41 protein-coding genes, 2 rRNA genes and 2 other annotated features (2 of these 45 running past the window's edge) are annotated in these 42,157 nt (G+C 38.0%); all 43 genes read left to right on the top strand.

Annotation, left to right across the window (positions count from 1 at the left end):
* Positions 1-1,730, top strand: a 23S ribosomal RNA gene (locus WCV66_RS02960) (it extends 1,201 nt beyond the left edge of the window).
* A 79-nt stretch (positions 1,731-1,809) separates the two neighbouring features.
* Positions 1,810-1,925, top strand: a 5S ribosomal RNA gene (rrf, locus tag WCV66_RS02955).
* Positions 1,926-2,294: 369 nt separating this feature from the next.
* Entirely contained in the window at positions 2,295-2,987 is a 693-nt protein-coding gene (locus WCV66_RS02950; RefSeq protein ID WP_157094362.1) for an MgtC/SapB family protein, read from the top strand.
* A 125-nt stretch (positions 2,988-3,112) separates the two neighbouring features.
* Positions 3,113-3,574 carry a CtsR family transcriptional regulator gene (locus WCV66_RS02945; RefSeq protein WP_066330456.1) on the top strand — a complete coding sequence of 154 codons (462 nt, stop codon included), beginning with the start codon at positions 3,113-3,115 and terminating at the stop codon, positions 3,572-3,574.
* A 15-nt stretch (positions 3,575-3,589) separates the two neighbouring features.
* Complete coding sequence (locus tag WCV66_RS02940) at positions 3,590-4,141, top strand: UvrB/UvrC motif-containing protein (protein WP_066330455.1); 552 nt, start codon at positions 3,590-3,592, stop codon at positions 4,139-4,141.
* A gap of 2 nt (positions 4,142-4,143) precedes the next feature.
* Positions 4,144-5,241, top strand: coding sequence for a protein arginine kinase (locus WCV66_RS02935; protein WP_066330454.1), 1,098 nt, complete (start codon positions 4,144-4,146; stop codon positions 5,239-5,241).
* Positions 5,238-7,685, top strand: coding sequence for an ATP-dependent protease ATP-binding subunit ClpC (gene clpC / locus WCV66_RS02930; RefSeq protein ID WP_066330453.1), 2,448 nt, complete (start codon positions 5,238-5,240; stop codon positions 7,683-7,685). Before WCV66_RS02935 ends, clpC begins: the two co-directional genes overlap by 4 nt.
* 264 nt (positions 7,686-7,949) lie before the next feature.
* Complete coding sequence (gene radA / locus WCV66_RS02925) at positions 7,950-9,323, top strand: DNA repair protein RadA (protein ID WP_066330452.1); 1,374 nt, start codon at positions 7,950-7,952, stop codon at positions 9,321-9,323.
* Positions 9,324-9,326: 3 nt separating this feature from the next.
* Positions 9,327-10,406, top strand: coding sequence for a DNA integrity scanning diadenylate cyclase DisA (disA, locus tag WCV66_RS02920; RefSeq protein WP_066330451.1), 1,080 nt, complete (start codon positions 9,327-9,329; stop codon positions 10,404-10,406).
* Positions 10,407-10,762: 356 nt separating this feature from the next.
* Positions 10,763-11,860, top strand: coding sequence for a PIN/TRAM domain-containing protein (locus WCV66_RS02915; RefSeq protein ID WP_066330450.1), 1,098 nt, complete (start codon positions 10,763-10,765; stop codon positions 11,858-11,860).
* Between the two features lie 285 nt (positions 11,861-12,145).
* Entirely contained in the window at positions 12,146-12,820 is a 675-nt protein-coding gene (ispD, locus tag WCV66_RS02910; protein ID WP_066330449.1) for a 2-C-methyl-D-erythritol 4-phosphate cytidylyltransferase, read from the top strand.
* A 192-nt stretch (positions 12,821-13,012) separates the two neighbouring features.
* Complete coding sequence (ispF, locus tag WCV66_RS02905) at positions 13,013-13,492, top strand: 2-C-methyl-D-erythritol 2,4-cyclodiphosphate synthase (protein ID WP_066330448.1); 480 nt, start codon at positions 13,013-13,015, stop codon at positions 13,490-13,492.
* Between the two features lie 157 nt (positions 13,493-13,649).
* Positions 13,650-15,107 (top strand): glutamate--tRNA ligase, encoded by a 1,458-nt coding sequence (gene gltX / locus WCV66_RS02900; protein WP_338787864.1) that lies wholly within the window; start codon positions 13,650-13,652, stop codon positions 15,105-15,107.
* 40 nt (positions 15,108-15,147) lie between these two features.
* Positions 15,148-15,402 (top strand) — a binding site (T-box leader).
* Positions 15,403-15,549: 147 nt separating this feature from the next.
* Positions 15,550-16,236 (top strand): serine O-acetyltransferase, encoded by a 687-nt coding sequence (gene cysE / locus WCV66_RS02895; protein ID WP_338789386.1) that lies wholly within the window; start codon positions 15,550-15,552, stop codon positions 16,234-16,236.
* Positions 16,187-17,584, top strand: coding sequence for a cysteine--tRNA ligase (gene cysS / locus WCV66_RS02890; RefSeq protein ID WP_066330445.1), 1,398 nt, complete (start codon positions 16,187-16,189; stop codon positions 17,582-17,584). Before cysE ends, cysS begins: the two co-directional genes overlap by 50 nt.
* Before the next feature lie 158 nt (positions 17,585-17,742).
* Positions 17,743-18,150 (top strand): Mini-ribonuclease 3, encoded by a 408-nt coding sequence (locus WCV66_RS02885; RefSeq protein WP_338787863.1) that lies wholly within the window; start codon positions 17,743-17,745, stop codon positions 18,148-18,150.
* Between the two features lie 18 nt (positions 18,151-18,168).
* Complete coding sequence (rlmB, locus tag WCV66_RS02880; protein WP_338787861.1) at positions 18,169-18,912, top strand: 23S rRNA (guanosine(2251)-2'-O)-methyltransferase RlmB; 744 nt, start codon at positions 18,169-18,171, stop codon at positions 18,910-18,912.
* Between the two features lie 6 nt (positions 18,913-18,918).
* Positions 18,919-19,428, top strand: a complete 510-nt coding sequence (locus tag WCV66_RS02875) for an NYN domain-containing protein (protein WP_066330442.1) — start codon at positions 18,919-18,921, stop codon at positions 19,426-19,428.
* Between the two features lie 67 nt (positions 19,429-19,495).
* Positions 19,496-20,152, top strand: coding sequence for an RNA polymerase sporulation sigma factor SigH (gene sigH / locus WCV66_RS02870; protein WP_066330441.1), 657 nt, complete (start codon positions 19,496-19,498; stop codon positions 20,150-20,152).
* 95 nt (positions 20,153-20,247) lie between these two features.
* Positions 20,248-20,397 (top strand): 50S ribosomal protein L33, encoded by a 150-nt coding sequence (gene rpmG / locus WCV66_RS02865; RefSeq protein WP_083964568.1) that lies wholly within the window; start codon positions 20,248-20,250, stop codon positions 20,395-20,397.
* 54 nt (positions 20,398-20,451) lie between these two features.
* Positions 20,452-20,634, top strand: a complete 183-nt coding sequence (gene secE, locus WCV66_RS02860; RefSeq protein WP_066330440.1) for a preprotein translocase subunit SecE — start codon at positions 20,452-20,454, stop codon at positions 20,632-20,634.
* A 178-nt stretch (positions 20,635-20,812) separates the two neighbouring features.
* Entirely contained in the window at positions 20,813-21,346 is a 534-nt protein-coding gene (gene nusG / locus WCV66_RS02855) for a transcription termination/antitermination protein NusG (protein WP_066330439.1), read from the top strand.
* 256 nt (positions 21,347-21,602) lie between these two features.
* Positions 21,603-22,028 (top strand): 50S ribosomal protein L11, encoded by a 426-nt coding sequence (gene rplK / locus WCV66_RS02850; protein ID WP_026561207.1) that lies wholly within the window; start codon positions 21,603-21,605, stop codon positions 22,026-22,028.
* 111 nt (positions 22,029-22,139) lie between these two features.
* Positions 22,140-22,838: a 50S ribosomal protein L1 gene (rplA, locus tag WCV66_RS02845; RefSeq protein ID WP_338787860.1), complete on the top strand. Its 699-nt coding sequence runs from the start codon at positions 22,140-22,142 to the stop codon at positions 22,836-22,838.
* A 49-nt stretch (positions 22,839-22,887) separates the two neighbouring features.
* Positions 22,888-23,032: a sequence feature (ribosomal protein L10 leader region), on the top strand.
* 49 nt (positions 23,033-23,081) lie between these two features.
* Positions 23,082-23,582 carry a 50S ribosomal protein L10 gene (rplJ, locus tag WCV66_RS02840; RefSeq protein ID WP_066330459.1) on the top strand — a complete coding sequence of 167 codons (501 nt, stop codon included), beginning with the start codon at positions 23,082-23,084 and terminating at the stop codon, positions 23,580-23,582.
* A gap of 64 nt (positions 23,583-23,646) precedes the next feature.
* Positions 23,647-24,006, top strand: coding sequence for a 50S ribosomal protein L7/L12 (rplL, locus tag WCV66_RS02835; protein ID WP_066330437.1), 360 nt, complete (start codon positions 23,647-23,649; stop codon positions 24,004-24,006).
* Positions 24,007-24,138: 132 nt separating this feature from the next.
* The gene (locus WCV66_RS02830; protein WP_066330436.1) at positions 24,139-24,741 is read left to right on the top strand and encodes a class I SAM-dependent methyltransferase; all 603 of its coding nucleotides are present in this window, start codon (positions 24,139-24,141) and stop codon (positions 24,739-24,741) included.
* A 357-nt stretch (positions 24,742-25,098) separates the two neighbouring features.
* On the top strand, positions 25,099-28,677 hold the full coding sequence (gene rpoB, locus WCV66_RS02825) for a DNA-directed RNA polymerase subunit beta (RefSeq protein WP_185653868.1): 3,579 nt from the start codon (positions 25,099-25,101) through the stop codon (positions 28,675-28,677).
* Between the two features lie 201 nt (positions 28,678-28,878).
* Positions 28,879-32,478, top strand: a complete 3,600-nt coding sequence (rpoC, locus tag WCV66_RS02820) for a DNA-directed RNA polymerase subunit beta' (RefSeq protein WP_066330434.1) — start codon at positions 28,879-28,881, stop codon at positions 32,476-32,478.
* Positions 32,479-32,598: 120 nt separating this feature from the next.
* Positions 32,599-32,847, top strand: coding sequence for a 50S ribosomal protein L7ae-like protein (locus tag WCV66_RS02815; RefSeq protein WP_066330433.1), 249 nt, complete (start codon positions 32,599-32,601; stop codon positions 32,845-32,847).
* A 107-nt stretch (positions 32,848-32,954) separates the two neighbouring features.
* Complete coding sequence (gene rpsL / locus WCV66_RS02810) at positions 32,955-33,377, top strand: 30S ribosomal protein S12 (protein ID WP_066330432.1); 423 nt, start codon at positions 32,955-32,957, stop codon at positions 33,375-33,377.
* 47 nt (positions 33,378-33,424) lie between these two features.
* Positions 33,425-33,895, top strand: a complete 471-nt coding sequence (gene rpsG / locus WCV66_RS02805) for a 30S ribosomal protein S7 (RefSeq protein WP_066330431.1) — start codon at positions 33,425-33,427, stop codon at positions 33,893-33,895.
* A 52-nt stretch (positions 33,896-33,947) separates the two neighbouring features.
* Positions 33,948-36,026, top strand: a complete 2,079-nt coding sequence (gene fusA / locus WCV66_RS02800) for an elongation factor G (RefSeq protein ID WP_338787859.1) — start codon at positions 33,948-33,950, stop codon at positions 36,024-36,026.
* A gap of 113 nt (positions 36,027-36,139) precedes the next feature.
* Complete coding sequence (gene tuf / locus WCV66_RS02795; protein ID WP_066330429.1) at positions 36,140-37,330, top strand: elongation factor Tu; 1,191 nt, start codon at positions 36,140-36,142, stop codon at positions 37,328-37,330.
* 457 nt (positions 37,331-37,787) lie between these two features.
* Complete coding sequence (gene rpsJ / locus WCV66_RS02790) at positions 37,788-38,096, top strand: 30S ribosomal protein S10 (RefSeq protein WP_066330427.1); 309 nt, start codon at positions 37,788-37,790, stop codon at positions 38,094-38,096.
* Between the two features lie 41 nt (positions 38,097-38,137).
* Positions 38,138-38,767: a 50S ribosomal protein L3 gene (rplC, locus tag WCV66_RS02785; RefSeq protein WP_066330426.1), complete on the top strand. Its 630-nt coding sequence runs from the start codon at positions 38,138-38,140 to the stop codon at positions 38,765-38,767.
* Between the two features lie 27 nt (positions 38,768-38,794).
* On the top strand, positions 38,795-39,418 hold the full coding sequence (rplD, locus tag WCV66_RS02780; RefSeq protein ID WP_066330425.1) for a 50S ribosomal protein L4: 624 nt from the start codon (positions 38,795-38,797) through the stop codon (positions 39,416-39,418).
* Entirely contained in the window at positions 39,418-39,705 is a 288-nt protein-coding gene (gene rplW / locus WCV66_RS02775; RefSeq protein WP_066330424.1) for a 50S ribosomal protein L23, read from the top strand. The genes rplD and rplW overlap by 1 nt, the downstream gene beginning before the upstream one ends.
* Positions 39,706-39,733: 28 nt before the next feature.
* Positions 39,734-40,564 (top strand): 50S ribosomal protein L2, encoded by an 831-nt coding sequence (gene rplB, locus WCV66_RS02770; RefSeq protein ID WP_066330423.1) that lies wholly within the window; start codon positions 39,734-39,736, stop codon positions 40,562-40,564.
* 57 nt (positions 40,565-40,621) lie between these two features.
* The gene (rpsS, locus tag WCV66_RS02765) at positions 40,622-40,900 is read left to right on the top strand and encodes a 30S ribosomal protein S19 (protein ID WP_066330422.1); all 279 of its coding nucleotides are present in this window, start codon (positions 40,622-40,624) and stop codon (positions 40,898-40,900) included.
* A gap of 17 nt (positions 40,901-40,917) precedes the next feature.
* The gene (gene rplV / locus WCV66_RS02760; RefSeq protein ID WP_066330421.1) at positions 40,918-41,262 is read left to right on the top strand and encodes a 50S ribosomal protein L22; all 345 of its coding nucleotides are present in this window, start codon (positions 40,918-40,920) and stop codon (positions 41,260-41,262) included.
* 3 nt (positions 41,263-41,265) lie between these two features.
* Positions 41,266-41,922 carry a 30S ribosomal protein S3 gene (gene rpsC / locus WCV66_RS02755; RefSeq protein WP_066330420.1) on the top strand — a complete coding sequence of 219 codons (657 nt, stop codon included), beginning with the start codon at positions 41,266-41,268 and terminating at the stop codon, positions 41,920-41,922.
* Position 41,923: 1 nt separating this feature from the next.
* Positions 41,924-42,157: the 5' portion of a 50S ribosomal protein L16 gene (gene rplP / locus WCV66_RS02750; RefSeq protein WP_003225801.1), read on the top strand. The gene runs 201 nt beyond the window's last position; 234 of the gene's 435 nt are visible here — the first part of the coding sequence; the start codon lies at positions 41,924-41,926; its stop codon lies beyond the right edge, outside the window.

The following is a 42,157-nucleotide window of genomic DNA, read 5'->3' as shown; positions in this document are numbered from 1 at the left end:
GCTGTGGACTGTTCTTTTAGAACAGTGGTAGGAGAGCGTTCTAAGGGCTGTGAAGCTAGACCGTAAGGACTAGTGGAGCGCTTAGAAGTGAGAATGCCGGTATGAGTAGCGAAAGAGGGGTGAGAATCCCCTCCACCGAATGCCTAAGGTTTCCTGAGGAAGGCTCGTCCGCTCAGGGTAAGTCGGGACCTAAGCCGAGGCCGAAAGGCGTAGGCGATGGACAACAGGTTGAAATTCCTGTACCACCTCCTCACCATTTGAGCAATGGGGGGACGCAGAAGGATAGGGTAAGCGCGCTGTTGGATATGCGCGTCCAAGCAGTTAGGCTGACAACGAGGCAAATCCCGTTGTCACATAAGGCTGAGCTGTGATGGCGAGGGAACTATAGTACCGAAGTTCCTGATTCCACACTGCCAAGAAAAGCCTCTAGCGAGGTGAGAGGTGCCCGTACCGCAAACCGACACAGGTAGGCGAGGAGAGAATCCTAAGGTGAGCGAGAGAACTCTCGTTAAGGAACTCGGCAAAATGACCCCGTAACTTCGGGAGAAGGGGTGCTTTTTAGGGTGAATAGCCCGGAAAAGCCGCAGTGAATAGGCCCAGGCGACTGTTTAGCAAAAACACAGGTCTCTGCGAAGCCGCAAGGCGAAGTATAGGGGCTGACGCCTGCCCGGTGCTGGAAGGTTAAGGGGAGAGGTTAGCGTAAGCGAAGCTTTGAACCGAAGCCCCAGTAAACGGCGGCCGTAACTATAACGGTCCTAAGGTAGCGAAATTCCTTGTCGGGTAAGTTCCGACCCGCACGAAAGGCGTAACGATCTGGGCACTGTCTCAACGAGAGACTCGGTGAAATTATAGTACCTGTGAAGATGCAGGTTACCCGCGACAGGACGGAAAGACCCCGTGGAGCTTTACTGTAGCCTGATATTGAATTTTGGTACAGCTTGTACAGGATAGGTAGGAGCCTGAGAAGCCGGAGCGCTAGCTTCGGTGGAGGCGTCGGTGGGATACTACCCTGGCTGTATTGAAATTCTAACCCACAGCCCTTATCGGGCTGGGAGACAGTGTCAGGTGGGCAGTTTGACTGGGGCGGTCGCCTCCTAAAATGTAACGGAGGCGCCCAAAGGTTCCCTCAGAATGGTTGGAAATCATTCGTAGAGTGTAAAGGCACAAGGGAGCTTGACTGCGAGACCTACAAGTCGAGCAGGGACGAAAGTCGGGCTTAGTGATCCGGTGGTTCCGCATGGAAGGGCCATCGCTCAACGGATAAAAGCTACCCCGGGGATAACAGGCTTATCTCCCCCAAGAGTCCACATCGACGGGGAGGTTTGGCACCTCGATGTCGGCTCATCGCATCCTGGGGCTGTAGTCGGTCCCAAGGGTTGGGCTGTTCGCCCATTAAAGCGGTACGCGAGCTGGGTTCAGAACGTCGTGAGACAGTTCGGTCCCTATCCGTCGTGGGCGTAGGAAATTTGAGAGGAGCTGTCCTTAGTACGAGAGGACCGGGATGGACGCACCGCTGGTGTACCAGTTGTCTTGCCAAAGGCATAGCTGGGTAGCTATGTGCGGAAGGGATAAGTGCTGAAAGCATCTAAGCATGAAGCCCCCCTCAAGATGAGATTTCCCATAGCGTAAGCTAGTAAGATCCCTGAAAGATGATCAGGTTGATAGGTCTGAGGTGGAAGCGCGGTGACGTGTGGAGCTGACAGATACTAATCGATCGAGGACTTAACCTAATAAAAGCGTTAAATGAAGTGAATTGAATTGTGTATCGTTATCTAGTTTTGAAGGAATATCCTTCAACTTCATAAATTATCTGGTAATGATGGCGAAGAGGCCACACCCGTTCCCATGCCGAACACGGAAGTTAAGCTCTTCAGCGCCGATGGTAGTTGGGGGTTTCCCCCTGTGAGAGTAGGACGTTGCCAGGTAAGAGAGAAAAAGATCAGTAGAGATACTGGTCTTTTTTGTATATATAAAGAACCTTCTCTGCCTATGAACTTTTTATTACCCTAAGTTGTTCAAGAAGTCTAATGTTTTAAAAAGTCCCAAGAAAAAATGACTAGAAAATTATTATCCAACTTATAGCTTCCAGATACTAAATCTACATAAAACTGACGAATTTCTTTTTAATTCAATAGTATTGAGCAATACTTTTAGAGTAATTTAATGTCCTAAAAATATAAAAGGATCAAAAATATTCATTGAAAATTATTCGATAATTGTGTTTTGAAGACAGACATTTGAGTATATATATATAAGATCACATATTTATAGCTAAAGAGGCGAAATGAATGAATATGCTTGAATTATTAAATCAAGATACATATACCATGTTTGCTCGTATATTTATAGCGACCCTTTTATGTGGAGTAATTGGATTGGAACGTGAATTTAAAAATCATCCAGCAGGATTTCGAACCCATTTACTAGTGGGAATAGGATCTTGTTTAATGATGATTTTATCTCTATATGGTTTCAAAAGTTATATAGATAATGATCCCAATATTCGGTTTGATCCAGCTAGGATTCCATCATATGTTATTAGTGGTATAGGGTTTTTAGGTGGTGGAACGATTCTAGTAAAGGGTGCAACTGTAAGAGGGCTAACGACAGCTGCATCAATATGGATCGTGGCTGGTTTAGGTTTAGTTATAGGTGCCGGAATGTATGTAGTAGCATTTTTTACTACAGCAATGGTTTTAATGTGTTTAATATTCTTAAATCAACTTGAAAATTATATGAATGTTAAAAGGGCAAGGAGGAAAATGAAAATATCCGTAGATTCCCGCAAGACTACGATTGATCAAGTAATTCAAAAATTAACATCATATGATGTAACAACCCATAAGATAGTAATGACATCTTGTAGGAAAGATAAAGATAGCAATGTTGTGTTTCATTATCAATTAGATATTGATATATCTTCTGTTTCACATACTGATTTAGAAAAGATACTGGTAGAGAATCACGAAGTGGAAAAAATATTTTAAATACGTTTTACTTCCTCTTATTTTGGCAATATTTAAATTGAAACAGAAAAGTTGAAAAATTTTTCTGTTCGTTTTATAGTAATATTAAAGTCAAATATAGTCAAAGTCAGTGAGGGGGAGGTTGAGTGAGAAATATTTCAGACATTATTGAACAGTATTTGAAAAAGGTACTAGATAGTAGTGGCAAGGAAATAGTCGAGATTAAACGAAGTGAAATTGCAGATAAATTTCAGTGTGTGCCTTCACAGATCAATTACGTTATTAATACAAGGTTTACAATTGAAAGAGGCTACGTTGTTGAAAGTAAGCGTGGTGGCGGCGGCTATATTCGGATTATTAAGGTTCGCGCAAATAATCAGGCACACCTCTTAGATCAAATCTTACACTTGATTCATCACCGCCTTTCCCAGGCATCTGCTGAGGACATTATAGGTCGGCTTGTAAGTGAGGAAGTTATTTCTTCCCGCGAAGCTAAATTAATGTTAAGTGTAATTGATCGTTCAGTCCTTTATATTGAGCTCCCTCATAGGGACGAATTAAGGGCAAGGATGTTTAAGGCCATGATAACTTCATTGAAATATAAGTGAAAGTAGGGGAGACGGATGATCTGCCAGGAGTGTAATGAAAGACCGGCAACGTTTCACTTTACAAAAGTGATTAATGGAGAAAAAACGGAAGTCCACATATGTGAACATTGCGCACATGAAAATAGTGAACTTTTTATGTTTAATGTTAACACAGGATTTTCTTTAAATAATTTATTAACTGGATTGCTTAACATGGAATCTGATATTGCTAATACAGAGGAACAAAATGTTTTTAAAGCTAGTGATGTACCACAATGTGATCGATGTAAAATGACCTTACATCAGTTTAAAAAGGTTGGAAGATTTGGCTGTTCAAATTGTTATCCTACTTTTAAAAATCATATAACCCCAATACTTAAACGAGTTCATGGCGGGAACACTGTTCACTCAGGAAAAATCCCTGAGCGAATAGGGGGAGATATTCATATCCGCAAGCAAATCGATGAGCTGAAAACTAAAATTCATGAATTCATTGTACAGGAAGAGTTTGAGCAAGCTGCTAAAGTAAGAGATCAAATAAGATCTCTTGAGAAAAGGATAAGTAGCTTTCATGAGGAGGGATCATAATCATGTCACTCCAAAATTTTATGAATAAGGCAATGAGTGCTTGGATGAGTCAAGAAGGACCGGATTCGGACATTGTATTAAGTAGTCGGATTCGCTTAGCACGTAATATGGAACAGTTTAAATTTCCTACAGTTTCTACTAATGAAGAATCACAAGAAGTTCTTAACTTCTTTGAAACAACATATGCAAATAAAACATTTCAGGAAATTGGTCAGCTGGAGCTGCTTAAGATGAACGATATGCAGCCCATTCAGAAAAGGGTTTTAGTAGAAAAGCATCTAATAAGTCCTAATCTAGCTGATAACTCTATTTATGGTGGATGTTTACTTTCTGAAAATGAGGAAGTTAGCATAATGTTAAATGAAGAGGACCATATCCGGATTCAATGTTTATTTCCAGGATTTCAACTTGAGGAAGCGTTGGATATGGCGAACAAGTTAGATGATTGGATTGAAGAAGAGGTAGACTACGCTTTTGATGAAAGAAGGGGATACTTAACCAGTTGTCCTACGAATGTGGGGACTGGATTAAGGGCATCGGTCATGATGCATTTACCTGCATTAGTACTTACCCAAAAAGTTAATAGAATTATCCCAGCAATTAATCAGCTTGGATTAGTAGTAAGAGGCATATATGGTGAGGGTAGTGAGGCCATCGGCAACATTTTTCAGATTTCAAATCAAATAACATTAGGTAAGTCTGAGAAAGATATTGTTGAAGATCTTATTAGTGTGGTTCAACAATTAATTACCCAAGAAAGAGCTACTCGTGAAGCTCTTTACAACTCATCCCAAAACCAGCTAGAAGACAGAGTGTATAGATCATTCGGAACTTTGACTTATAGCCGAATAATTGAATCGAATGAGACAGCAAAATGTTTGTCTGATGTTAGATTGGGAATTGATTTAGGAATTATTAAAGATATATCTCGTAATATTCTCAATGAACTTATGATTTTAACTCAACCTGGATTTTTACAACAATATTTTGGTGGACCATTACGTCCAAATGAAAGAGATGTTCGCCGAGCTGCTTTAATAAGAGAGCGGCTAAACTTAGAAATGGAACGTAATAAATGGATGGAGGATGATGAATCATGATGTTTGGAAGATTTACAGAGCGCGCACAAAAGGTACTTGCTTTAGCACAAGAAGAAGCAGTTCGTTTAGGACATAACAATATAGGTACAGAACATATTTTACTGGGGCTAGTTAGTGAAGGTGAAGGGATTGCAGCTAAGGCTTTACTTGCATTAGGACTAGGCCCAGAAAAGATCCAAAAAGAGGTAGAAGGTTTAATTGGAAGAGGTCAAGATGCTTCTCAAACAATCCACTACACACCTAGAGCTAAGAAAGTAATTGAACTATCAATGGATGAAGCAAGAAAGTTAGGTCATTCTTATGTAGGAACAGAACATATTTTGTTAGGACTTATACGTGAAGGTGAGGGTGTCGCGGCAAGAGTCCTTAACAATCTAGGTGTAAGCTTGAATAAAGCAAGACAACAGGTTCTTCAGCTATTGGGCAGTAATGAAACATCTTCAAATCATCAAGGTGGAGGTATGACCAATGCTAATACACCTACACTTGATAGTCTTGCAAGAGACTTAACTTCGATTGCGAGAGAAGGCAGTTTAGATCCAGTTATCGGGAGAAGTAAAGAAATTCAACGTGTTATTGAAGTATTAAGTCGCCGTACAAAAAATAACCCAGTCTTAATTGGTGAGCCAGGTGTTGGTAAAACAGCAATAGCAGAGGGGCTAGCTCAACAAATCGTTCAGAATGAGGTTCCTGAAATCTTACGTGATAAGCGCGTAATGACACTTGATATGGGTACGGTAGTTGCTGGTACAAAATACCGTGGTGAATTTGAAGATAGACTTAAAAAAGTGATGGATGAAATCCGCCAAGCTGGTAATATTATTCTATTTATCGATGAGTTACACACATTGATTGGTGCTGGTGGTGCAGAGGGAGCAATCGATGCTTCTAATATTTTGAAACCTTCATTAGCTAGGGGTGAATTACAGTGTATTGGTGCAACTACACTTGATGAGTACCGAAAATACATTGAGAAAGATGCTGCATTAGAACGTAGATTCCAACCAATTCAGGTCGATGAGCCAACAGCTGAAGAAAGTGTTCAAATCTTAAAAGGCTTGCGTGACCGCTATGAAGCGCATCATAGAGTATCGATTACAGATGAAGCAATTGATGCTGCTGTAAAATTATCTGATCGTTATATTTCTGATCGCTTCCTACCAGATAAAGCGATTGATTTAATTGATGAGGCTGGCTCAAAGGTACGATTACGTTCATTCACGACACCACCAAACTTAAAAGAGCTAGAACAAAAGCTTGATGAAATCCGCAAAGAAAAAGATGCTTCTGTACAAAGTCAGGAGTTTGAAAAAGCGGCATCCCTACGTGATACGGAGCAAAGATTACGTGAACAGCTTGAAGAAACGAAGAAAACATGGAAAGAAAAACAAGGTCAAGAGAATACTGAAGTAACAGTCGAAGACATTGCGATGGTAGTCTCCAGTTGGACCGGTGTTCCAGTTTCAAGATTAGCACAAACAGAAACAGATAAGCTGTTAAATATGGAGAGTCTTTTACATTCAAGAGTTATTGGTCAAGAAGAAGCTGTAGTTGCTGTAGCAAAAGCAGTTCGTCGTGCACGAGCTGGGTTAAAGGATCCTAAACGTCCAATTGGATCATTTATTTTCTTAGGACCAACAGGTGTAGGTAAAACTGAGCTTGCTAGGGCATTGGCAGAATCAATTTTCGGTGATGAAGATTCGATGATTCGCATTGATATGTCAGAGTATATGGAGAAGCACTCCACTTCTCGTTTAGTTGGTTCACCTCCTGGCTATGTAGGTTATGAAGAAGGTGGTCAATTAACTGAAAAGGTGAGAAGAAAGCCATACTCTGTTGTGCTTTTAGACGAAATTGAAAAGGCTCATCCTGATGTTTTTAACATCCTTCTGCAGGTATTAGAGGATGGAAGGCTAACAGACTCTAAGGGGCGTACAGTAGACTTTAGAAATACAATTTTAATTATGACATCTAATGTTGGGGCAAGTGAGTTGAAGCGTAATAAATATGTTGGATTTAACATTCAAGATGAAACTCAAAATTACAAGGATATGAAAGGCAAAGTAATGAATGAGTTAAAACGCGCATTCCGACCTGAGTTCATTAACCGTATTGATGAGATTATTGTATTCCACTCATTAGAAAAGAAACATTTAAAAGAAATTGTTTCGCTAATGTCTGACCAATTAACAAAACGATTAAAAGAACAGGACCTATCATTAGAGTTAACAGACTCTGCTATAGAAAAAATTGCAGATGAAGGAATTGATCTTGAATACGGTGCTAGACCGCTCCGTCGTTCTATTCAGAAAAATGTTGAAGATCGTCTTTCTGAAGAATTATTAAGAGGTAATATTAATAAAGGTCATAAGATAATTCTAGATGTAGATAATGGTGAATTTGTTGTAAAAACAACTGAAAAAGAAGAAGTTAAAACTAAATAACAAGACTGTAAGTTGAGGCATACCGCGTAAAGTGTGCCTCACTTTCTTTATATAAATAAAAAGTTGAAATTTTTATATATAGTTATCATTTATAGCTTCAGTGCTGAGTTCTTACATTCCCATGTACATCCTATTGTGTTGGGACAGACCTAGGCACTTGCACTTTCTAATAATGCTCCTCAAAGTCTCCATTATTTCTTATAATTAAGGATAGGAATCATAATTAGCTTGACTACTTGGTATCTATAAGAGAGGAACACGTATATGGCTAAAACGAAGGTAAAGTTTATTTGTCAAACATGTGGATATGAATCACCTAAATGGATGGGGAAATGTCCGGGTTGTGGTGAATGGAATACAATGACAGAGGAAGTTTTAAAGCCTACTTCACCTCGGAAGGCGGTTTTTGCTCATTCCACCCAAACGGTACAAAAGCCTTCTCCGATTACAAATATAGAAACAACCCAAGAACCAAGGATTTTTACAAATCTAAAAGAATTTAACCGTGTCTTAGGAAGCGGTATTGTTAAGGGATCCCTTGTATTAATTGGTGGAGATCCTGGGATTGGCAAGTCTACACTTTTACTGCAAGTATCATCACAGTTGGCTGAAAATGGAAATGATGTATTGTATATTTCAGGAGAAGAATCAGTAAAACAAACAAAACTAAGGGCTGACCGCTTAGGGGTTAAAGCAAATAAACTATTTGTTTTGTCTGAAACAGATTTAAGTTTTATTTCAAGGGCGATTGAAGAAACAAACCCTGCATTTGTAGTTGTCGATTCAATCCAAACAGTATTCCATAGCGAAATAAGCTCTGCTCCTGGAAGTGTGTCACAGGTAAGAGAATCTACTGCCGAACTTATGAGAATTGCGAAAACAAAAGGTATTGCCATCTTTATTGTGGGTCATGTAACGAAAGAAGGGTCAATCGCTGGACCGAGATTATTGGAACATATGGTTGATACTGTTCTATATTTTGAAGGAGAAAGACATCATACGTATCGTATATTACGTGCTGTAAAGAATCGGTTTGGTTCAACAAATGAAATGGGAATATTTGAGATGAAGGAATCTGGTCTAGAAGAGGTGCAAAATCCCTCAGAAATATTTCTAGAAGAAAGATCAAAAGGCGCAGCTGGTTCAACTGTTGTAGCTTCAATGGAGGGAACGAGACCTGTTCTTGTCGAGATTCAAGCCTTAATTTCACCAACTAGCTTCGGTAACCCTAGAAGAATGGCAACAGGAATTGATCACAACCGTGTACCTTTATTAATGGCAGTTTTAGAAAAACGAGTTGGCTTGCTTCTTCAAAATCAAGATGCGTATTTAAAAGTTGCTGGTGGAGTGAAGCTTGATGAACCTGCTATCGATTTAGCAGTTGCTGTAAGCATTGCATCAAGTTTTAAGGATGCACCCCCAAAACCAACTGATGTCATTATTGGTGAAGTGGGGTTAACTGGTGAGGTCCGTAGAGTTTCTAGGATTGAACAAAGAGTAATGGAGGCAGCAAAGCTTGGTTTTAAAAGGGCGATTATTCCAGAGGCAAATATAGGTGGATGGAACCCTCCAGATGATATCGAGATTATTGGAGTGAAGAATGTAGCGGAGGCTCTCCATAAAACGTTAGGAGGATAGTACATGACAAAGATAGAGAGTATATCAGGTGAACGGACGTTAAATGAAATTTTACAATTCGTTGCACCTGGAACACCAATAAGGGAAGGAATTGAGAATGTCTTACGTGCTAAAACAGGTGGTTTAATTGTTGTTGGTCACAACGAAAAAGTAAAAGAAGTTATTGATGGTGGCTTTTCTATACAATGTTCATTCTCCTCGGCACATTTATATGAGTTAGCAAAAATGGATGGTGCCATTATCTTAAGTGATTCGGGTAATAAAATTTTGTATGCAAATGCCCAGTTGGTTCCAGATTCATCAATATATTCATCAGAAACTGGTATGAGGCATCGAACCGCAGAGCGGGTGGCTAAACAAACAGGCAACTTAGTGATTGCCATTTCCCAAAGGAGAAATGTTATTACTCTCTATCATGGTGAATTAAGGTATGCGCTTAGAGACATTGGTGTCATATTAACGAAGGCTAATCAAGCGATCCAAACGTTAGAAAAATATAAGCTTGTTCTTGATCAATCAATCTCGACATTAGGTGCATTAGAGCTAGAGGAACTTGTTACTTTTAAGGAAGTTTTACAAGTGTTGCATCGGATTGAAATGGTCTTACGTATAAAGGATGAAATAAATGATTATGTGAATGAACTAGGAGCAGAAGGCCATCTTATTAGGTTACAATTAGCTGAGTTACTATCTGGACTAGAAGAAGAAGCTGCTTTATTAATAAAAGATTACGCAAATGATAAAGCTGTTGATCCTTATCGATTCCTTAAACAGCTCCAGGACCTTTCAAGCTTTGAACTTTTAGAGGATTCTGTTCTTTTTAAATTACTAGGTTTCTCCTCATTTACAAATATAGATAGCCCAGTTATGCCAAGAGGGTATCGAATGTTAAATAAAATTCCTAGGCTCCCAACGATCATTATTGAAAATTTAGTGACAACCTATAAAAATTTGAAACTTATTTTGCGCGCATCCGTAGAAGAGTTAGATGAGGTTGATGGTATAGGAGAGGTGAGGGCGAAAAAGATTATTGAAGGATTGAAAAGGTTACAAGATCAACTTTTAATTGATCGTCACATATAAGAATATTTAATGAAACTTTCATTTTTATGGTTTTAAACTCATTAATTTAGGGTATATTAAAATTGATTTTTACGTGTGTATAAAGGAAGTGGGATCTTAGGTTAAGCATCATATTTATTACAAACTCATTTAAAAACGAATTGAATCTAGCTTCATAAAACTCCCATCACCAGACCATATAAGAGTTGGTGTGAAGGCATTACAATGTCTAACCTTATACAAAGAAAAGCAAGTATCGCAGTCAAATTGTTTGTAAAATTACAACAATGTATCAATCTTTTTACATTTTTAATTTTTTATTTCACATGTCCTAGAAGTAGGATAAAGTAGTTATATCGTTAAAAGGAGGTGAAGGTATGTTAATTAAACGCATTATACAACTGTTATTTTTGAGTGTAGGTGGTATGTTAGGGATCTTTTTCATGCCAGAGCTACTTGAGTTATTAAATATGCAGGACATACCTTTTATTAATACACCTTATACTTTAGCTGTATTAGGTGCAGTTGTCTTTTTTGTTGCAACATTTTGGTTAGTAGATTACGTTGTGAATTGGATTCGAGTATTAGAAGAGGCTGTTGTTAAAGCTCCTGTTACAGATGTGTTATTTGGTAGTTTAGGATTAATCTTTGGTCTTATTATTGCTTTTCTTATTGTTATTCCTTTAAAAGATATTCAATATCAAATATTTAATACAATTATTCCAATCTTTTTAACATTACTGCTCGGATATCTAGGTTTCCAAATTGGGTTTAAGAAAAAAGATGAATTAATTAACTTATTTTCCGTGCCAAATCGAATCGGTAAGAAAAAGGGATCTGCGGATGAAGAGGTTGAAACTGAGGATAAAAAACTGAAAATATTAGATACAAGTGTTATCATCGATGGTAGAATCGCTGACATTTGTCAAACTGGCTTTTTAGAAGGAACTATTGTTATTCCCCAATTCGTTTTAGAGGAGCTTCAGCATATTGCTGATTCATCTGATGTATTAAAACGAAACAGAGGTCGTAGGGGTCTTGATATTCTTAATCGAATTCAAAAAGAGCTTGCAATTAATGTAGAAATTTATGAAGGTGATTTTGAGGAAATTCAAGAAGTTGATAGCAAATTAGTGAAATTAGCGAAGATAACTTCCGGAGTTGTCGTTACAAATGATTTTAATTTAAATAAAGTTTGTGAATTACAAAAGGTTCATGTACTTAATATCAATGATTTAGCAAATGCTGTTAAACCTGTCGTGTTACCTGGAGAAGAAATGAATGTTCAGGTAATCAAGGATGGGAAAGAGCATAATCAAGGAATCGCCTATTTGGATGATGGTACAATGATTGTTGTAGAAGACGGACGTAATTATATCGGAAAACATATTGATGTCCTTGTTACAAGTGTTCTTCAAACGTCTGCAGGTAGAATGATTTTTGCAAAACCAAAATTATTAGAAAAAGCATTGTAAAAAATATAAATTTTTAAAAGGGATATGAAGATAATTTATTTGTACTTAGCTTTCATGTCTAGCTCTAGGCGCTATCTTCTTGAGAGGAATCTTCTTATGCCATTCGTCCAGAAGGTTAATGTATAACCTTCCGACTTGTCTTATTTTTCTTGTCGATATCGGCGTCTTGCGCTTTTTTAACAGGCCCGTGGTACATTAGGTGACTAATGTTTCATGGGCTGTTTTACATATTCAGGCTAATCTTTTATGATGATGGTATACAGAATTTTTGAAGGAGTAGACATAATGAACTATCAAGTCGTCATTCCTGCTGCTGGACAAGGCAAACGAATGAATGTTGGAAAAAACAAGCAGTTTATTGAGCTCGAACAAGCTCCCATTATCATTCATACATTAAAGGTGTTTGAAGAACATTCAAATTGTTCGGGTATTATATTAGTAATTAATGAGCAAGAAAGAGACGTATTTCAAAAACTTTTCAATGATTATCATATAAACAAAATAAAATCTATAGTAGCGGGTGGGAGTGAAAGACAGTTTAGTGTGTATAACGGTTTACAGGCTGTTGATGACGAAGGGATTGTTCTCGTTCATGACGGGGCACGTCCTTTTATTTCGCATAAAAAAATTGAGGATCTAGTACATAAAGCGCAAGAAACAGGAGCGGCAACATTAGCAGTTCCAGTAAAGGACACAATCAAGCGGGTTGAAAATGGTGTAGTCGTAGAAACTGTAGAGAGATCAACCTTGTGGTCAGTGCAAACTCCACAGGCATTTATTCCGTCTCTTGTTATTGACGCTCATCACCAAGCTAATAAAGATAATTATCTTGGAACAGATGATGCAAGTCTTATTGAACGAACAGGAAAGCCAGTTTCAATCGTGCTAGGTGATTATACAAATATAAAATTAACGACACCAGAGGACTTACTAATAGCAAAGGCTATTATGGGTAAGTAAAAACTTTAATCTATAGGCTCTGTTAAAGCTCACCGTTGATTTGGCACTTTGTTGATTGGGACGGATATGTGTACTTCTGCGGGAGGATTCCAGACATTCCGCGGAAAGCGAACACCTACAGAGCAAATCAACAAACAAGTTTAACAGAACTAATCGATAAAATACCAATAGTAAGCGAAAAGAGGAAAAATGATGATTAGAATTGGACAAGGCTACGATGTTCATCAATTAGTTGAAGGTCGCCCTTTAATAATTGGTGGGATTGAAATTCCGTATGAAAAAGGATTGTTAGGTCATTCAGATGCGGATGTTTTATTACATACTGTTGCAGATGCTTGTTTAGGAGCAATTGCAGAAGGAGACATCGGAAAACATTTTCCTGATACCGATCCAAACTTCAAGGATGCAGATTCGGCTAAGTTACTAATCCATGTTTGGAAGCTTGTAAAAGAAAGAGGATATGAGTTAGGAAACATAGACTGTACAATCATCGCGCAAAAACCGAAAATGGCTCCACATATAGGTAACATGAGAGAACGTATCGCTGAATTGCTTGAAGCAGATATTTCCCAGGTGAATGTGAAGGCAACAACAACAGAAAAGCTAGGCTTTACCGGCAGACAAGAAGGGATTGCGTCACAGGCAACGGTTTTGATTCAGAAACGAAAGTAAGTTGATTTATTTTTTTGTATCTTATTATTTTTGGTGATAAAATTAATTCTGGCCTATTTAATAATTTGGGAAAAGGATATACAAGTTCATACAAAGGGATTCCTTTCAAAAGGTTAAATTAGTGATAAATTCATAGAAAATTGTGGAGGTTTACGATATGGCAAATGAAGTAAGGGTACGTTATGCCCCAAGTCCTACTGGGCATTTACATATTGGAAATGCGAGAACGGCATTATTTAACTATCTATTCGCAAAAAATCAAGGCGGGAAATTCATTGTCCGTATTGAAGATACCGATAAAAAGCGAAACATTGAAGGTGGAGAAGAAAGTCAATTAAAGTATTTAAAGTGGCTTGGAATTGACTGGGATGAGAGTGTAGATGTTGGTGGAGAGTATGGCCCATACCGCCAGTCTGAAAGAAATGAAATCTATAAGAAATATTATGAGCAACTACTAGAAAAAGGTTTGGCTTATAAATGCTATTGTACAGAAGAGGAATTAGAAAAAGAACGTGAGGAACAAATTGCTCGTGGTGAGACACCACAGTATTCTGGAAAGCATGCGGACATAACAGTCGAAGAGCAAAAGAGCCTTGAAGATCAAGGGTTACAGCCGAGCATTCGATTTAGAGTTCCAGCAAATAGAGAATTTCTCTTCAAAGATATGGTGAAAGGTGACATTTCATTTGAATCAGAAGGTATGGGTGACTTCGTTATTGTCAAAAAAGATGGTACACCTACCTATAATTTTGCGGTAGCAGTTGATGATCACTTAATGGAAATTTCTCATGTATTACGTGGCGAAGATCATATTTCGAATACACCAAAGCAAATCATGATTTATGAAGCCTTTGGATGGGATGTTCCTGTATTCGGACATATGACGTTAATTGTCAATGAAAATCGTAAAAAGCTAAGTAAACGAGACGAATCAATTATTCAATTTATTGAGCAATATGAGGAACTAGGTTACCTTTCAGATGCCTTATTTAACTTTATTGCTCTTCTTGGTTGGTCTCCAGGTGGAGAAGAAGAGGTATATAATAAAGAGCAACTAATTGAAATTTTTGATCCTGCTCGTTTATCCAAATCTCCTGCTGTTTTTGACACACAAAAGCTTGCTTGGATGAATAACCAATATATTAAGCAATTAGAGTTAGACGTACTTATTTCTCTATCTTTACCACACTTAATAAAAGCTGGTAAAGTATCGGATAATATGAGTGAGGAAGAAGCTGAAAGAATTCACGGGCTAATTGCTCTTTATCAAGAACAAATGAGCTATGGTGCAGAAATTGTAAGCTTAACTGAATTGTTCTTCAAAGAGGACATCACATACAATGAGGAAGCAAAAGCAGTTCTAGAAGGTGAACAGGTTCCTGAAGTGTTATCAGCATTTATTAATGAGCTAAAAATTGTTGAAGACTTTTCAGCAGACAATGTAAAGGCCTCAATTAAAGCTGTCCAAAAGGCTACTGGTCAAAAGGGCAAGAACTTGTTTATGCCAATTCGTGTTGCCATTACTGGTCAAATGCACGGTCCTGATTTACCGAAATCAATAGCGGTTTTAGGTAAAAGTAAAGTGATTTCAAGATTAGAAAATATTATTAGTTAACTTTTTATCAAAAATGTAATATAGTAGGGTTAAACCAATAGTTAAAACGTTGATAAGGAGAGTAAAGATTTACTTCCTTTTTAGAGAAAACCTCCATTGGCTGAAAGAGGTTTATGTGAAGTAATTCTTGAAATGCACCTTTGAGTCTTTTGCTAAACGTCCACACGTGATTAGTAAGTAAAAGCGTATCGCTCTACGTTAAAGAGCCAAAGTTGAGGTCATGAGGCGTCTTAGTGCGTGATTAAGCTTCTCATACCTAAACAGAGTGGAACCGCGCATAACAAGCGTCTCTGTATTTTTTACAGAGACGCTTTTTTTTGTACCTACAATTACCTTATTTTACGGCGCAAATGGGATTGGGAAACTGGAATAGTCCTTACCTTTAGGGCTAAAGTGAAAAAATTAAACAAAAGTGATGATTGGAGGGATAGCCGTGTTTAGCATGATGAAAGAAGATGTAGAGGTCGTGTTCGAACAAGATCCAGCTGCTAGAAACTACTTTGAGGTCATATTAACGTACTCTGGATTACATGCGATTTGGGGTCATCGTATTGCTCATGCATTTTACAAAAAGAAACTTTTCTTCTTAGCGAGAACAGTTTCTCAAATTAGCCGATTTTTTACAGGAGTTGAAATCCATCCTGCTGCAAGAATTGGTCGCAGGTTTTTTATTGATCACGGTATGGGAGTCGTAATCGGTGAAACCTGTGAAATTGGTGATAATGTTACGGTTTTCCAAGGAGTTACTCTAGGTGGAACTGGTAAGGAAAAAGGTAAAAGGCACCCTACAATTAAAGATCATGCATTAATTGCCACAGGAGCAAAAGTGTTAGGATCTATCACTGTTGGTGCATACTCTAAAATAGGAGCAGGTTCTGTTGTACTGAAGGATGTTCCAGATCATTCAACTGTTGTGGGGATTCCAGGTAGAGTAGTCATACAAAACGGTAGACGGGTTGATCAAGATCTAAATCACTGTGATTTACCAGATCCAGTTGCAGATCGTTTTAAAGAGTTAGAGTCAGAGCTTTCAAGCTTAAGAAATGAAGTACAACAGTTAAGGAAAGGAACGAGTGAACATGACAATAAAGTTGTACAATACGCTAACAAGGCAAAAGGAAACGTTTGAACCACTTGAAGCAGGGAAAGTGAAAATGTATGTATGTGGTCCAACAGTCTATAATTATATTCATATAGGAAATGCCAGACCAGCAATCGTTTACGATACAGTAAGAAGATACTTAGAATATAGTGGATATGAAGTAAACTTTGTATCTAACTTTACTGATGTTGATGATAAATTAATTAAAGCAGCAAATGAACTTGGCGAGGATGTACCAACAATTGCAGAGCGCTTTATCGATGCTTATTTTGAAGATGTCTCGGCACTTGGATGCAAGCGGGCTACAATTCACCCACGTGTTACCGAAAGCATTGATATTATCATTGACTTTATTCAAGCATTGATTGATAAAGGATATGCTTATGAGGCTGGTGGAGATGTTTATTATAAAACAAGAGAATTTAAAGAGTATGGTAAGCTTTCACATCAGTCAATTGATGAACTACGTTTAGGTAACCGGATTGGTGTAGGAGAGAAGAAACTTGATGCGCTGGATTTTGTTTTGTGGAAAGCGGCGAAGGAAGGAGAAATTTCCTGGGAAAGTCCTTGGGGGAATGGTCGACCTGGTTGGCATATAGAATGCTCAGCTATGGCAAAAAAATATCTTGGAGATACGATAGACATACATGCAGGTGGCCAAGATTTAACCTTCCCACACCATGAGAATGAAATTGCTCAATCAGAGGCTTTAAATCAAAAACCATTTGCAAAGTACTGGATGCATAATGGTTATATAAATATAAATAATGAAAAGATGTCTAAATCATTAGGAAATTTCGTATTAGTCCACGATATCATTAAAGAAATTGACCCACAAGTTGTTCGTTTCTTTATGCTATCTGTCCATTATCGACATCCAATCAACTTTTCACAAGATTTATTGGAAAGTACAAAAAATGCATTTGAACGATTAACTACATCTTATGTTAATCTTCAACACCGAAAGAATAGTAGCACAAATTTGACTGATAACAATGGTTGGTGGCTTAGTAAAATCAACGAATATCATCTTCAGTTTAAAAAAGAGATGGATGATGATTTTAATACAGCTAATGCAATATCTGTTCTGTTTGACTTGTCAAAACAAGCGAACTACTATTTACAGGAACAAAATACGTCAGAGGAAGTCATTCAAGCTTTTCTTAATGAGTTCGATCAATTAGGAGCAGTGTTAGGTGTTAAATTTGCACAGGCAGATCTTCTGGATGATGAAATTGACTTAATGATTGAGCAACGTATTCAAGCTAGAAAAGACCGTAATTTTGCATTAGCAGATGAAATTCGTGATAAATTAAAAGACTTAAATATTATTTTAGAGGATACGCCTCAAGGAACAAGATGGAAACGTAGTTAATTGATTATGTTTTTAGATATGAGGGAATAAAGATAGTAAGAGTTTTAACGTTGATTAAGGCGAATAGAGCGGGACTTGTAGCGATGGTTCCGTCTATCCTTCATTTTTGGAATTGCTGCTAAACGCCATTTGGCATTTGTATAGAAAAGAGGAACATCATGTTTTTAGATTTTGAAACAATTAAAGATTCGAAGCTTTTGAATAGCTTAGCATTGGCTTATATCGGTGATGCTGTCTATGAAATTTATGTAAGGCATCACCTTATAGCCAAAGGGAATATACGACCAAACCAGCTTCATAACCAAGCGAAAAGGTATGTTTCTGCAAAGGCTCAAGCTAGTATTTTGCATCATTTATTCTCATTAGAGAGCTTTACTGAAGAAGAATTAGCTGTTATTAGACGGGGGAGAAATGCAAAATCAGGGACAATTCCGAAAAACACAGATGTACAAACATACCGATATAGTACAGCGTTTGAAGCGTTGATCGGACATCTTTATTTAGAAAAAAAGCATAATCGAATGGAAGAACTGATACAAGCTTCATTTGAGTTTATTAATGATTAAAGAAAGGAGGAAAGGCTAATGGATCAAGATTATATTATTGGACGTAATCCTGTAATAGAGGTGTTAAAGTCATCTCGAGATATTAATAAAATATGGGTTGCTGAAAATTCATTAAAAGGACAAGCACAGCAAATAACGAAGCTTGCAAAAGAAAAAGGTGTAACGATCAACTTTGTGCCAAAGAAGAAAATTGATCAAATGGTGGAAGGTAATCACCAAGGTGTGGTGGCACAAGTAGCTGCTTATGAATATGTTCATGTTGATGATATTTTACTTAATGCAGAAAAAAGAGGTGAACTACCTTTCCTACTGTTATTAGATGAAATTGAAGATCCACATAATTTAGGATCAATTATGAGAACAGCAGACGCTGTTGGTGCACATGGAATCGTGATTCCTAAAAGAAGAGCAGTAGGATTAACTGCTACAGTCGCTAAAGCTTCTACTGGTGCAATTGAATATATCCCCGTTGCCCGTGTAACAAACATGGCGAGAACAATAGAAGAATTAAAAGAACGAGGGGTTTGGATCGTAGGAACAGATGCCAAAGGTGCGGATGATTACCGTAATTTAGACGGGAAAATGCCACTAGCCCTCATTATAGGAAGTGAAGGAAAAGGAATTGGTCGTCTTATTAAAGAAAAATGCGACTTCTTAATTAAAATGCCAATGGTGGGACAAGTTACATCATTAAATGCTTCTGTTGCAGCAAGCCTTTTGATGTATGAGGTATACAGAAAGCGACACCCTTTAGGGGAGTAGAATGAAATGGATATCCTATTAGTTGATGGATATAACATTATCGGGGCTTGGCCCTTTTTACAAAGGCTTAAGAAGGACAATCTTTCTGAGGCAAGAAATCAATTAATTGAAAAAATGGCTGAATATCAAGCCTATACTGGTTACCGAGTTATTATCGTTTTTGATGCACACCTTGTAAAAGGAATTGAAAAAAAGCAAAAAAACTATCGAGTAGAGGTTATTTTCACTCGAGAGAACGAGACTGCAGATGAGCGTATTGAAAAGCTAGCAATATCATTAAACAATATTAAAACTCAAGTTCATGTTGCTACATCGGATTTTACCGAACAATGGGCGATATTTGGGCAAGGTGCACTTCGTAAATCAGCGAGAGAGTTGTTGAATGAGATGGATTCCATAGAAGGTAGAATTAAACACAGAGTGAAAAAGATTGAGGAAAAACGTCCATCTTCAAAAATATTATTTCCTGATGATGTCATGGAAAAGCTAGAGAAGTGGCGCAGGGGGAATTTATAGTTGGTTGACGCTTACAAAATGCATGCTGTATAATATTGTTATCTTGTGTGCGGTCGGGGGGATCGGCTTGAATTCACCATTCAACAAGGGTAAGGTCAACAGGGAAGAATTTGGATTATTGGAAGACGAACAAGTGGTTGAACTCGTGCATAATGGAGATAGTGAAGCACTTGACTACTTAATTACTAAATATCGAAATTTTGTACGAGCAAAAGCAAGATCGTATTTTTTAATTGGTGCGGATCGAGAGGATATTATTCAAGAGGGAATGATTGGTTTATATAAAGCCATTCGTGACTTTAAAGAGGACAAGCTCACTTCATTTAAGGCATTTGCTGAATTATGTATTACCAGGCAAATCATTACCGCTATAAAAACCGCTACTCGTCAAAAACATATTCCGTTAAATTCTTATGTATCATTGGACAAGCCGATTTATGATGAAGAATCGGATCGGACATTAATGGATGTTATTTCCGGTGCAAAAGTTATGGACCCTGAAGAGCTCATCATTAATCAAGAGGAATTTGATGACATTGAGGTTAAGATGGGTGAATTATTAAGTGATTTAGAACGAAAGGTGCTGGTCTTATATTTAGACGGCCGTTCATATCACGAAATTTCAGAAGAATTAAATAGACACGTGAAGTCCATCGATAATGCATTGCAGCGTGTAAAGAGAAAACTTGAACGGTATTTAGAATTAAGAGAAATTAGTTTGTGAAAATCAAAAATTAGGCTGAATTTGATCGTTTATTGACGAAAAAACCTCACTATGATACAGTTTTATGGAATAAAAGTGAAACGGTAGGTGAGGAAATGCGAAAAAAAGTAACGTTGGCTTGTACTTCCTGTGGAAGTAGAAACTATACTACGATGAAAAATATAACGAGCACAAATGAACGGTTAGAAGTCAATAAATTTTGTAAAGTCTGTAATTCGCATACGAACCACCGTGAAACAAAGTAGTCTTCATAAATTATTTTATACGAAGTTTCCCTATTATTCCTGGAGGTAGCATTCATGCAACGTTTAGTTAATTTTTTCCGAGATGTATCTCGTGAAATGAAGAAGGTTAGTTGGCCGAAAGGTAAAGAATTGACAAGGTATACAATTACGGTTGTATCCACTGTAGTATTTGTTGGTGTTTTCTTTGCGGTCATTGACTTAGGTATTTCTTCTTTAATTCGTTTAATTTTTGAATAACAGATGGAAAATCGTGCTATAATAGAAAATATTAATCTTTCTCTGCAAAACCCGTTAAACGGGTTTTTTCATTGTTTAAAAAAGATTTAGTATTCATGTAGAATAATATAGATTTTCGTATTGGTGCGTTTAGTATAAAATCTACTGTGGGGAGGGAAGGACAAGTTGTCCTGACACTATGGAAAAGAATTGGTATGTTGTACACACATATTCAGGTTATGAAAATAAGGTAAAAGCAAATCTAGAGAAACGTGTAGAATCTATGGGCATGGAAGATAAAATATTCCGTGTGGTAGTACCTGAAGAGGAAGAAACAGATTATAAGGACGGCAAAAAGAAAGTTGTAAAGAAAAAAGTCTTCCCTGGATATGTACTAGTTGAGATTGTAATGACTGACGATTCTTGGTATGTTGTTCGTAATACGCCCGGAGTAACTGGGTTTGTTGGTTCGTCTGGTCATGGGTCAAAACCAACACCTCTATTACCTGATGAAGTGAGTTTCATCTTAAAACGCATGGGTATGGATGAGCGTAGAGTTGAATTTGATTACGAATTAAAAGAAACAGTGAAGGTCACAGAAGGACCGTTTGCAAACTTTACTGGATCGATCGAAGAAATTGATCAAGATAAAAATAAGCTTAAAGTTCTTGTTAATATGTTTGGACGTGAAACACCTGTAGAGTTGGACTTTGAACAGGTAAGTAAATTATAATCTAAAAAAACTTGAAATCAATTATGAAAAGTGTTAAACTTTCATAGGTCAGTATGTCTCAGGATTATGAGACAGAATTATGTTTTTACACTGATCAGAAATACAGTTATTTCTGAATCGATATGGGTAGGTAAGCTCGTCAATAAACTTGATTTGACTTGTTGCCCAAATTTTAACCATTCATATTACGAATGGCTTAGATGAGTGGGAGGGTATAACCCAATTACCACATCACGGACTTAAGGAGGTGTGTCTCGTGGCTAAAAAAGTAATTAAAATTGTAAAATTGCAAATTCCTGCAGCTAAAGCTAATCCAGCTCCACCAGTTGGTCCTGCATTAGGTCAAGCTGGTGTTAATATCATGGGATTCTGTAAAGAATTTAACGCTCGTACAGCTGATCAAGCTGGCTTAATCATTCCAGTTGAAATCACGGTATTCGAAGACCGTTCATTTACATTTATTACGAAAACTCCGCCTGCTGCTGTTCTTCTTAAAAAAGCGGCTGGAATTGAGTCTGGTTCTGGTGAACCAAACCGTAATAAAGTAGCGACAGTTAAGCGTGACAAAGTACGTGAAATAGCTGAAACAAAAATGCCTGATTTAAACGCAGCAAGCGTTGAATCAGCAATGCGTATGGTTGAAGGTACTGCACGTAGCATGGGTATCGTTATCGAAGACTAATTTTTTATTAGATTCGAATGTTTTTTGGGGTTGCGAGTTTGCTTAAAAACAAGTTCGCAACCTTTATTCGTGGGAGGTTATTCCGCTAAAACCACTAAGGAGGAAATAAAAATGGCTAAAAGAGGTAAAAAGTTAGTAGAAGCTGCTAAGCTTGTAGATCGTACTAAGTTTTATGCGGTTCAAGAAGCAGTGGAACTAGTTAAAAAAACTAGTGTTGTTAAGTTTGACGCAACTGTAGAAGTTGCTTTCCGTTTAGGAGTTGACCCTAAGAAAGCTGACCAACAAATTCGTGGTGCAGTAGTACTTCCTAATGGTACTGGTAAAACTCAACGTGTATTAGTATTTGCTAAAGGCGAGAAAGCGAAAGAAGCTGAAGCTGCTGGTGCAGATTTCGTTGGTGATGCTGATTATATCACTAAAATCCAACAAGGTTGGTTTGACTTCGATGTAATCGTTGCGACACCAGACATGATGGGTGAAGTTGGTAAATTAGGTCGTGTATTAGGACCAAAAGGTTTAATGCCAAACCCTAAAACTGGAACTGTAACATTTGATGTTACAAAAGCTGTTAATGAAATTAAAGCAGGTAAGGTTGAATACCGTCTTGATAAAGCTGGTATCATCCATGTTCCTATCGGTAAAGTATCATTTGACGTTAGCAAATTAGTTGAAAACTTCACAACAGTTTTCGAAACATTATTAAAAGCAAAACCAGCTGCAGCAAAAGGAACTTATATGAAGAGTGTTAATACTACTTCTACAATGGGACCTGGCGTGAAAGTTGACACTTCAAGTTTTTCTGTAAAATAATAACTATTGACTTAGTGAAATAGTTTATATATAATTAGCAATGTTGTTTTAAATAAATATCGCTATACCGTAGACAGTAGGTGCTTGTAAAAGCTTAAATCCCTACCGAGGTGTATTTACGAATAAAGCATTTGTTTGCTTGTTGTTGTATATACAAACCTCCATGTCTATCGTGGAGGTTTTTCCATGCAGCCATCACCGAACGGTAATAGTGTCACACATGAAACTACAGGAGGTGTAACAATGAGCGCAATTATCGAACAAAAGAAACAGATCGTTGACGAGATTACTACTAAATTTCGTGAAAGCAAATCTACTATCGTTGTAGACTACCGTGGATTAACTGTAGGTGAAGTTACTGAACTACGTAAGCAATTACGTGATGCAGGTATCGACTTCAAAGTATACAAAAACACGATGACTCGCCGTGCTGTAGAACAAGCTGAACTTACTGGTCTTAATGACGCCTTAACTGGTCCAAATGCGATTGCATTCAGTTCTGAGGATGTTGTTGCTCCAGCAAAAATTTTAAATGACTTCGCTAAAAAGCATGAAGCACTTGAAATCAAAGCTGGTGTAATTGAAGGTAATATCGCTACAGTTGAAGAAGTTAAAGCTCTTGCTGAACTTCCATCACGCGAAGGTTTACTTTCTATGTTGCTTAGCGTTCTTCAAGCTCCAATCCGTAACCTTGCACTTGCTACTAAAGCTGTTGCAGATCAAAAAGAAGAACAAGGCGCATAATTCAATTAGCCTATTATTCATTTAGTAATAAAACATTAAAAGGAAAAACAAGGAGGAAATTATAATGACTCAAGAACAAATCATTGAAGCAGTTAAAAGTATGACTGTTTTAGAATTAAACGACTTAGTTAAAGCAATCGAAGAAGAGTTTGGTGTTACTGCTGCAGCTCCTGTAGCTGTTGCTGCTGCTGGTGGCGAAGCTGCTGCTGAGCAAACTGAATTTGACGTAATACTTGCAAGTGCTGGCGGACAAAAAATCAAAGTTATCAAAGTTGTACGTGAAGCAACTGGCCTTGGCTTAAAAGAAGCTAAAGAAGTAGTTGATAACGCTCCTAAAGCAATCAAAGAAGGCGTTACTAAAGAAGAAGCTGAAGAATTAAAAGCTAAACTTGAAGAAGTTGGCGCTTCTGTAGAAGTTAAGTAATTATAACGCAACTTGTTAAAAAGCTCGCTAGTGATGGCGAGCTTTTTATTTATAGTGAAATAAAATTGCGGCTAAATGTATAAAAAGAAATAAAAATGTAAACCCTAAACTCCTGAAAGAGGAGGAATAAAGATGAATAACCATTATTATTCTCAAAAACCTACAGTTCAAAGTAAACGCAAAACGTGGGAATTTACCTTAAAGGGGCACCTCTTTACTTTTCAAAGTGATCGGGGGGTGTTTTCGAAAAATGAAGTTGACTTTGGGTCGCGGCTTTTAATAGAAGCATTTACACTACCTGATATCAAAGGAGATATTTTGGATGTTGGTTGTGGATATGGGCCAGTAGGTCTATCGATAGCGAAACACTATAATAGGCATGTTGACTTAATCGACATCAATGAGCGGGCAATTGAATTAGCGATTGATAATGCAGCTCTCAATTCGGTTGAAAATGTGACAATCTTTCAAAGTGACTTATTTCAAAAAATAAAAGCAGATCGCAAATATATGGCGATCTTAACGAACCCTCCTATACGAGCTGGCAAAAAGATTGTTCATTCAATCTTTGAAGATAGCTTTAAGCATTTAGTTGAAGACGGTGAGTTGTGGATTGTTATTCAAAAGAAACAAGGAGCACCATCAGCAATTGATAAATTAGAAGAAATGTTTAAGGAAGTTGAAGTTGTCGAAAAGAAAAAAGGCTATTATATCATTAAAGCTAAAAAATGTTGACTCAATTTTCCTACTATGTTAATATTATAAAATGCCAATATATAATTTCCATAACTGTCTAATTTTTAGGTAAATTGATGTATAAAAGTTAGTTTTATGGAGATAATTATAAAATCAATAGTACGATTCAAATTGTGGTTTTCTAGGATGAAACCCTTTTTATTTTTTGTTTTTTCCTTGCGTTTGTACTTGATTTCCCTTTGTTTTTATTTCAGATTTCATAGGTTGTATATTAAGATATTGATTTTAAAGAGAATGATCATATGTGAGTTCTCTTATTCGTCTGTCTAAAAAATTTAAGGTATACATAATGGTACAACGCAAGATCTATTACGCTTGATTTGAGGGGTGAATGAGTTGACAGGTCAACTAGTTCAGTATGGACGACACCGCCAACGTAGAAGTTATGCACGCATTAGTGAAGTGTTAGAATTACCAAATCTTATTGAAATTCAAACCTCTTCCTATCAATGGTTTCTTGATGAGGGCTTGAGAGAAATGTTTCAGGATATTTCTCCTATTGAGGATTTCACTGGTAACCTCTCGCTAGAATTTATTGATTATAGCTTAGGAGATCCTAAGTACTCCGTTGAGGAATCAAAGGAGCGCGATGTTACCTATTCTGCGCCATTACGTGTAAAGGTGCGCTTAATTAACAAGGAAACTGGTGAAGTAAAAGATCAAGATGTCTTTATGGGAGATTTTCCTCTCATGACAGAAACAGGTACATTTGTAATTAACGGGGCAGAGCGCGTTATCGTGTCTCAGTTAGTCCGTAGCCCAAGTGTATATTTCAGTGGTAAAGTTGATAAAAATGGTAAAAGAGGCTTTACTGCGACTGTTATTCCAAACCGTGGAGCTTGGTTAGAGTACGAAACAGATGCAAAAGATGTAGTTTATGTACGAATCGATCGTACACGTAAATTACCTGTATCAGTTTTATTGCGTGCTCTTGGGTTTGGCTCTGATCAAGAAATCATCGACTTATTGGGTGAGAATGAGTACTTACGTAATACTCTTGATAAAGATAATACGGAAAGTACTGAAAAAGCCCTGCTTGAAATCTATGAGCGTCTTCGCCCGGGTGAACCACCAACAGTTGATAACGCGAAGAGTTTATTAGACTCAAGATTTTTTGATCCAAAACGCTATGATTTAGCAAATGTTGGGCGTTACAAGATTAATAAAAAGCTTCATATTAAGAATCGCCTTTTCAATCAACGTTTAGCAGAAACACTAGTTGATCCGGAAACAGGTGAAATCATAGTTGAAAAAGGAACAATGATTGATAGAAGAACATTAGATCGAATCATGCCAAACCTTGAAAGTGGTGTAGGATTCAAAAAAGAGCACCCATCTGGTGGAGTGACTGACGACGAGATAACTCTTCAATCTATTAAAATCTACGCACCGAATGATCCTGAAGGTGAAAAGGTTATTAATGTTTTAGGAAATGCGTATGTAGAAGAAGCTGTTAAAAACATCACTGTTGCTGATATTTTATCTTCTATTAGCTATTTCTTTAATCTATTACATGGTGTTGGTGATACAGACGATATCGATCACCTAGGAAATCGTAGATTGCGTTCAGTCGGAGAATTATTACAAAATCAATTTAGAATTGGTTTATCAAGGATGGAACGTGTAGTTCGTGAGAGAATGTCAATTCAGGATACGAATACAATTACTCCGCAACAATTAATTAACATTCGTCCTGTTATTGCGTCTATTAAAGAGTTCTTTGGTAGCTCACAATTATCTCAGTTCATGGATCAAACGAATCCATTAGCTGAGTTAACTCATAAACGTCGTTTATCAGCATTAGGACCTGGTGGTTTAACTCGTGAACGTGCAGGATTTGAAGTGCGTGACGTACATTATTCACACTATGGCCGTATGTGTCCAATCGAGACTCCTGAGGGTCCGAACATCGGTTTGATTAACTCGCTGTCATCTTATGCAAAAGTAAACAGATTTGGGTTTATTGAAACACCATATCGTAGAGTTGATCCAGAGACAGGAAAAGTAACATCTCGTATTGACTACTTAACTGCTGATGAAGAAGATAATTACGTTGTTGCCCAAGCAAATGCTAGGTTAGCTGATGATGGTTCATTTATTGATACTGATATCGTTGCACGTTTCCGTGGCGAGAATACAGTTATTAATAGAGACCGCATAGATTACATGGATGTATCACCTAAGCAGGTAGTATCTGCTGCAACAGCTTGTATTCCTTTCTTAGAAAACGATGACTCGAACCGTGCATTAATGGGTGCAAACATGCAACGTCAAGCAGTACCATTAATGAATCCAGAGGCTCCATTTGTCGGAACAGGTATGGAATATGTATCTGGTAAAGACTCAGGTGCTGCAGTTATCTGTAAACATCCTGGTATTGTTGAACGAGTGGAAGCGAAAAATGTTTGGGTTCGCCGATATGAGGATGTAAATGGTCAAAAAGTTAAAGGTAATTTAGATAAATATAGTATGTTGAAGTTTATTCGTTCTAACCAAGGAACTTGCTACAACCAACGTCCAATTGTTAGTGAAGGTGATGAAGTCGTAAAAGGTGAAATCCTTGCTGATGGTCCATCGATGGAAAAAGGTGAACTAGCATTAGGAAGAAACGTTATGGTTGCTTTCATGACTTGGGATGGATATAACTATGAAGATGCAATTATCATGAGTGAAAGACTTGTGAAGGATGATGTTTATACATCTATTCACATTGAAGAATACGAGTCAGAATCTCGTGATACGAAGTTAGGACCTGAAGAAATCACTCGTGATATCCCTAATGTTGGGGAAGATGCGTTAAGAAACTTAGATGAGCGTGGAATTATCCGAGTTGGTGCAGAAGTAAAAGACGGTGATCTACTTGTTGGTAAAGTTACACCTAAAGGGGTAACTGAGCTTACAGCAGAAGAACGACTTTTACATGCAATCTTCGGTGAAAAAGCTCGTGAAGTCCGTGATACTTCATTGCGTGTACCACATGGTGGGGAAGGAATCATCCTTGACGTTAAGGTATTTAATCGTGAAGATGGAGATGAATTACCACCAGGTGTGAATCAATTAGTCCGTGTATATATCGTTCAAAAGCGTAAAATCTCTGAAGGAGATAAAATGGCTGGACGACATGGTAACAAGGGTGTTATTTCACGTATTCTCCCAGAAGAGGATATGCCTTACTTACCGGATGGAACGCCGGTTGATATCATGTTAAATCCGCTTGGAGTTCCTTCACGTATGAATATCGGTCAGGTACTAGAGCTACACTTAGGAATGGCTGCTCGTAAATTGGGTATTCATGTTGCTTCTCCTGTATTTGATGGTGCGAGGGAAGAGGATGTATGGTCAACGTTAGAAGAAGCAGGTATGGCACGTGATGCTAAGACTGTGCTTTACGATGGTCGTACAGGTGAACCATTTGATAACCGTGTATCAGTTGGAATCATGTATATGATCAAGCTAGCTCACATGGTTGATGATAAATTACATGCTCGTTCAACTGGTCCATACTCATTAGTTACACAGCAACCACTTGGTGGTAAAGCACAATTTGGTGGTCAGCGTTTTGGAGAGATGGAGGTTTGGGCACTTGAAGCTTATGGTGCTGCTTATACTCTTCAAGAAATTCTGACTGTTAAATCAGATGATGTTGTTGGTCGTGTAAAAACTTATGAAGCGATTGTTAAAGGTGAAAATGTTCCAGAACCAGGTGTTCCTGAATCATTTAAAGTATTAATTAAAGAGCTTCAAAGTTTAGGTATGGATGTAAAAATGCTTTCAAGTGACGAAAAAGAGATCGAAATGAGAGACCTTGATGATGATGAAGAATCACAACAAGCAGAAGGTCTATCAATAAATGAACAAGTGGATACAGTGCCTGAAGCTGTTGAGTTAGAAAAAGACACAGTAGTGAAAGAATAATAATAAATACTGAAAGAGCTTTGCTAAAGCCATAAGTAATATAGATGCTTATGAATAAGGAGGTTTTCATGTTCTTCATTCATGAGTGTCTATACCCTTGAGGTTTAGCGTAATAGCTAGACATAAAATTTAGTTAAAACTTATTCTTTCGAATCTTTTAAAATAGGGTAGAACCTGAAGACGAAAAGGGAGGTAGGCCCCTTGTTAGATGTAAATAATTTTGAATATATGAGCATCGGCTTAGCTTCACCAGACAAGATTCGTTCTTGGTCTTTTGGTGAGGTTAAGAAACCAGAAACGATTAATTATCGTACACTGAAGCCAGAAAAAGATGGTTTGTTTTGTGAACGCATATTCGGGCCAACTAAAGACTGGGAATGCCATTGTGGTAAATATAAAAGAGTACGTTATAAAGGTGTAGTATGTGATCGCTGTGGAGTTGAAGTTACTCGTGCCAAGGTAAGACGTGAGAGAATGGGACATATTGAATTAGCTGCTCCTGTCTCACATATTTGGTACTTTAAGGGTATTCCTAGCCGTATGGGCTTAGTGTTAGACATGTCTCCTCGTGCTTTAGAAGAAGTAATCTATTTTGCTTCATACGTAACAACAGACACAGGTGATACTCCATTAGAGAAAAAACAGCTATTATCTGAGAAAGAATACCGTGCATATCGCGAAAAATACGGTAATACTTTCCAAGCATCTATGGGTGCAGAAGCTATTAAAAAGCTTTTATCTGATATTGATTTAGATAAAGAAGTTGACGCTCTAAAAGAAGAACTAAAAACAGCTCAAGGACAAAGAAGAACGCGTGCAATTAAGCGTCTAGAAGTTCTTGAGGCATTCCGTAATTCTGGTAATCATCCATCATGGATGATTCTTGATGTTCTTCCTGTTATTCCACCTGAGCTTCGTCCAATGGTACAGCTTGATGGTGGTCGTTTTGCAACATCTGATTTAAATGACTTATACAGACGTGTTATTAACCGTAATAATCGTCTTAAGCGTTTATTAGATTTAGGCGCTCCTAGTATCATTGTTCAAAACGAAAAGCGTATGCTACAAGAGGCAGTTGATGCTCTTATTGATAATGGACGTCGTGGTCGACCTGTTACAGGACCAGGTAACCGTCCGTTAAAATCCCTTTCTCATATGCTGAAAGGAAAACAAGGACGTTTCCGTCAAAACCTATTGGGTAAACGTGTTGACTACTCAGGTCGTTCGGTAATCGTTGTTGGACCAAACCTGAAAATGTATCAATGTGGATTACCTAAAGAAATGGCCCTTGAGTTATTCAAACCATTCGTAATGAAAGAGTTAGTTGAAAAAGGATTAGCTCATAATATAAAAAGTGCGAAACGTAAAATTGAGAGAGTGCAACCAGAGGTATGGGATGTTTTAGAATCTGTGATTAAGGAACATCCAGTATTGCTTAACCGTGCACCTACTCTTCATAGATTAGGAATTCAAGCATTTGAACCTACTTTAGTTGAAGGGCGTGCGATCCGTCTGCATCCACTTGTATGTACTGCATATAATGCGGACTTTGATGGTGACCAAATGGCGGTTCACGTTCCGTTATCTGCTGAAGCACAAGCTGAAGCGCGTATTTTAATGCTTGCTGCTCAAAACATTCTTAACCCTAAGGATGGTAAGCCAGTTGTTACTCCTTCTCAGGATATGGTGTTAGGTAACTATTACTTAACATTAGAGCGTGAGGGTGCAATTGGTGAGGGTATGATTTTCAATGATATAAATGAAGCACTACTTGCATATCAAAACGGTTATGTACATTTACATACACGTGTGGCTGTTAATGCTGGTACTTTGAATAAACAATCCTTTACCGAAAAGCAAAACAAAATGTTACTTATTACCACAGTTGGAAAGTTAATTTTCAATGAAATTTTACCGGAATCATTCCCGTATATGAATGAGCCGACTAAACAAAACATTGAAGAAAAAACACCAGATAATTATTTTGTTGAAACAAGCGTGAATGTTAAGGAGCATATTGCAGCACAAGAAGAAATAGCTCCATTTAAGAAAGGTATTCTTGGGAAGATTATCGCTGAGATCTTCAAGAAGTTCCATATAACTGAAACTTCAAAAATGCTAGATCGTCTTAAGAATCTTGGATTCAGATACTCCACTAAAGCAGGGATTACTGTTGGTGTTTCTGACATTATCGTTTTAAAAGAAAAGCAAGAGATTATTGGCGAAGGCCAGAATAAAGTTGATAATGTATTAAAGCAATTTAGAAGAGGTTTAATTACTGAGGACGAGCGATATGAGCGCGTTATATCGATTTGGAGTGCGGCAAAAGATAACATTCAAGGAAAATTGATGGCATCTCTTGATAAACGTAACCCAATCTTTATGATGAGTGACTCTGGTGCCCGTGGTAATGCATCAAACTTCACACAACTTGCTGGAATGCGTGGTTTAATGGCCAACCCAGCTGGGCGTATTATTGAATTACCGATTAAATCTAGTTTCCGTGAAGGTTTAACAGTTTTAGAGTACTTCATATCTACACATGGAGCTCGTAAAGGTCTTGCAGATACAGCCTTGAAAACTGCTGACTCTGGTTACTTAACACGTCGACTTGTTGACGTTGCCCAGGATGTTATCATTCGTGATGATGACTGTGGAACAGATCGAGGAATACGTGCGGAGTCAATTAGAGAAGGTACAGAAATTATTGAAAAACTTGATGAACGTTTAATCGGTCGATATTGCCGTAAGGTTGTTAAACATCCTGAAACAGGTGAAATCATCGTTAATGAAAACGAGTTAATCACTGAAGATATCGCTGTAGAAATTATTGATGCTGGTATTGATCATGTATGGATTCGTTCTGCATTTACATGTAACACAAGACATGGTGTTTGTAAAAAATGTTACGGACGAAACCTTGCAACAGGTAGTGAAGTCGAGGTTGGAGAAGCAGTTGGAATTATCGCTGCACAATCTATCGGTGAACCTGGTACACAGTTAACAATGCGTACTTTCCATACTGGTGGGGTAGCAGGGGACGATATCACTCAAGGTTTACCTCGTATTCAAGAGCTATTTGAGGCTAGAAACCCTAAAGGTCAAGCAATTATTTCCGAAATTAGTGGTGTTGTAGCTGAAATAAATGAAGTGCGTGATAAACAGCAAGAAATTGTTATTCAAGGTGATGTCGAATCTCGTTCATACACTGCACCATATAATGCTCGCTTAAAGGTAACTCAAGGTGATAAAATTGAGAGTGGTCAAGTTTTAACAGAAGGTTCTATTGATCCGAAGGAATTACTTAAAGTTAAGGATCTTCAAGCAGTGCAACAATATCTATTACGTGAAGTTCAAAAAGTTTACCGTATGCAAGGGGTAGAAATTGGAGATAAGCACGTAGAGGTTATGGTACGCCAAATGCTCCGTAAAGTTAGAGTTATGGATGCTGGTGATACAGATGTTTTACCAGGTACACTTCTTGATGTTCATCAATTTACAGATGCCAACAAGCAAGTATTATTAGAGGGTAAACGACCTGCAACAGGTAGACCTGTATTACTTGGTATAACAAAAGCATCACTTGAAACTGATTCCTTCTTATCTGCAGCATCATTCCAAGAAACAACTCGTGTTCTTACAGATGCAGCAATTAAAGGGAAACGTGATGAACTATTAGGGCTTAAAGAAAATGTTATTATTGGTAAACTTGTACCAGCCGGAACAGGAATGCCAAGGTATCGTCAAGCTGAACCAATTTCTAAAGTTGAACAAATGGAAGAAGCTGTTTCAGTAGATTAATAAAAGTGAAGAGATGGATGTTAAAAGTTTTTCGAGAGTAATGTTGACATCCATCTCTTTCAATGTTACTATATTCAAGGTGCTTAATCACAACCTGTTTGCTTTGGAGGATATATAAATATGTCTTATGAAAAAGTATCTCAGGCACAAAAAATTATTGTTGGTACTAAGCAATCAGTTAAAGCTCTATTAAATAATGAGGTTAGAGAAATGATCATTGCTGAAGATGCTGAACAACGAATTGTCCAAAAGATTATTCAAACAGCAGAACAACAGCATATTCCTTTAACAAAAGTTTCTTCTATGAAAAAGCTTGGTAAAGCTTGTGGAATAGAAGTTGGAGCTGCAGCTGTAGCTATAATCCAGTAAAAGCTGTTTTTGCGATATGTGAATTCATTTTGCAGAAACTTTGTTTTTGCCCAAATATGAACCACCTGGATGTGTGGTATTAAATTGATGAGGGGAGGAAAACCATAATGCCTACTATTAACCAATTAGTACGTAAAGGTCGCGTAAGTAAAGTTGAGAAATCAAAATCACCTGCGCTAAACAAGGGTTACAACAGCTTCAAAAAAGAGCAAACGAATGTATCATCACCTCAAAAACGTGGTGTGTGTACTCGTGTAGGTACGATGACGCCAAAGAAACCTAACTCAGCGCTTCGTAAATATGCTCGTGTTCGTTTAACTAACGGAATCGAAGTTACAGCATATATTCCTGGTATTGGTCACAACTTACAAGAACATAGTGTTGTTCTTATCCGTGGTGGTCGTGTAAAGGATTTACCGGGGGTACGTTACCACATCGTTCGTGGAGCGCTTGATACTGCTGGTGTTGATGGACGTATGCAAGGTCGTTCTAAATACGGTACGAAACGTCCTAAAGCTGCAAAAAAATAATATAATTTTTAAATAAAATGAAATCAGCATGAAGGGAGGAACATAACATGCCACGTAAAGGTCCTGTAGCAAAAAGAGATGTATTACCAGATCCACTTTACAATTCAAAGCTTGTTACACGTTTAGTAAACAGAATTATGATCGACGGAAAAAGAGGTAAAGCACAATCTGTACTTTACAATGCTTTCGATTTAATTAAAGAACGCTCTGGAAAAGATGCAATGGAAGTGTTTGAACAAGCACTTAAAAACATCATGCCAGTTCTTGAAGTTAAAGCACGTCGTGTTGGTGGTGCTAACTATCAAGTACCTGTAGAAGTACGCCCTGATCGTCGTACTACTTTAGGTCTTCGTTGGTTAGTAAACTATGCGCGTCTTCGCGGAGAAAAAACGATGGAAGAGCGTTTAGCTAACGAAATTCTTGACGCTGCTAACAACACTGGAGCAGCAGTTAAGAAGCGTGAAGATACACATAAAATGGCTGAAGCAAATAAAGCATTTGCTCACTATCGCTGGTAATCAATACAGTTTAACTATACTAAATTTCCTATGAGGAAGGAGAAATTACCCAATGGCAAGAGAGTTCTCCTTATTAAACACTCGTAATATTGGTATCATGGCTCATATTGATGCTGGAAAAACAACAACAACTGAGCGTGTACTATATTACACTGGTCGTATTCACAAGATTGGTGAAACTCATGAAGGTGCATCTCAAATGGACTGGATGGAGCAAGAACAAGAACGTGGAATCACGATTACTTCCGCTGCAACAACTGCGCAGTGGAAAGGACATCGTGTTAACATCATCGATACACCTGGACACGTAGACTTCACAGTTGAAGTTGAACGTTCATTACGTGTACTTGATGGTGCTGTAGCTGTTCTTGATGCTCAATCAGGTGTTGAGCCGCAAACAGAAACAGTTTGGCGTCAGGCTACAACTTATGGAGTTCCTCGTGTTGTTTTTGTTAACAAAATGGACAAAATCGGCGCAGACTTCTTATATTCTGTTAAAACAATTCATGAGCGTCTTCAAGCTAATGCTCACCCAATCCAATTACCGATTGGTGCTGAGGATCAATTTGAAGGAATCATCGACTTGGTAGAAATGAGAGCGACATTCTATGGCAATGACTTAGGTACTGATATCCAAGATAAGGAAATACCTGAGGAATACCTTGAACAAGCAAACGAATACCGTGAAAGCCTAGTTGAAGCAGTAGCAGAACTAGATGAAGAATTAATGGAGAAATACCTTGGTGGTGAGGAAATCACTAACGAAGAGCTAAAAGCTGCAATTCGTCAAGGTACTGTTAATGTTGAATTTTATCCTGTAATCTGTGGATCAGCTTTCAAAAATAAAGGTGTTCAAAAAATGTTAGATGCAGTTATCGATTACCTTCCATCACCATTAGACGTACCTGCAATTAAAGGTATTGTTCCTGATACAGATGAAGAAGTAACTCGTGAATCTAGCGATGAAGCACCATTCGCTGCATTAGCTTTCAAAGTAATGACAGACCCTTATGTTGGTAAGCTTACATTCTTCCGTGTATACTCTGGTACGTTAAGTTCTGGATCTTATGTTCAAAACTCAACAAAAGGTAAACGTGAGCGTGTAGGTCGTATCCTGCAAATGCATGCAAATAGCCGTGAAGAAATCTCAATGGTTTACTCTGGTGATATTGCAGCTGCTGTAGGTTTGAAAGATACAACGACTGGTGATACTTTATGCGATGACAAAAACCTTGTTATCCTTGAGTCTATGGAATTCCCAGAGCCAGTAATTCAACTTTCTGTTGAACCAAAATCTAAAGCAGACCAAGATAAAATGACAACTGCTTTACAAAAGCTTCAAGAAGAAGATCCAACATTCAGAGCTCATACTGATCAAGAAACTGGTCAAACAATTATTGCTGGTATGGGTGAACTTCACTTAGATATTCTTGTTGATCGTATGAAACGTGAATTCAAAGTTGAAGCTAATGTTGGTGCTCCTCAGGTTGCATATCGTGAAACATTCCGTGCAGGTGCAAAAGTAGAAGGTAAATTTGCACGTCAATCGGGTGGTCGTGGACAATTTGGACACGTATGGATCGAATTTGAACCTAACGAAGAAGGTAAAGGTTTTGAGTTTGAGAACAAAATCGTTGGTGGTGTAGTACCTCGTGAATATGTACCTGCAGTTCAAGCTGGTCTTGAAGATGCAATGCAAAACGGTGTACTTGCTGGATATCCATTAGTTGATGTAAAGGCTGCATTAGTTGATGGTTCATACCATGATGTTGACTCAAGTGAAATGGCATTTAAGATTGCAGCTTCTTTAGCACTTAAAAATGCTGTTTCTAAATGTAGCCCAGTTATCCTTGAACCTGTTATGAGGGTTGAAGTAGTAGTACCAGAGGAATACATGGGTGATATCATGGGTCAAGTCACAGCTCGTCGTGGACGTGTTGAAGGTATGGAAGCTCGTGGTAATGCACAAGTTGTACGTGCAATGATTCCACTTTCTGAAATGTTTGGATATGCTACTGCATTACGTTCTAGTACACAAGGTCGCGGAGTATTTACAATGCACTTTGATCACTATGAAGAGGTTCCAAAATCAGTTTCAGAAGAAATAATTAAAAAAAATAAAGGTGAGTAATTGATTTTACACCCTTGATGAAGTATAACTACTTATGTGAGAACAGAGAGTGATGTGATCACTTTCTGTTACATATATCCTAAAATAATTAAACTCTAAGGAGGATTTTTAGAATGGCTAAAGAAAAATTCGACCGATCCAAAACGCATGCTAATATTGGTACAATCGGACACGTTGACCATGGTAAAACTACATTAACAGCTGCAATCACTACTGTACTTGCAAAACGCAGTGGTAAAGGTGCTGCTATGGCATATGATATGATCGATGCTGCTCCTGAAGAGCGTGAGCGTGGAATCACTATCTCAACTGCACACGTTGAGTATGAAACTGAAACTCGTCACTATGCACACGTAGACTGCCCAGGACATGCTGACTATGTTAAAAACATGATCACTGGTGCTGCTCAAATGGATGGCGGAATCTTAGTAGTATCTGCTGCTGATGGTCCAATGCCACAAACTCGTGAGCACATCCTTTTATCTCGTCAAGTAGGTGTTCCTTACCTTGTTGTATTCTTAAACAAATGTGACATGGTTGATGACGAAGAATTATTAGAACTAGTTGAAATGGAAGTACGTGACTTACTTTCTGAGTACGATTTCCCTGGTGACGATGTACCAGTAATCAAAGGTTCTGCTCTTAAAGCTCTTGAGGGTGAAGCTGATTGGGAAGAAAAAATCGTTGAGTTAATGAATGCAGTTGATGAGTATATCCCAACTCCAGAACGTGACACTGACAAACCATTCATGATGCCAGTTGAGGATGTATTCTCAATCACTGGTCGTGGAACAGTTGCTACAGGTCGTGTTGAGCGTGGACAAGTTAAAGTTGGTGAAGTTATTGACATCATCGGTTTTACAGAAGAGCCAAAATCAACAACTGTAACAGGTGTTGAAATGTTCCGTAAACTTCTTGATTTTGCAGAAGCTGGCGATAACATCGGTGCACTTCTTCGTGGGGTTTCTCGTGATGATATCCAACGTGGACAAGTTCTTGCTAAACCAGGCACAATCACTCCACACACAAAGTTCAAAGCAGAAGTATACGTTTTATCAAAAGAAGAGGGTGGACGTCACACTCCATTCTTCACTAACTACCGTCCTCAGTTCTACTTCCGTACAACTGATGTAACTGGTATCTGCCAACTTCCAGAAGGCATTGAAATGGTTATGCCTGGAGATAACGTAGAAATGTCAGTTGAACTTATCGCTCCAATCGCGATTGAAGAAGGTACTAAATTCTCAATCCGTGAAGGTGGACGTACAGTAGGCGCTGGCGTAGTTGCTACTATCCAAGAATAATCTTTCTTCTATAGAAGAAATAAAAAAGGCGAGCATTTATTGCTCGCCTTTTTGTATGTTCTTTTTCACTAGTTATTAAACTTAAAAAATTTTATTAAACAATTGCTTTTGATCAACAGGAAAGTATTGAAGTTAAAAAAATGTTACTACAAAAATTAATAACTATTTTAATAAGATTTTGCACTACAATTAGTTAGAAAATAAAACCATCATAGCTTTTCTTGATATTAGTATACAATCTATGTATAATAGGAAAAGTGCGCAAGAAGATTATAAGTTTAATTTATTTTTTTCTTGCATCTATCACGACTTTTATGTATAATAGACAATGTTGGTCTTTGACTGCGATGAAGCAGGAGGTTGCCGATACACACGGCCGCTTTGCCATGGCGTGCGTAGGGAAAATTCTTGCTGAGAAAATGTCTATTTTAAAAATAGGCGAAAAGGAGGGAAAATAATGGCAAAACAAAAGATTCGTATTCGTTTGAAAGCTTATGATCATAGAATTCTTGATCAATCTGCTGAGAAAATTGTAGAAACTGCAAAACGTTCTGGTGCAAATGTATCTGGTCCAATTCCGTTACCAACAGAAAGATCAGTATACACAATCCTACGTGCGGTTCATAAATATAAGGACTCTCGTGAGCAATTCGAAATGCGTACGCATAAGCGTTTAATTGATATCATCAACCCAACACCACAAACTGTTGATGCATTAATGCGTTTAGATTTACCATCTGGTGTTGACATTGAAATCAAACTTTAATAATTAAAATAAATAATGAAATTTTATAGGAGGTGTGACTCATGACCAAAGGAATCTTAGGAAGAAAAATTGGTATGACGCAAGTATTTGCAGAAAACGGTGATTTAATTCCTGTAACAGTAATTGAAGCTACTCCAAACGTTGTTCTACAAAAGAAATCTGCTGAAACTGATGGTTATACAGCTGTTCAGTTAGGATTTGAAGATAAACGCGAAAAGTTAGCTAACAAACCTGAAAAAGGACACGTTAGTAAAGCTAATACTGCACCTAAGCGCTTCGTTAAAGAACTTCGTGAAGCTAGCTTAGATGCATACGAAGTTGGTCAAGAAGTCAAGGTTGATATTTTCGCTGCTGGTGAAACAGTAGATGTAACAGGAATTTCTAAAGGGAAAGGTTTCCAAGGCTCTATTAAACGCCACGGACAATCTCGTGGACCTATGTCTCACGGTTCTCGTTATCATCGTCGCCCAGGTTCAATGGGACCTGTAGCTCCAAACCGTGTATTTAAAAACAAACTTTTACCAGGTCGTATGGGTGGAGAACGTGTTACTGTTCAAAACTTAGAGATTGTAAAAGTAGATGCTGAACGTAATCTATTACTTATTAAAGGTAACGTTCCAGGACCTAAAAAAGCACTTATTACTGTAAAAGGCGCAGTGAAATCTAAATAATTTCTTTAGGAAAGGAGGAATTGGATAATGCCGAAAGTAGCATTATTAAACCAATCTGGATCAAACGTTGGAGAAATCGAACTTAATGATTCTGTATTTGGTATCGAACCTAATCAGCACGTATTATTTGAAGCGGTTATTATGCAAAGAGCTTCCTTACGTCAAGGAACTCACAAAGTAAAAAATCGTTCTGAAGTAGCAGGCGGAGGTCGTAAACCTTGGCGTCAAAAGGGTACTGGTCGTGCTCGTCAAGGATCTATCCGTTCGCCACAATGGCGCGGTGGTGGTGTCGTATTTGGACCAACTCCACGTTCATATTCATATAAATTACCTAAAAAAGTTCGCCGTTTAGCGATCAAATCAGCTTTATCATCAAAAGTAGTTGATAACAGCATTGTTGTATTAGAGGACTTAACTTTAAACGCTCCAAAAACAAAAGAAATGGCTGCAGTACTTAAAGGTCTTTCTGTTGAGAGAAAAGCGTTAATCGTGACAGCTGACAACAATGAAAATGTTGCATTATCATCACGTAATATTCCTAATGTAACAGTAGTTACAGCTAATGGAGTAAACGTACTTGATGTACTTAACCATGATAAGCTTATTATGACGAAAGCTGCGGTGCAAAAAGTAGAGGAGGTGCTTGCATAATGAAAGATCCTCGTGATATTATTAAGCGCCCCGTAATCACTGAACGTTCATCAGATCTTATGGCTGAGAAAAAATATACGTTTGAAGTTGATGTTAAGGCTAATAAAACTGAAGTTAAAGATGCGATCGAGTCAATCTTTGGTGTTAAAGTTGAAAAAGTAAACATCATGAACTATAAAGGTAAATTCAAACGCGTTGGTCGTTATAGCGGCTTAACAAATCGTCGTCGTAAAGCAATCATTAAGCTTGCTGCAGACAGCAATGAAATTGAATTATTTGAAGTATAAATTTTAATAGAAAAGGAGGGATATCGATATGGCGATTAAAAAATATAAACCAACCTCAAATGGTCGACGTGGTATGACAGTATCTGATTTCGCTGAAATCACTACAGACCAACCTGAAAAGTCATTACTTGCGCCACTTCATAGAAAAGGTGGACGTAATAACCAAGGTAAATTAACAGTTCGTCACCAAGGCGGCGGACACAAACGCCAATATCGTGTGATCGATTTTAAACGCGACAAAGATGGTATACCAGGACGCGTTGCTACAATCGAATACGATCCAAATCGTTCTGCAAACATCGCACTAATCAACTACGTTGATGGTGAAAAAAGATATATCCTTGCACCTAAAAACCTTAAAGTAGGTTTAGAAATTATGTCTGGTCCTGAAGCAGACATTAAAGTAGGGAATGCATTACCATTACAAAATATTCCTGTTGGTACTGTGGTACACAACATTGAATTAAAACCTGGTAAAGGCGGACAATTAGTTCGTTCCGCAGGAACTTCTGCTCAAGTATTGGGTAAAGAAGGTAAATACGTACTTGTACGTTTAAACTCTGGTGAAGTTCGTATGATTCTTGCAACTTGTCGTGCAACTGTAGGTCAAGTTGGTAATGAACAACATGAACTTATCAACATTGGTAAAGCAGGTCGTTCTCGTTGGTTAGGCAAACGCCCAACTGTTCGTGGATCTGTAATGAACCCTAATGACCATCCACACGGTGGTGGTGAAGGACGCGCTCCAATCGGACGTAAATCACCAATGTCTCCTTGGGGTAAACCAACTCTTGGTGCTAAAACTCGTAAGAAGAAAAATAAATCAGATAAGTTTATCGTGCGTCGTCGTAAAAAATAACGTGATTGAACTACGGTTCAGTCGAACCGTAGCACGATCGCGAAGGGAGGTACAATCATGGGCCGTAGCTTAAAAAAAGGACCATTCGTTGATGATCATTTAATAAGCAAAGTTGAAGCGTTAAATGAAACTGAAAAGAAGCAAGTTATTAAAACTTGGTCTCGTCGTTCTACAATTTTCCCACAATTCATTGGTCACACTATTGCTGTTTATGATGGACGTAAACATGTTCCTGTTTATGTAACTGAGGACATGGTAGGACACAAACTTGGTGAGTTTGCACCTACACGTACGTACAAAGGTCATGCAAGTGATGACAAAAAAACAAGACGTTAATGAGAGGAGGCATTTAAATGCAACAATCTAAAGCTGTCGCAAGAACAGTTCGTATTGCTCCTCGTAAAGCTCGTTTAGTTCTGGATCTTATTCGAGGTAAGCAAGTAGGCGAAGCAGTAGCGATTTTGAATCATACGCCAAAGGCTGCTTCTCCAATCATAGAAAAAGTATTAAAATCAGCAGTGGCAAACGCTGAGCATAACTATGAAATGGACATCAATAGCTTAGTTGTAACTGAAGCTTTTGCAAACGAAGGTCCAACTCTTAAACGTTTCCGTCCACGTGCTATGGGTCGTGCGAGTGCAATTAATAAACGTACAAGTCACATCACAATCATCTTATCAGAAAAGAAGGAGGGATAATCCGTGGGTCAAAAGGTAAATCCAGTCGGTCTTCGTATTGGAGTTATTCGTGATTGGGAGTCAAAATGGTTCGCTGGTAAAGACTACTCAACTCTTTTACATGAAGATATTAAAATTCGTGAATACATTAGCAAACGTCTTAATGATGCATCTGTTTCTAAAATTGAGATCGAGCGTGCTGCAAACCGTGTAAATGTTACAATCCACACTGCTAAACCTGGTATGGTAATTGGTAAAGGTGGTACGGAAGTTGAAGCATTACGTAAAGCACTTAACCAATTAACTGGTAAACGTGTGCACATCAACATTTTAGAAATCAAAAGAGCTGATTTAGATGCTAAATTAGTTGCTGAAAACATTGCGCGTCAATTAGAAAATCGTATTTCTTTCCGTCGTGCTCAAAAACAAACTATTCAACGTGCAATGCGCGCAGGTGCACAAGGTATCAAAACACAAGTATCTGGTCGTTTAGGTGGAGCAGATATCGCACGTGCAGAGCATTATAGTGAAGGAACAGTTCCACTACACACACTTCGTGCTGATATCGATTACGGAACAGCAGAAGCTGATACAACTTACGGTAAATTAGGCGTAAAAGTTTGGATCTATCGTGGAGAGGTTCTTCCTACTAAGAAGAAAACTGAGGAAGGAGGAAAATAATATGTTATTACCAAAACGCGTAAAATATCGTAGAGAGCACCGTGGAAAAATGCGTGGTCGTGCTAAAGGTGGTACTGAAGTACATTTCGGTGAATTCGGTATCCAAGCTTTAGAAGCTTCTTGGATCACGAACCGTCAAATTGAAGCAGCTCGTATTGCGATGACACGTTACATGAAACGTGGCGGTAAAGTTTGGATTAAAATCTTCCCTTCTAAACCTTATACTGCAAAACCT

The organism is Metabacillus rhizosphaerae, assembly GCF_037201795.1.
In the GTDB taxonomy this organism is placed as follows: domain Bacteria; phylum Bacillota; class Bacilli; order Bacillales; family Bacillaceae; genus Metabacillus; species Metabacillus rhizosphaerae.
This window is presented reverse-complemented; position numbering and strand designations above follow the sequence as displayed.

Excerpts from the sequence above, each read along its gene's own strand:
- WCV66_RS02950 (WP_157094362.1), top strand. The coding sequence starts at position 2,295 with ATGCTTGAATTATTAAATCAAGATACATATACCATGTTTGCTCGTATA.
- WCV66_RS02940 (WP_066330455.1), top strand. The coding sequence starts at position 3,590 with ATGATCTGCCAGGAGTGTAATGAAAGACCGGCAACGTTTCACTTTACA.
- WCV66_RS02935 (WP_066330454.1), top strand. The coding sequence starts at position 4,144 with ATGTCACTCCAAAATTTTATGAATAAGGCAATGAGTGCTTGGATGAGT.
- clpC (WP_066330453.1), top strand. The coding sequence starts at position 5,238 with ATGATGTTTGGAAGATTTACAGAGCGCGCACAAAAGGTACTTGCTTTA.
- radA (WP_066330452.1), top strand. The coding sequence starts at position 7,950 with ATGGCTAAAACGAAGGTAAAGTTTATTTGTCAAACATGTGGATATGAA.
- disA (WP_066330451.1), top strand. The coding sequence starts at position 9,327 with ATGACAAAGATAGAGAGTATATCAGGTGAACGGACGTTAAATGAAATT.
- WCV66_RS02915 (WP_066330450.1), top strand. The coding sequence starts at position 10,763 with ATGTTAATTAAACGCATTATACAACTGTTATTTTTGAGTGTAGGTGGT.
- ispD (WP_066330449.1), top strand. The coding sequence starts at position 12,146 with ATGAACTATCAAGTCGTCATTCCTGCTGCTGGACAAGGCAAACGAATG.
- ispF (WP_066330448.1), top strand. The coding sequence starts at position 13,013 with ATGATTAGAATTGGACAAGGCTACGATGTTCATCAATTAGTTGAAGGT.
- gltX (WP_338787864.1), top strand. The coding sequence starts at position 13,650 with ATGGCAAATGAAGTAAGGGTACGTTATGCCCCAAGTCCTACTGGGCAT.
- cysE (WP_338789386.1), top strand. The coding sequence starts at position 15,550 with ATGATGAAAGAAGATGTAGAGGTCGTGTTCGAACAAGATCCAGCTGCT.
- cysS (WP_066330445.1), top strand. The coding sequence starts at position 16,187 with ATGACAATAAAGTTGTACAATACGCTAACAAGGCAAAAGGAAACGTTT.
- WCV66_RS02885 (WP_338787863.1), top strand. The coding sequence starts at position 17,743 with ATGTTTTTAGATTTTGAAACAATTAAAGATTCGAAGCTTTTGAATAGC.
- rlmB (WP_338787861.1), top strand. The coding sequence starts at position 18,169 with ATGGATCAAGATTATATTATTGGACGTAATCCTGTAATAGAGGTGTTA.
- WCV66_RS02875 (WP_066330442.1), top strand. The coding sequence starts at position 18,919 with ATGGATATCCTATTAGTTGATGGATATAACATTATCGGGGCTTGGCCC.
- rpmG (WP_083964568.1), top strand. The coding sequence starts at position 20,248 with ATGCGAAAAAAAGTAACGTTGGCTTGTACTTCCTGTGGAAGTAGAAAC.
- secE (WP_066330440.1), top strand. The coding sequence starts at position 20,452 with ATGCAACGTTTAGTTAATTTTTTCCGAGATGTATCTCGTGAAATGAAG.
- nusG (WP_066330439.1), top strand. The coding sequence starts at position 20,813 with ATGGAAAAGAATTGGTATGTTGTACACACATATTCAGGTTATGAAAAT.
- rplA (WP_338787860.1), top strand. The coding sequence starts at position 22,140 with ATGGCTAAAAGAGGTAAAAAGTTAGTAGAAGCTGCTAAGCTTGTAGAT.
- rplJ (WP_066330459.1), top strand. The coding sequence starts at position 23,082 with ATGAGCGCAATTATCGAACAAAAGAAACAGATCGTTGACGAGATTACT.
- rplL (WP_066330437.1), top strand. The coding sequence starts at position 23,647 with ATGACTCAAGAACAAATCATTGAAGCAGTTAAAAGTATGACTGTTTTA.
- WCV66_RS02830 (WP_066330436.1), top strand. The coding sequence starts at position 24,139 with ATGAATAACCATTATTATTCTCAAAAACCTACAGTTCAAAGTAAACGC.
- WCV66_RS02815 (WP_066330433.1), top strand. The coding sequence starts at position 32,599 with ATGTCTTATGAAAAAGTATCTCAGGCACAAAAAATTATTGTTGGTACT.
- rpsL (WP_066330432.1), top strand. The coding sequence starts at position 32,955 with ATGCCTACTATTAACCAATTAGTACGTAAAGGTCGCGTAAGTAAAGTT.
- rpsG (WP_066330431.1), top strand. The coding sequence starts at position 33,425 with ATGCCACGTAAAGGTCCTGTAGCAAAAAGAGATGTATTACCAGATCCA.
- fusA (WP_338787859.1), top strand. The coding sequence starts at position 33,948 with ATGGCAAGAGAGTTCTCCTTATTAAACACTCGTAATATTGGTATCATG.
- tuf (WP_066330429.1), top strand. The coding sequence starts at position 36,140 with ATGGCTAAAGAAAAATTCGACCGATCCAAAACGCATGCTAATATTGGT.
- rpsJ (WP_066330427.1), top strand. The coding sequence starts at position 37,788 with ATGGCAAAACAAAAGATTCGTATTCGTTTGAAAGCTTATGATCATAGA.
- rplC (WP_066330426.1), top strand. The coding sequence starts at position 38,138 with ATGACCAAAGGAATCTTAGGAAGAAAAATTGGTATGACGCAAGTATTT.
- rplD (WP_066330425.1), top strand. The coding sequence starts at position 38,795 with ATGCCGAAAGTAGCATTATTAAACCAATCTGGATCAAACGTTGGAGAA.
- rplW (WP_066330424.1), top strand. The coding sequence starts at position 39,418 with ATGAAAGATCCTCGTGATATTATTAAGCGCCCCGTAATCACTGAACGT.
- rplB (WP_066330423.1), top strand. The coding sequence starts at position 39,734 with ATGGCGATTAAAAAATATAAACCAACCTCAAATGGTCGACGTGGTATG.
- rpsS (WP_066330422.1), top strand. The coding sequence starts at position 40,622 with ATGGGCCGTAGCTTAAAAAAAGGACCATTCGTTGATGATCATTTAATA.
- rplV (WP_066330421.1), top strand. The coding sequence starts at position 40,918 with ATGCAACAATCTAAAGCTGTCGCAAGAACAGTTCGTATTGCTCCTCGT.